This window comes from Acinetobacter sp. LCT-H3, assembly GCF_001866125.1.
Classification (GTDB): domain Bacteria; phylum Pseudomonadota; class Gammaproteobacteria; order Pseudomonadales; family Moraxellaceae; genus Acinetobacter; species Acinetobacter schindleri.
The window spans coordinates 1-50,733 of sequence record NZ_MODX01000023.1; the positions used below are offsets into that span (position 1 = coordinate 1).

At 44.2% G+C, this 50,733-nt stretch carries 45 protein-coding genes and 2 pseudogenes; 14 read left to right on the plus strand and 33 right to left on the minus strand.

Going from position 1 to position 50,733, the window contains the following annotated elements:
- Positions 1 to 84: 84 nt before the first annotated feature.
- Together BK820_RS11630 and BK820_RS11635 are read right to left on the minus strand one after the other, a co-directional pair.
- A complete protein-coding gene (locus BK820_RS11630; protein WP_071321016.1) occupies positions 85 to 837 on the minus strand; it encodes a putative sodium/potassium/calcium exchanger in 753 nt (250 codons plus the stop codon).
- A gap of 382 nt (positions 838 to 1,219) precedes the next feature.
- Positions 1,220 to 2,023, minus strand: coding sequence for a hypothetical protein (locus BK820_RS11635; protein WP_071321017.1), 804 nt, complete (start codon positions 2,021 to 2,023; stop codon positions 1,220 to 1,222).
- Positions 2,024 to 2,207: 184 nt separating this feature from the next.
- On the opposite strand from BK820_RS11635, the gene metG reads away from it, so the two are divergent.
- From metG to BK820_RS11655, 4 genes are all read left to right on the plus strand, one after another.
- Positions 2,208 to 4,265: a methionine--tRNA ligase gene (metG, locus tag BK820_RS11640; RefSeq protein WP_071321018.1), complete on the plus strand. Its 2,058-nt coding sequence runs from the start codon at positions 2,208 to 2,210 to the stop codon at positions 4,263 to 4,265.
- 138 nt (positions 4,266 to 4,403) lie between these two features.
- A complete protein-coding gene (locus BK820_RS11645; protein WP_004814739.1) occupies positions 4,404 to 4,760 on the plus strand; it encodes a hypothetical protein in 357 nt (118 codons plus the stop codon).
- Positions 4,761 to 5,058: 298 nt separating this feature from the next.
- The gene (locus BK820_RS11650) at positions 5,059 to 6,030 is read left to right on the plus strand and encodes an MBL fold metallo-hydrolase (RefSeq protein WP_071321019.1); all 972 of its coding nucleotides are present in this window, start codon (positions 5,059 to 5,061) and stop codon (positions 6,028 to 6,030) included.
- 449 nt (positions 6,031 to 6,479) lie between these two features.
- Entirely contained in the window at positions 6,480 to 7,667 is a 1,188-nt protein-coding gene (locus BK820_RS11655; RefSeq protein ID WP_071321020.1) for an ammonium transporter, read from the plus strand.
- Between the two features lie 66 nt (positions 7,668 to 7,733).
- Here the strand turns inward: BK820_RS11655 and BK820_RS11660 are convergent, their stop codons facing one another.
- Both BK820_RS11660 and BK820_RS11665 read right to left on the minus strand, forming a co-directional pair.
- A complete protein-coding gene (locus tag BK820_RS11660; RefSeq protein WP_071321021.1) occupies positions 7,734 to 8,357 on the minus strand; it encodes a LysE family translocator in 624 nt (207 codons plus the stop codon).
- A 111-nt stretch (positions 8,358 to 8,468) separates the two neighbouring features.
- Positions 8,469 to 8,648 carry an NF038215 family lipoprotein gene (locus tag BK820_RS11665; protein WP_004814732.1) on the minus strand — a complete coding sequence of 60 codons (180 nt, stop codon included), beginning with the start codon at positions 8,646 to 8,648 and terminating at the stop codon, positions 8,469 to 8,471.
- Positions 8,649 to 8,824: 176 nt separating this feature from the next.
- On the opposite strand from BK820_RS11665, the gene BK820_RS11670 reads away from it, so the two are divergent.
- On the plus strand, positions 8,825 to 9,700 hold the full coding sequence (locus BK820_RS11670; protein ID WP_071321022.1) for a 1-aminocyclopropane-1-carboxylate deaminase/D-cysteine desulfhydrase: 876 nt from the start codon (positions 8,825 to 8,827) through the stop codon (positions 9,698 to 9,700).
- Here BK820_RS11670 and BK820_RS11675 read toward each other — a convergent pair.
- The gene (locus tag BK820_RS11675; RefSeq protein ID WP_071321023.1) at positions 9,697 to 10,023 is read right to left on the minus strand and encodes a DUF4870 family protein; all 327 of its coding nucleotides are present in this window, start codon (positions 10,021 to 10,023) and stop codon (positions 9,697 to 9,699) included. The genes BK820_RS11670 and BK820_RS11675 overlap by 4 nt on opposite strands.
- A 184-nt stretch (positions 10,024 to 10,207) precedes the next feature.
- Between BK820_RS11675 and BK820_RS11680 the strand changes: the two genes are divergently transcribed.
- Positions 10,208 to 11,407, plus strand: a complete 1,200-nt coding sequence (locus BK820_RS11680) for a BaiN/RdsA family NAD(P)/FAD-dependent oxidoreductase (RefSeq protein ID WP_071321024.1) — start codon at positions 10,208 to 10,210, stop codon at positions 11,405 to 11,407.
- 30 nt (positions 11,408 to 11,437) lie between these two features.
- On the opposite strand, the gene BK820_RS15510 is transcribed toward BK820_RS11680, so the two are convergent.
- From BK820_RS15510 to eat, 7 genes and pseudogenes are all read right to left on the minus strand, one after another.
- Positions 11,438 to 11,590, minus strand: a complete 153-nt coding sequence (locus BK820_RS15510) for a hypothetical protein (protein WP_004814723.1) — start codon at positions 11,588 to 11,590, stop codon at positions 11,438 to 11,440.
- Between the two features lie 124 nt (positions 11,591 to 11,714).
- Complete coding sequence (locus BK820_RS15515) at positions 11,715 to 11,882, minus strand: hypothetical protein (protein ID WP_004814722.1); 168 nt, start codon at positions 11,880 to 11,882, stop codon at positions 11,715 to 11,717.
- A 68-nt stretch (positions 11,883 to 11,950) separates the two neighbouring features.
- Positions 11,951 to 13,780, minus strand: coding sequence for a mechanosensitive ion channel (locus tag BK820_RS11685; protein ID WP_004891720.1), 1,830 nt, complete (start codon positions 13,778 to 13,780; stop codon positions 11,951 to 11,953).
- Between the two features lie 204 nt (positions 13,781 to 13,984).
- Positions 13,985 to 14,359, minus strand: coding sequence for a hypothetical protein (locus BK820_RS11690; protein WP_004814718.1), 375 nt, complete (start codon positions 14,357 to 14,359; stop codon positions 13,985 to 13,987).
- Positions 14,360 to 14,493: 134 nt separating this feature from the next.
- On the minus strand, positions 14,494 to 15,312 hold the full coding sequence (eutC, locus tag BK820_RS11695; protein ID WP_071321025.1) for an ethanolamine ammonia-lyase subunit EutC: 819 nt from the start codon (positions 15,310 to 15,312) through the stop codon (positions 14,494 to 14,496).
- Positions 15,313 to 15,321: 9 nt separating this feature from the next.
- Positions 15,322 to 16,707: pseudogene (locus BK820_RS11700) on the minus strand (ethanolamine ammonia-lyase subunit EutB).
- 25 nt (positions 16,708 to 16,732) lie between these two features.
- Positions 16,733 to 18,053 (minus strand): annotated as a pseudogene (gene eat, locus BK820_RS11705) (ethanolamine permease).
- A gap of 150 nt (positions 18,054 to 18,203) precedes the next feature.
- On the opposite strand from eat, the gene BK820_RS11710 reads away from it, so the two are divergent.
- Positions 18,204 to 18,626, plus strand: coding sequence for a hypothetical protein (locus tag BK820_RS11710; RefSeq protein WP_004814711.1), 423 nt, complete (start codon positions 18,204 to 18,206; stop codon positions 18,624 to 18,626).
- Between the two features lie 177 nt (positions 18,627 to 18,803).
- On the opposite strand, the gene BK820_RS11715 is transcribed toward BK820_RS11710, so the two are convergent.
- Positions 18,804 to 19,565, minus strand: coding sequence for a ferredoxin--NADP reductase (locus BK820_RS11715; RefSeq protein ID WP_004814709.1), 762 nt, complete (start codon positions 19,563 to 19,565; stop codon positions 18,804 to 18,806).
- A gap of 85 nt (positions 19,566 to 19,650) precedes the next feature.
- Here BK820_RS11715 and gigC point away from each other — a divergent pair, with 85 nt between their 5' ends.
- Entirely contained in the window at positions 19,651 to 20,529 is an 879-nt protein-coding gene (gene gigC, locus BK820_RS11720) for a LysR family transcriptional regulator GigC (protein ID WP_004814707.1), read from the plus strand.
- Positions 20,530 to 20,610: 81 nt separating this feature from the next.
- Here gigC and BK820_RS11725 read toward each other — a convergent pair whose 3' ends face one another.
- The 16 genes from BK820_RS11725 to BK820_RS11800 all read right to left on the minus strand — a co-directional run bounded on the left by BK820_RS11725 (position 20,611) and on the right by BK820_RS11800 (position 37,422).
- Positions 20,611 to 20,973 (minus strand): hypothetical protein, encoded by a 363-nt coding sequence (locus tag BK820_RS11725; protein WP_071321026.1) that lies wholly within the window; start codon positions 20,971 to 20,973, stop codon positions 20,611 to 20,613.
- Between the two features lie 202 nt (positions 20,974 to 21,175).
- Positions 21,176 to 21,469 (minus strand): cold shock domain-containing protein, encoded by a 294-nt coding sequence (locus BK820_RS11730; RefSeq protein ID WP_071321027.1) that lies wholly within the window; start codon positions 21,467 to 21,469, stop codon positions 21,176 to 21,178.
- A gap of 83 nt (positions 21,470 to 21,552) precedes the next feature.
- The gene (upp, locus tag BK820_RS11735) at positions 21,553 to 22,188 is read right to left on the minus strand and encodes a uracil phosphoribosyltransferase (protein ID WP_004814701.1); all 636 of its coding nucleotides are present in this window, start codon (positions 22,186 to 22,188) and stop codon (positions 21,553 to 21,555) included.
- Between the two features lie 127 nt (positions 22,189 to 22,315).
- A complete protein-coding gene (gene nuoN / locus BK820_RS11740) occupies positions 22,316 to 23,860 on the minus strand; it encodes an NADH-quinone oxidoreductase subunit NuoN (RefSeq protein ID WP_071321028.1) in 1,545 nt (514 codons plus the stop codon).
- Positions 23,861 to 23,863: 3 nt separating this feature from the next.
- Positions 23,864 to 25,477, minus strand: a complete 1,614-nt coding sequence (nuoM, locus tag BK820_RS11745; protein ID WP_071321029.1) for an NADH-quinone oxidoreductase subunit M — start codon at positions 25,475 to 25,477, stop codon at positions 23,864 to 23,866.
- Between the two features lies 1 nt (position 25,478).
- On the minus strand, positions 25,479 to 27,368 hold the full coding sequence (gene nuoL, locus BK820_RS11750) for an NADH-quinone oxidoreductase subunit L (RefSeq protein ID WP_071321030.1): 1,890 nt from the start codon (positions 27,366 to 27,368) through the stop codon (positions 25,479 to 25,481).
- Positions 27,365 to 27,673 (minus strand): NADH-quinone oxidoreductase subunit NuoK, encoded by a 309-nt coding sequence (nuoK, locus tag BK820_RS11755; RefSeq protein WP_004814693.1) that lies wholly within the window; start codon positions 27,671 to 27,673, stop codon positions 27,365 to 27,367. The genes nuoL and nuoK overlap by 4 nt, the downstream gene beginning before the upstream one ends.
- Positions 27,673 to 28,191: an NADH-quinone oxidoreductase subunit J gene (gene nuoJ / locus BK820_RS11760; RefSeq protein ID WP_171058617.1), complete on the minus strand. Its 519-nt coding sequence runs from the start codon at positions 28,189 to 28,191 to the stop codon at positions 27,673 to 27,675. The genes nuoK and nuoJ overlap by 1 nt, the downstream gene beginning before the upstream one ends.
- The gene (gene nuoI, locus BK820_RS11765; protein ID WP_004814689.1) at positions 28,191 to 28,733 is read right to left on the minus strand and encodes an NADH-quinone oxidoreductase subunit NuoI; all 543 of its coding nucleotides are present in this window, start codon (positions 28,731 to 28,733) and stop codon (positions 28,191 to 28,193) included. Before nuoI ends, nuoJ begins: the two co-directional genes overlap by 1 nt.
- A gap of 18 nt (positions 28,734 to 28,751) precedes the next feature.
- Positions 28,752 to 29,768, minus strand: coding sequence for an NADH-quinone oxidoreductase subunit NuoH (nuoH, locus tag BK820_RS11770; protein ID WP_004814686.1), 1,017 nt, complete (start codon positions 29,766 to 29,768; stop codon positions 28,752 to 28,754).
- Positions 29,769 to 29,771: 3 nt separating this feature from the next.
- Positions 29,772 to 32,450 carry an NADH-quinone oxidoreductase subunit NuoG gene (nuoG, locus tag BK820_RS11775; protein WP_071321031.1) on the minus strand — a complete coding sequence of 893 codons (2,679 nt, stop codon included), beginning with the start codon at positions 32,448 to 32,450 and terminating at the stop codon, positions 29,772 to 29,774.
- Positions 32,451 to 32,461: 11 nt separating this feature from the next.
- Positions 32,462 to 33,793 carry an NADH-quinone oxidoreductase subunit NuoF gene (gene nuoF / locus BK820_RS11780; protein ID WP_071321032.1) on the minus strand — a complete coding sequence of 444 codons (1,332 nt, stop codon included), beginning with the start codon at positions 33,791 to 33,793 and terminating at the stop codon, positions 32,462 to 32,464.
- Complete coding sequence (gene nuoE / locus BK820_RS11785) at positions 33,790 to 34,299, minus strand: NADH-quinone oxidoreductase subunit NuoE (protein WP_004814680.1); 510 nt, start codon at positions 34,297 to 34,299, stop codon at positions 33,790 to 33,792. The genes nuoF and nuoE overlap by 4 nt, the downstream gene beginning before the upstream one ends.
- Positions 34,300 to 34,313: 14 nt before the next feature.
- Positions 34,314 to 36,101, minus strand: a complete 1,788-nt coding sequence (gene nuoC, locus BK820_RS11790) for an NADH-quinone oxidoreductase subunit C/D (protein WP_004891702.1) — start codon at positions 36,099 to 36,101, stop codon at positions 34,314 to 34,316.
- A gap of 88 nt (positions 36,102 to 36,189) precedes the next feature.
- Positions 36,190 to 36,870 carry a NuoB/complex I 20 kDa subunit family protein gene (locus BK820_RS11795; RefSeq protein ID WP_004814676.1) on the minus strand — a complete coding sequence of 227 codons (681 nt, stop codon included), beginning with the start codon at positions 36,868 to 36,870 and terminating at the stop codon, positions 36,190 to 36,192.
- A 6-nt stretch (positions 36,871 to 36,876) separates the two neighbouring features.
- A complete protein-coding gene (locus BK820_RS11800) occupies positions 36,877 to 37,422 on the minus strand; it encodes an NADH-quinone oxidoreductase subunit A (RefSeq protein ID WP_071321033.1) in 546 nt (181 codons plus the stop codon).
- 405 nt (positions 37,423 to 37,827) lie between these two features.
- Between BK820_RS11800 and BK820_RS11805 the strand changes: the two genes are divergently transcribed.
- Entirely contained in the window at positions 37,828 to 38,184 is a 357-nt protein-coding gene (locus tag BK820_RS11805) for a hypothetical protein (protein ID WP_071321034.1), read from the plus strand.
- A gap of 92 nt (positions 38,185 to 38,276) precedes the next feature.
- Here BK820_RS11805 and bfmS read toward each other — a convergent pair whose 3' ends face one another.
- Together bfmS and bfmR are read right to left on the minus strand one after the other, a co-directional pair.
- Positions 38,277 to 39,944: a sensor histidine kinase BfmS gene (gene bfmS / locus BK820_RS11810; protein ID WP_071321035.1), complete on the minus strand. Its 1,668-nt coding sequence runs from the start codon at positions 39,942 to 39,944 to the stop codon at positions 38,277 to 38,279.
- 42 nt (positions 39,945 to 39,986) lie between these two features.
- Positions 39,987 to 40,703, minus strand: a complete 717-nt coding sequence (gene bfmR / locus BK820_RS11815; RefSeq protein WP_004891693.1) for a response regulator transcription factor BfmR — start codon at positions 40,701 to 40,703, stop codon at positions 39,987 to 39,989.
- A 555-nt stretch (positions 40,704 to 41,258) separates the two neighbouring features.
- Here bfmR and BK820_RS11820 point away from each other — a divergent pair.
- The gene (locus BK820_RS11820; protein WP_071321036.1) at positions 41,259 to 44,093 is read left to right on the plus strand and encodes a ribonucleoside-diphosphate reductase subunit alpha; all 2,835 of its coding nucleotides are present in this window, start codon (positions 41,259 to 41,261) and stop codon (positions 44,091 to 44,093) included.
- 480 nt (positions 44,094 to 44,573) lie between these two features.
- Positions 44,574 to 45,857, plus strand: a complete 1,284-nt coding sequence (locus BK820_RS11825; RefSeq protein WP_071321037.1) for a ribonucleotide-diphosphate reductase subunit beta — start codon at positions 44,574 to 44,576, stop codon at positions 45,855 to 45,857.
- Between the two features lie 106 nt (positions 45,858 to 45,963).
- Here BK820_RS11825 and arsC read toward each other — a convergent pair whose 3' ends face one another.
- Positions 45,964 to 46,392, minus strand: coding sequence for an arsenate reductase (glutaredoxin) (gene arsC, locus BK820_RS11830; RefSeq protein WP_071321038.1), 429 nt, complete (start codon positions 46,390 to 46,392; stop codon positions 45,964 to 45,966).
- An 83-nt stretch (positions 46,393 to 46,475) separates the two neighbouring features.
- Here arsC and BK820_RS11835 point away from each other — a divergent pair, with 83 nt between their 5' ends.
- Genes BK820_RS11835 through arsH form a run of 3 tightly spaced genes read left to right on the plus strand, consistent with a single transcriptional unit; the run spans position 46,476 to position 48,553 of the window.
- Positions 46,476 to 46,793, plus strand: a complete 318-nt coding sequence (locus tag BK820_RS11835) for a metalloregulator ArsR/SmtB family transcription factor (protein WP_071321039.1) — start codon at positions 46,476 to 46,478, stop codon at positions 46,791 to 46,793.
- Between the two features lie 10 nt (positions 46,794 to 46,803).
- On the plus strand, positions 46,804 to 47,844 hold the full coding sequence (arsB, locus tag BK820_RS11840; protein WP_071321040.1) for an ACR3 family arsenite efflux transporter: 1,041 nt from the start codon (positions 46,804 to 46,806) through the stop codon (positions 47,842 to 47,844).
- Positions 47,845 to 47,848: 4 nt separating this feature from the next.
- The gene (arsH, locus tag BK820_RS11845; RefSeq protein ID WP_071321041.1) at positions 47,849 to 48,553 is read left to right on the plus strand and encodes an arsenical resistance protein ArsH; all 705 of its coding nucleotides are present in this window, start codon (positions 47,849 to 47,851) and stop codon (positions 48,551 to 48,553) included.
- 109 nt (positions 48,554 to 48,662) lie between these two features.
- Here the strand turns inward: arsH and BK820_RS11850 are convergent.
- A partial coding sequence (locus BK820_RS11850; RefSeq protein ID WP_071321042.1) for a TonB-dependent receptor domain-containing protein occupies positions 48,663 to 50,733 on the minus strand: 2,071 nt, incomplete at its 5' end.

The window sequence follows — 50,733 nt, forward strand, 5'->3', positions numbered from 1 at the left end:
CAAAATTATTTACAGGCTCTAAGAGTCTGATTAGATTCAGCCACCTCAACCCTGTTATGGTTGAAGTGGCAGTGCGATCAAAGCTTATTTATGATTTTTATTGTGTTCGGACTTGTCTTGCTGGTCCTTGGTGTTTTTGCCTTGATCCTGTTTAGACTGGTCTGCATCAGATTCTGAATCCTTATCTTTGGCAGCCTCTTTTTTATCAGACGTATTCTCCTTAGAGGTGTCATCTTTAGCGTCTTGATCTTTAGATGAATTCTCTTTCATTTTAGTCATCGTATCGGTGGCCATCTGTTTCAGCTCAGCCAGTTTGACAGAAGCTTCATTCACCAATTCAGTAATCTTCTGTTTGGTATCATCAAACTTATGTAAGGCTTCATCTTTTAGATGCGTCATACGATCCTGCTGATCTTGACCATTATTGCCATGTTGCTGGTCTGATTTTTCATCTTTATGCGCAGCCTGTTTGGAATCATCTGTATCATCATTCTGCTTGACTTCAGACTTGCCATTTTTTAGCTCATTCAGAATCTTTTCGCCTTTCTGTAATAGCTCTTCACCAATAGCAATCGCCTTGGCTTTTAAGTCATCCATCTTGGTCGTTTCATTTTTTTTATCTGATTGCTCACTATCTGAGTCTTTAGCACTCTGCTTTTCAGATTTATTATCCGACCCGTTCTTCTGAGCCTCTAATACTTCCTGATGTTCTTGTTTGTGCTGCTTGTCGATCTCGTTTTGCTTTTGCTCTTTTTCAATTTGATCATGCATTTCACGTGCATGTTGCTGTTTATCTTGGTTCTGCTTAGAAGTACTTGTCTGGTTATTCTGAGTCATGAGTACCCTCCTTAGGTAAGTCATATAAGTTATCAGACAATTATTTAGCATAAAGCAGAGAATGAATCGGGTGAATTAAGCAAACTGCAACAAAGCCTGTACATGTTGTTGCTGATCATTGCATCAGATAGCACAAACCTTACGATCTTAAATTTTCATCACTACCCTGGACGAGATTGTGCTCTGTATTTTGAAGATTCTATTTATCTTATTTCTTGCACCATCGGTTAGTATTTTACTGTCATCATGACATCGTATTTCCTTTAGCCTGCCTACTCAAATACTGTCATAGCTTGATTTTTCAAGCTAAAGGATGCTTATGATCGATCTACATTAAACGTTTATAGAATGAATAAAACTAAAGGTATCAAACGACCTTAGTTTAAGCACGCACGGTACTCATAAAACTTACTACCGAGAACAACCAGATGAACAGGATAAAACTGCGCGCTTGAGTGAAATGTGCCACATCTGTACCATGCAAAATGTTGTGGCGTGTTGAAGTGACGTTCGAACTAGAATCCATTTTATAAGCAGCCAGTTCTGCAAAGTATGGATTCAATTCTGCAGCGATTTTAGATTTATGCCATAGACTCTTAATTTCATTGCCCTTTAAACCGGGAACGATTTTATAGACATCGACAAACTTGGTGCCGTTTTGCTTTAAAAAACCTTGTTGGATTAAGACGTCGGTGAGTAAACCTTCAAGCTGTGCATAGAGCAAAGGTACACAACCTGCATAACAGCCCAATTTATACATTTTAAAGGCTTCAACAATCACGGGACGGCGTAAGGCTTTATGGGCTTCATCTATTTGCATCGCATCAAAAGCAGTCAGTACGTCTTTTTGGAAGTCTTCACTATTGATGACATCGAGTAGGTTAAAGGCTTTAACATCTTCATGACGATGGATCTGTTGCCAAAAATGCATCAGATTTAAGGCATCATTGGCCACTTTTGAACCGACAGGTTGATCAAGCTGATCGGCAAGCACTTCAAAATAAGCATCTTGCTTGGCTAGTTCACGCAAATGATTAACTAAGAAGGTGTGTTCACCTTGCGAAACCTGATCTAAATAGCTTTGCGCATCTTCAAGGATACGTTTGCCTAAAGTCTGTTGCTTGATATTCGATTTAATCCGTCTGACTGGTTGATCATCTTCAAAATCATCATAATCGTCATACATAGTCAAGCACTCAAGCAAATGGCGGATAGGCTATTATCCCTGATAATCCTGCCATAAAGTAGCATTTCATTGAGGTGCAACTTTGTTATTAAAAAAGAATTCACCAAAAGCCTTATGCAAGTCATGTCTATCTCATGTAAAATTACCGCCCATTGCATAAAATACGAATGAGAGAGTCAGATCCGTGCGTAATATCTTAGTCACTAACGCCCTTCCATACGCCAATGGCCCGATCCATATGGGTCACCTACTCGGTTATATCCAAGCTGATATTTGGGTACGTGCGATGCGTGCAATGGGTCATAACGTGACTTATGTATGTGCGGATGATGCGCATGGTACGGCGATTATGCTGCGTGCTGAAGCCAATGGCATTACCCCTGAACAGCAAATTGCCAACGTTCAAAAAGAACACGAACGTGACTTTGCTGGCTTTAAAGTGGACTTTGACCACTACGACTCAACCAATAGTGCAGAAAACCAGGCTCGTGCATCTGAGATTTATATCAAGAACCGTGAAGCGGGCAACATTGCAGTTCGCCCTGTAACGCAATTGTTTGACCCTGAAAAAGGCATGTTCTTGTCGGATCGTTTCATTAAAGGCACCTGCCCGAAATGTAAAGCGGAAGATCAATACGGCGATTCATGCGAAGTGTGTGGCACGACCTACAACGCAACTGAACTGCTCAATCCAAAATCGACCTTAAGCGGTGCGACACCTGTCGAGAAATCTTCAGATCACTATTTCTTTAAACTGCCTAACTTTGGTGAATACCTACAAAAATGGACACGTGACCAAGGTCGTTTACCTGTATCCATTGCCAATAAGTTAGATGAATGGTTTGAAGCAGGTTTGTCGGATTGGGATATTTCTCGTGATGCACCTTACTTTGGTTTTGAAATTCCAGATGCACCAAACAAATATTTCTATGTTTGGGTCGATGCGCCTATCGGCTATATGTCGAGCTTTGAAAATTACATCAAGACCAAACGTCCTGACTTAAGCTTTGACGATTACTGGAAAAAAGATTCTCAAAATGAGGTGTATCACTTCATTGGTAAAGACATTGTTTATTTCCACGCGTTGTTCTGGCCTGCCATGCTTGAAGGTGCAAACTACCGCACGCCTACAAGCTTATTTGTTAATGGCTTCTTGACTGTAAACGGTCAGAAAATGTCTAAATCTCGTGGCACATTCATTAAAGCTGAAACCTATTTAGAGCATTTAAACCCTGAATACTTACGTTACTACTTCGCATCTAAACTTTCTGACAAAGTTGAAGATTCTGACTTAAATCTTGATGATTTCGTTCAGAAAGTAAACTCTGACTTAGTTGGTAAAGTCGTAAACATCGCAAGTCGTTGTGCGAAGTTTATTAACACGAAATTTGACAATAAACTTTCTGCAACGTGTGCAGAGCCTGAATTGGTGCAAAGCTTTATCGATGCAGGTGATTCAATCGCGGCAGCATACGAAGCGCGTGAATTCTCAACAGCAATTCGTGAAATCATGGCGCTTGCGGATAAAGCGAATCAATATATCGATGAGAAAAAGCCTTGGGCTTTAGCGAAAATTGAAGGCGAAGAACAACAAGTTCATGACGTATGTTCTGTGGGTATTAACTTATTCCGTCAATTGGCGGTTTACCTTGCACCTGTACTTCCTACATTGGCAGAACAAGTTCAAGCATTCTTGCAGTTAGACAGCTTTAACTTTGAATCTCGTAAGCAAGTGTTAGTGAGTCATGAAATTGCATTGTTCCAACCGTTAATGCAACGTGTTGATCCAAAAGCTGTGGCTGCTATGGTGGATGCATCTAAAGATTCTTTAGCTGCACCTGCCGAAGCACCAAAAGCTGAAAAGAAAAAAGAGAAAGCCAAAGAGAAGAAAGCTGAGCCTAAAGTCGGTGAAGCGGAAATCATTGGCATTGAAGACTTTATGAAAGTTGACCTTCGTGTAGCGGAAGTATTAGACGCTGCAACGGTTGAAGGTTCCGATAAACTTCTTCAACTCACTTTAAATGTCGGTGAAGCTGAGCCACGTAATGTATTTAGTGGTATTCGTGAGTTCTATCAACCTGAAGATCTGAAAGGTAAACTAGTGGTGATGGTTGCGAACCTTGCACCACGTAAGATGCGTTTTGGTATTTCAAACGGTATGGTACTCGCTGCGGGTAATGGCGAAGGTGTTTGGGTGATTTCACCTGAATCTGGTGCTAAACCGGGTGATAAAGTGTCTTAAGATGTAGGTCTTAAATAAAAAGCCTCTACTAATGTAGGGGCTTTTTTATATCATTTATATAATTTATTTTCTTGTTTTAAAAAAATATATCGATAAAATCAAAGCGCTTTTTATTTTTTATAACTATTCGGGGTAAGCATGAAAAAATTACTAGTTTCAGTTCTAGCGATGTCAACAATTGCATTTACAGGCTGTTCAGTTCGTATGGCGGATATGACCGTAGCTTCTACAAAGAACTATAACTTGAACTCAAACCAATTTGTGAAAGGTCAACGTGTCACAGGTGAAGATAAGGTTCCGGTAGTTTTATTCCCATTAGGTATTCCTAACTTCAAAACAGCGGTAGATCGTGCAATTGAAAAGGATCGTTGTGCTGTGGCTTTATCTGATGTTGTTATTACTCAATTGAATCAAGCATTTATTGTGGGTCAGATTGGTTACCGTGTTGAAGGCACTCAAGTAATTGACCGTTCACAACCAGAATGTAAAAAATAATTTTTGGTTGAGAAAGAGAGCCTCTACGATGTAGGGGCTTTTTTGTTTTTGGGATTTCCCTCACCCCGACCCTCTCCCATAGGGAGAGGGAGAATCCATTATTAAATCAATATTGGAATGTTACCTTACGAAGTTGCATTTCTCATCCGTCAAAACTAAAGTAAATAGTATATAACCTTCATCTCAACCTTATTTCTGAGCCATATGTGGCGCAAGAAAAAGAGCTTTCAAAAAATTTTAAAATTTATATCTAAGTATGATAAAAAATATCCATCCCTTTAAAACTTATAAGAACCCCATGAAAACATTTACCCCCCTATTCCTCGCACTCGCCCTAAGCACTGTAGTGCTCAACTCTCAAGCGGCTGAACCAACTACCATCCCAACGCAAAAACAAGTGGCTGGCTACTACCATCACCAAATCGGCAACACTCAAATCACCGCCCTGCTCGATGGCACAAACTACTTAAACCCTGCGCTATTTAAAGGCTTAAGTGACAGCGAAAAAACGGGCATTCTCAAAAAATACGCTGCCATCAACGACAAAGGCATACAAACCTCAGTCAATGCTTTTTTAATCAATACAGGCAACCAGCTACTCATGGTCGACAGCGGTGCTGCAAGCTGCTTTGGCGCACATTTGGGTTCAATCTATAACAACCTCAAAGCATCGGGATATCAGCCTGAGCAAGTGAATAGCATCTTCCTGACCCATTTACACCCTGACCATGTCTGTGGCATCTCAAATAACGGTGTAGCAAATTACCCAAATGCCACACTGCATATTTCCATAACCGAATATGACTACTGGCTCAGTCCAAATACCGTCAAGAAATTACCCAAAGAAAACCAAGAGAAATTTTTAGGCACAGTTGAGAAAATTAAAGCCGCACTTGCACCCTATGAAAAAGCCAAAAGGATTAAAGTCTTTTCAGATAAAGCTTTGAGCTTTGGGGATATTCAATTTAAGCCATCTTTCGGTCATACCCCAGGGCATTATAGCTTTAAACTAAAAACCGACGCTCAAGAAGTGGTATTTATTGGCGACATCGTGCATTCACATACCTTGCAGTTTGATGTGCCAAAAACAGCGGTAGATTTTGATATAGACCCTAAGGTAGCAGTCGAAACACGTCTTAAACATTTTGCTGAATATGCCAAAGCGGGTCAGTTGATTGCTGCACCGCATTTACCTTTCCCCGGGATTGGGCATATCTATTCAAAAGATGGTCAAAGCTATCAGTGGATACCGGTACACTTTAAAGATTAATTGAATACTGTGATTGCAATATTCAGCTATGAAACCCTAAGCTTTTAGGGTTTCATTTATTTTATAAACACCTAACCAACAAGTATTAAAGATCTTAGACTCAGAAATCACGTTTAGATTGAGAGTTAAAATCTACTACTTCACTTAACTTTTTAAATTTTTTCTTAAAAATTGCTTCACATTCATTGTGCACCTTTAGCACTCATTTTTAGCATTCAATTGAGTCCGATAAATCTAAATATTTAAAAATCAGGTATAAATTTTAAATTTATCTTCTCTTGTAGTGTATTAGTTTGGTGCAGACAAATCACATTATGCCTTATATCGAGTCTTATTAATTTCAATAAATTCTTCATCAAAATTTCCCTTGCTAGTGCCTCTTTTAGAATCAGTTTGCCTCTATATACTGGGTTTCTTTTGTGATTCTACGCACTAAATTGGAACGCACCATGCAAAATATAGACTTATTATTTCTCCTTCTCGGTGCAGTTCTAGTACTTGCCATGCATGCAGGATTTGCTTTTCTGGAACTTGGAACAGTTCGACATAAGAATCAGGTCAATGCCTTAAGTAAAATTCTAACTGACTTTGCCATCTCTGCAATCGCATACTTTTTAGTGGGTTACTATATTGCCTATGGACAGCATTTTTTCCATGATGCCAATACCTTAGCAGCTGATCATGGCTATAACCTGATGCGCTGTTTCTTCCTGCTTACCTTTGCTGCAGCCATTCCAGCGATTATCTCTGGTGGTATTGCTGAACGGGCCAAAATGCGCTCGCAGGCTTTAGCAACGTTATTTCTGGTTGCCCTGATCTATCCGTTTTTTGAAGGCATGATCTGGAATGGTAACTTTGGTTTCCAGGACTGGTTGGCTCAGGCATTTGGTGCCAGCTTTCATGATTTCGCGGGTTCAGTGGTGGTGCATGCCATGGGTGGCTGGATCGCACTGGCTGCGGTAATTCTGCTTGGTGCACGTCATGGCCGCTATAAAAACGATGGCCGGATTACAGCACATCCGCCTTCATCGATTCCATTTTTGGCTTTAGGTTCATGGATTTTAATTGTCGGCTGGTTTGGTTTTAATGTCATGAGTGCCCAGCGCCTCGATGCCATTTCTGGACTGGTCGCCATCAATTCTTTAATGGCAATGGTCGGTGGAACAATTGCAGCCAAAATGGCAGGTAAAGATGACCCGGGCTTTCTGCATAATGGGCCATTAGCCGGCTTGGTAGCGATCTGTGCAGGCTCAGATGTGGTACATCCATTGGGTGCGCTTTTTATCGGCATCAGCGCAGGCGTGATTTTTGTGAAACTGTTTACGTATACCCAAAATAAACTCAAAGTGGATGACGTGCTTGGCGTCTGGCCTTTGCATGGTGTATGCGGAGCTTTTGGGGGTCTTGCTGTAGGTATCTTCGGTCAGCAATGGTTGGGAGGCATGGGTGGTGTTTCTTTAATTTCACAGCTAGTTGGTACAGTTCTCGCCATTATTGTGGCTTTGGCAGGTGGCTTTCTGGTCTATGGCCTGCTCAAAGTATGGATTGGTATTCGTCTCACCCGGGAAGAAGAATTTACAGGTGCAGACCTGTCCATTCACCGTATTTCTGCGAATTCTGAAGAAAATATTTTTTAATGCTCTCGTAAAAAAGCCCCTATTTCACAGGGGCTTTTTTATCTATAGCGGAGCTTATAGAAATAATTACTTCATACCAAAAATCAACTTTAAACCGAGTACAGTCATTACCGCACCTGCAGCACGATCAAAACCTGCTTTGAATTTTAAATACACACGACGTGGCTTTTCTGCAGACAAGGCAACTGCCACCAAAGAACACCATCCTGCATCAATAAAGAAACATAGGACCGGAAGCACGACATAGAAATAGGCCGGAATTTCTTTAGGTAAAAGTGCAGTAAAAATACTGGCTAATACAATGGCAATTTTGGGGTTAGATAATTGAGTGATCAAGCCTGTGGTATAAGCACGACGCAGTGACATCTGGGTATTGCTGTTTTCATCGGCACTAATCGGCTCTTTGGCATGTTTGATAATTTTAAATGCCAGCCAGAGCAAATAGATCCCACCACAGATTTTTAAAGCCAGATAGGCAGACGGCACAGCCAGTAAAAATGCCTGTAAGCCTAGAACTGCGAGCAGACCAAAAACGGCGGCACCTGTACCGGTTCCTAATGCCGTAAACAGGCCATGCTTGCGCGAAATAGCAATTGAATTTTTTGCCACATAAATCGATGTCGGCCCAGGGCTCATTGCGCCTAACATTAATGCAAAGGCAATTGAGCCCAAAATCCAGAATGATTCCACAACACAACCCGGTTAAATCTTGATTGCGCTATTCTAAGCAAAATGCAGCACGAATGCTGCATTTTTATAGTGAAAAATCTTAACTTTATCTAATAAATATTCAGTTTAAGTTTACTGAAGCTCTTGGGCGATAAATTGCGGTTTAGACAAATGATAGTCGTGATCATGTACCGGCATTCCGCCTATGATCATGGTTCTGACTTCAGTTTTCGGTTTATTCATTTTGTCATTATCACAGCCAGCCAGACTGGACAGAAGTAACGCAAGCACAACATAGGATAGATGTTTCATTTGCTACCCTCCTGACAGATTCCCTTAACTTTAGATTAGCATTTTATGTCTGTTTTTTATTCAATTATTTTGTGACAAGCTGCATCATTCAAGAGTGCAGTTAGAATAGGAATAAAGTCACTTTCGGGTACGCTTAACTTGGTTATACTGTTGCCGTTCTCACTTTTAAGATTGCCATGTTTGATTCGATTGCCCAGCAATTCATAGACCAAACCCTGAATGTACACGGTATGCAACTAACCATACGTCGGTTGGATCTGGTGCATCCACAGATTTCGGGCAACAAGTTTTTTAAGCTGAAATATAATTTTCTGCAAGCACAACAACAAGAGTTTAAAAAGTTGCTGACTTTTGGCGGTGCTTATTCAAATCATATTGCAGCGACGGCATTTGCGGCACATCAGTTTGGTTTTGAAAGTATCGGCATTATTCGTGGTGAAGAACTTAAAGAAAAACCCTTAAATCCTACCTTAAAGACCGCGCAAGACTTTGGCATGCAGTTGCATTTTGTCAGCCGTGAAGATTATCGACGTAAACAGCAACCCGATTTTTTGGCAGAATTACAGCAGCAGTTTCCAGATCATTACGTGATTCCTGAAGGGGGTACCAATACGCTTGCTATTCAAGGCTGTCAGGAAATTTTAAAACCTGAAGATCGACAGTTTGATGTGATCTGTTCTGCAGTGGGTACAGGCGGTACAATTACAGGACTGATTGAAGCCAGTCAAAATCATCAACATGTTTTAGGTTTTTCTGCACTGAAAGGGACATTCTTAACAGAAGATGTCGCCAAACTGACCAGCAAGAAAAACTGGCAGATTATGGATAACTATTGCTGTGGTGGTTATGCCAAAACTACAGCTGAACTGATTCAGTTTATTCAGAACTTTGAAGCTGAATACGGTATTCCTCTAGAACAGATTTATACCGGGAAAATGCTGATGGGCCTGACTGAGCTGATTGCAAAGGGTTATTTCCCTGCTGGATCAAAGCTATTGGTCATTCATACCGGAGGCATGCAAGGCAAAATCCCTGAGCTGTATACAAATTAAACCGGATTAATCGGCTCATTATTATTTAAAGCCATCAAACCTTTGGCCAGACGGTAAATGTGCCAGATAAACACTATAAACAGAATCCCGAATCCAATCAGAATCGTGGTTAATAAGCCACCGATCAGATAACCGATTAAACTGACCCTGAAGGTTCGAATCTGCCAGTCGCTATGACTTTCCAGCCAGGTGCCGCGCATTTCATTGCGTTTCAGATAGTTCATAATAATGGCAACAATCGGCGTCAGGCCAACAAAGAAGCCCAGAATATACAGAATATAAGTGATCAGATTATATTGTTTTAATTGTTCGATATTCGCCATCAGTCTTTCTCCCTGGGCTTTCTATCCTCATGTATAAAACTATAGAAGCAGCTTTTCAGTATTTCAAATCAGTTGTGATGAATGTCTGATGAATATCTGTAATTCGATTTGCTTCAGGATGAATAGAGAAAGCTGAAATAAAATTGTCTATAATGCTTTCCTTTTCTTCTCCCTTGAGTGTGTCATGTCTTCCAAGCAATACGATGTTCTAGTCATAGGTGCAGGTGCGTCAGGTTTAATGACAGCATATATGGCTGCGCAACGTGGTCGTCGTGTTGTCGTGGTTGAAAAGGCCAATAAGGTCGGTAAAAAGATCCTAATGTCTGGTGGTGGGAAATGTAACTTCACCAACCTGTACGTCGAGCCGGAAAATTTTATCTCGCATAACCCACATTTTGTTATTTCAGCCCTGACCCGTTATACCAATTGGGATTTCATTGGTATGGTATGCGAGTACGGTATTGAATATGAAGAGCGTAAGCATGGGCAGCTGTTTACGCTGAATGGCGCCAAAGAAATTCTGGCAATGCTGCTGTCTGAATGTGATAAGACCGGTCTGGTCGACATTAAAACCAGTTGTGAAGTCAAAGCAGTCAACGCGGTAGATAATCAAGGTTTCCAGGTTGCAACGTCCTTGGGATATTTTGAAGTTGAATCTGTAGTGGTGGCTTCCGGTGGCCTGTCAATTCCGACACTGGGTGGTTCTGGTATTGGCTATGAGATTGCCAAGCAATTTGGGCACTATATCTATCCGACCCGTGCCGGTCTAGTGCCATTTACCTTCTCGGATAATTTTAAAGAAGTTACGACGCGCTTAAGTGGTAATGCGGTAGAAGCAACTTTATCCAATGAGCTGAACAGCTTTACTGAAGCCCTGCTGTTTACCCATCGTGGCCTAAGTGGTCCAAGTTCGTTGCAATTGTCTAACTACTGGGACGTGGGTCAAAGCTTTAAGGTCGATTTCCTGCCAAGTGTGGATCTGTTTGATTTCTTCAAATCCAGAAAACAAAGCCAGCCAAAAGTCTTGTTACGGACCCTACTCACCGAGCACTTACCCAAAAGTGTGGTACTGGAATTACAGAATCTGATCTGGACTGAGGTTACAGAAACCTCGATTGGCAATATCAGTGACGATAAACTGGAACAGATCGCCAAACGTTTGCACAGCTTTGAAGTGAAACCATCAGGCACCGAAGGCTATCGTACTGCCGAAGTAACGCTAGGGGGTGTAGATACGACTGAAGTTTCTTCCAAGACCATGGAAAGCAAGAAACAAAAAGGTTTGTTCTTTGTCGGTGAAATTCTGGATGTTACCGGACATCTGGGTGGATTTAATTTCCAATGGGCATGGTCATCGGCGCATGCCGCATCAGAATATGTTTAATTTATAAATACTCTAAAGTCAGTCTCAAGTTCACTCTAGATAGTCTGTTTTAAACAGCTTAAGATTGGCCGTATTTTCAAGACGGTCAATCGTCAGCTGCATTTTTCGGCCGGCTTCTTGCAGATAATATGGTGCTGCATTTGCAGTAGAGCTAATAAATTTAGACTGTTTTAATTTCCACATATTGTTGATCTCCTTTGTCTTTATATTATTAATGCAATAAGAATACCAAAATTAATTTAGTATTCATTTGAATATTCTATATTTTCAACATGACAATTCTATTTCAACGAATTAACAGGATTTTTCAGTTAAATTCGTCTGTATCCGGTATATTCTTTTCCAGCGCTTGTTCAGAGCGCTTATCTGCTTTGCTCTTAACAAAGATAAATCTATAGGCAGCAGTAAAAAAGCCAATCGTAATTCCTGCAATCACTAAAGGTGCTAGAACTTTATTCGGTTTTTTTGCATTCATTCATTTTTCCTCATGACTGAACAAAATCGACCACTTAAGCGTGGCCGATTTTATTTGATTGGAACAGGTTAATTCAGGTCATCTTTCTTTGGACGACTATCGACATTCGGTTCGTCTTCACCTGTAGAGCCAAATGGATTATTAGCTGGTGGATGAGTTGGATCGACGTCGAGTGAGTCCGGTACAGCCTGATCTATATCTGGAGTAACCTGATCAATACCCGATGCTTCATCATCCTGCGGTGCAGTAGTAAGTGATGCAGGGGTACTATTCGATAAGTCCGTACGCATTGGCGCATTGTCATCATTCTGACCTGGAGTAGGCACGATACTCGCTCCTGTTGTAGTAGCTGGTTCAGTCGCAGAAGTCGCACTACCTGAACCAAAAGCTGAAGTCATGATATCAGTATCTTTTTTCAAGGGATTTGGTTCTTTGCCTTCACGTTTGGCTTTATCAATCAAATCCGTCAGAACACGTTCTGCCGGCTGACGACCACCAAGACCGAATGCCAGAGCAAAAGCCACTGCTACTGCGCCCAGAGTCAGACCGAATGCAAGGTTTACAATCGAATCGGCAATGCCCATTGCGCGTAAGCCCATTGCAACTACCAGACCCATAATCAGGACACGAACCAGATTGGCTAACCAGCGTGAACTGTTATATTCACCGCGCTGCACTACATTCGCAACCACATTTGCCAGCCAGAAGCCAACCACCAGAATCACTGCGCCGAGCAGGATGTTCGCACCGAAGTAAATGAACATCGCAATCAGGCTACTTACCTGTTCAAAGCCAAGACGGTTCGCCGCTTCAGACACAGCAAACAGCATAGTGAACAGAATGATCAGGACGCCCACGACATGCGAAATTTTAGTGGTACCTAGGAAACGTTGTAAGTCTAGCTTGGCCGGAACTTCATCTACACCCGTACCTGCCAGAACTTCAGTAACCAGCTTCGCGACCAGTTTCGATACGACATAAGCCAGAATCAGAATCAGGGCTGCGGCAATGATATTTGGAATGGCATTCATTACCTCATACAACATCGCGGTTGCAGGTTGTGAAATCGCCTCAATACCGAGAGCTTCAAAAGCGATGATCAGCGCTGTAATAATAATCACAGCAAAGATGAAGGAACCAATTACTTGAGGAACATTAGAGTTCTTGAAGATGCCAACTTTTTCTGCCTGTTGCTGTACATTCAGACTACGCAATAAACCTTCTACAATGCCACGGATGATTTTCGCCAGAATATAGCCGACAAAAACAATCACACCGGCAATAAAGATATTAGGCAGATAACCAACCACATCATTGACCATGTTCTGAACTGGATACAGCAGACCGCTTAAACCCAGAATCGAGAGTACGATAGGCAGGAATAACAACAGAATCAGCCAGTAAATAATTTCACTGATATTCTCACTCAGTGGCTTTACACCAACTTCTGAACTGAGTTTTTCATCCAGTTGAGTGCGGTCAAGCAGCTTCTGTAGTCCCACCTTGACCAGATTGGCAACAATCCAGCCAATGAATCCGACAGCAATCGCAGCAAGCAATTGAGGGATAAACAGCAGGAAGCGCTGAATCATGTTACTGAACGGTCCACTGACATTGGTCAGATTCAGTACATTCAGTGCACCAATAACTGCCATAATCAGGATTAACCAGAAGACAATTCTTGTGATGATATTTTCAATATTGGAACGATGGCCAGTCGCATGGTTTAGCCGCTCATTGGTGCCAAGCTTTTGCAGGATTTTTTTTACGCCTGCAGAGACCAGCAATGCAATAACCCAGCCTATCAGCAGGATCGCCACTGCACTTAATATGGGATGAAACTGTTCCCAATAGTACATGGCATCATAACCGCCTGGGCCTCTCATATATTCATTCATGTTGTCATGCCCTCTATGGTTTTACTTTATTTATAAGTATTTACAGACTTCTTTTTTGGAAAGTTGTAAAGCCGTCTGTTATGCATTATTCACATTAGAATTGGAGCTTTTTTTATTCAATTGAGAAATGCACAACTACAACAAATCCGCACATTAGATTGCAAAAAAGCCCTGATTCTTAACCAGGGCTTTTTAAGAGGGTGCTTACTGACCAGCACCTCGACTAGATCCTTCTGAGTCGGTTGCTATACCAACATCCATACCTCCCGCTGTATCTTCTGCGGTGGCTTCAGTCGTACCAGTAACACCACTTAAGTTCGCAGGCTGATTCAGATCCTGACTACGCCCTTCCTCTGACTGAGCTGGGGTCGTATTGTTCATGGTTGCTGGTTGAGCTTGCGGATTTGGATGACCCGGAGGTGCTTCTTCTGGTGAAGGCTTAATATCGGCAAACATATAAAGTAGCAATGCCAGCAGGAAGACACCTACTAAAATTAAAATATAGACAGGAATTCTTTTCTTCTGCCGTGTATCTTCATCATAGCCTGAAGGTGGTGTTTTGTTGAAATCATTAGCCATAACCATCCTCACTGTTTTTTATTCATGTGTGGATTTCATCATAACAAGTTGATTTTTTAACTTGTGTGACAAAAATAAGTGAGATGGTGACGGCGTGTAAGTCTGTAACAGCGTAGAAGTTTCTACACTATTGGTTATTTAAATAATCCTTTGCCTGGCTCATGCCGAACTTCAACCAATGTTTCATGTTCATCTTTTAGCTGTACGCCCGAAAGCTGCAATGCACAGGATTTTTGCATGAGTGCGATTAAGCGTTGGATCGCCAGCGGATAGGACAGACCTGCCGGACGAACATTGGAGATACAGTTTCTGAGTGCATCATGGCAGCCTTTAAAAGCATTATAAGTATAATAAATTCCCATACTATCCGGAGAACTCAACCCTGGGCGTTCACCAATGAGCATCACCAGCATTTTGGCTTTTAAAATTTCTGCAACCTCATCTCCCAGTGCGACACGGCTACCCCGGGCAATAATTACAGGAGCTAACCTCCAGCCTTGTACTTTGCAAGCTTCTACCAAAGCAGGAATAAAGTGTGGTGTATTTTCTTCAATAGCACGTGCAGATAGTCCATCTCCCGCGACAATCACCACATCCCAAGTGTCATGATGTTCATTCCGGTATTGCTGTAACATCATTTTAGATTCATGAGACATGATACGGCCCAAATCGGGGCGTTTTAAATAGAAATCCTTTTCCACTGCCTGGCTTTCAATGTCTAAAATCGTTAGACCAGTCCTGCTTAGACTTGCTTTAAGTTGGTCAGCAGCAAGTGATTTAAGCACAGCATCTTTGGCTTGGGCATGTGCCAGCTGAAACTCCAGACTTGGTCGGGTTGGTAAACTGCCACCTGCCCGGCCTAAGGCTATACGCGCATCGGTATAGGCTTTGAGCTGTTGCCAGGGATTGTCTTGCAGCTGTGACTGAAATTGCACATCAGGAACCAGTTTCATCATCACTCCTTAAGACAGCATCAAACGGGAAAACTGTTTGGGTAATTCAGTCGGCCACTGCAACTGATGGGCTTGCTGAGAAAGAATACCCTGCTGTTACAGCCAGTGGTCAAATTCAGGCGCCGGTTTTAAGCCTAATAACTGACGAATATATAAAGCATCATGGAAAGAGGTAGTTTGATAGTTCAGCATCACATCATCTGAACCCGGAATCCCCATGATAAAATTCAGTCCGGCATTGGCGAGTAGAGTCAGCAAGATATCCATGTCATCCTGATCTGCATCGGCATGGTTGGTATAGCAAATATCACAACCCATCGGCACGCCGAGCAGCTTGCCACAGAAATGATCCTCCAGTCCTGCCCGGATAATCTGCTTACCGTTATACAGATATTCCGGGCCGATAAAGCCGACCACGGTATTGACCAATAAAGGGTTAAATTTACGTGCCACGGCGTAGGCACGTGCTTCCAGAGTTTGCTGATCGACCCCATGATGACCATTACTGGACAAAGCACTGCCCTGTCCAGTTTCAAAATACATCACGTTCTGACCCACTGTGCCACGTTTCAGGCTTAAAGTCGCTTCATAACCTTCCTGTAAAAGTTCCAGATTAATGCCGAAGCCGGTATTAGCTTTTTCAGTTCCCGCGATGGACTGGAACATCAGGTCAATCGGGATATTTTTATTCGCCAACTGAATCCCTGAAGTGATATGGGTCAGCACACAGGACTGGGTCGGAATCTGATATTCATGAATAATATGATCCAATAATTTTAATAACTCGGAGAGGTTTTGCAGGTTGTCAGTCGCAGGATTAATCCCGATCACCGCATCACCACTGCCATACATCAGCCCATCCAGGATCGATGCTGAAATTCCCATCAGATCATCGGTGGGATGATTCGGCTGCAAGCGGGTAGAAAGATGTCCTTCCAGCCCGATGGTGTTTCTAAATCGGGTCACCACCCGGCATTTTTTTGCCACCAGAATCAGATCCTGGTTGCGCATGATTTTACTGACCGCTGCCACCATTTCTGGGATCAGCCCCATTTTTAAGGCCGTAATTTTTTCAGTGGTGGCATCTGTACTCAACAGCCAGTTACGAAAATCCCCCAGAGTAAAATGCGAGATCGGATAGAAGGCAGCGGCATCATGTTCATCCAGAATCAGTCGGGCCACTTCATCCTGTTCATAAGGTATTAAAGCTTCATTCAAAAACTGCTGTAATGGTACTTCTGCCAGACACATTTGTGCAGCAACCCGCTCAGTTGCATCATGGGCAGCAATCCCTGCCAGCTGATCGCCAGACCGTTCAGGGCTAGCCTTGGCCATCAGTGTTTTTAAGTCTTCAAAAATATAGTGCTGACTGGCCACATTGATCTGATACAGCATAAGCATGTTCTCCCTTCAAGATGATTTATTTCAATTCCTTTTCTGCTGCCTCAATACGGGCAAATTCTTCTTCCGGTGTGCCTGCCACCAGATGATGACGGCTATACAACAGGAAGTAGAGAATCAGTACGACATAAATCGCAGCTGCCATTAACCAGACTTTTGGATCGACCAGGAAGCCAGCGACCACTGCAATGGCTGCAAGCACTAAAGCAATCGATGCCGTGACAATACCGCCCGGCGCTTGATAAGGACGTGCCAGATTTGGTCGAGATACTTTGAGTTTGATATAAGACATCATCATCAAGACATAGGAAATCGTCGCGCCAAAAACGGCCATCAGAATCAGCAGATCACCTTCACCTGAAAGTGACAGCAGAAAGCCAATAATCCCCGGAATAATGATCGCCAGATAAGGCGCATGATTGCTGTTGGTCAAAGACAATTTTTTCGGTAAATAACCGGCACGTGACAGTGCAAAAATCTGACGGGAATAGGCATAAATAATCGAGAAAAAACTCGCGATCAGACCCGCCAGCCCGACAAAATTCACAAAACTGGCCATCCAGGTATTAGACCCATAGACTGCAACCAAGGCATCGACTAGTGGCGCACCAGAATCTTTAAGGGCATTTGCACCAGCAGCACCTGGACCCAGAAGTAAAATACTGAGGGCAAAAAATGCCAGAATTAGCATGGAACCAATCAGGCCACGCGGCAAGGATTTGGCCGGATCTTTGGCTTCTTCTGCCGCTAATGGTACGCCTTCAACAGCAAGGAAGAACCAGATTGCATAAGGTACGGCCGCCCAGATACCGAGATAACCCAATGGCAGGAAAGTGCTGGCACCCGCCGCTTCAGTACTGACCGCAATATCAAACAGGTTTGCACTATTAAAATGCGGCAACATGCCGAAGATGAATACCATCAAAGCTACCGCAGCAATTGCGGTAATCACGAACATGATTTTAAGTGCTTCACCAGCACCTTTCAGATGCAAGCCTATAAAAGATCAGATAGCCACCAAAGGGACCAAAAGCAGTCCGGGCAAAACTATAACCCCCACCAGCAGTCGGCAGCATGGTCGACATTGCCGACATGGCCAGACACATGCATAAATACATCAATGCCACCACAACAGTGGCAATAAACATCCCGCCCCAACCCGCCTGAGCCAAACCAAAATTCCAGCCGGCAAAGTCACCGGAAATCACATAGGCCACCCCTAAACCCACGAGGAGCAGCCAGCCTACAGCACCTTTTTTCAGCTGTCGCAGGGCAAAATAATCTTCTTGTACTGTTGTTTCGGTGACGCCGGTATCGATGACACTTTTTGACTCTGACATAGCAACCTCTTTGTTTTTATCTTTGTTCCCTGAGGATATGCATAAGCCGTACCAGTTCATCCACTGTCTAGGGAAAGCAAACTGAATCGCTGCCCTATCGGTACGAAATGCGCTATAATCATCCACCTCCTATTTATACACTCGATTTTTATGGCGTATCGTCAACAAAGTGTATCGCTTGATCTTGACACTGACGTCACACATCAATGTGCGTTACACCACACCCGCGATCAGCATCTGATTGGAATTATTGAATTCAGCAAGCCAAGCTTTTTGCTGCGCTGGCAGGATCTGGAATATTTCCGTCGTCGTACCGAAGAAATGTCGGTGATGCCATTCCCGGACTGCGTGAATGCAATGATCATTGATGTGCGTAATGTCGCAGCTTGGCTCGACAATGACGTGCCGATCATTCCATGGCGCTTACTGGAAGAAGAATGTCCGGTACGTCTGGTCGTGCCTGCGGAACGCATCGAACATTATGCCGGTTTCTTTGAACCGACCTGGCTGACCTCTGATGTAGAGACAGCGATCCAGGAAATCCGGGACTTTATGGATATGTTTGTCCATTAAGAGATACAAAGTAAAAAGCCTCCGACATGGAGGTTTTTTTGTGTTTAAAGAAAATAAAAGTCCCCCTTTACCAAAGAGGGATTTAAGGGGATTCTGATTTCAAGAAATATTTTTTAACTTAATCCCTTCCCTTACACAGCGATGCTGCTCAACCCAAAGGACGAGGGAGAATAATGCTTACCAATAATTCTCGACTGCAATATTTCCTTCACCACGACGGTTCATGGTCAAGCCACGTGCTTTTAATGCTTCTTTGGTATCTTCAACCATATCCGGATTACCGCAGAGCATGACATGGCTGGTTTCAGGATTAAGCTGCATAGCTGCGGCTTTTTCCAGTTCACCATTTGCAATCAGAACCGGTAAACGGTCATGCAATGCTGCTTCAGGATCACGGGTAATAATTGGAATAAACTTAAAGCCGCTATGTCCTTCACCAAAGCTTTCTGCAATTTCCTGAATACGCTCTACATAAGCCAGTTCAGCTTGCGTACGCACGCTATAGACCAGATTAATTTGCTTATAGTTATTCCAGGTTTCAAAGTCTTGCAGCATGGATAAAAATGGCGCCAAACCTGTACCTGTTCCCAGTAACCATAAATCTTGTGGTAATGGCAGCTGGTAACGTGCCAGGGTCAGATAGCCATAAGGAATCTTTTCCAGGTAAAGTTCATCACCCACTTTAAGATGTTGTAAATTTGAAGTAAATTTACCTTCAGGCACCACGATTGAGAAAAATTCCAAGGTTTCATCGAAAGGTGAAGACACCACTGAATATGCCCGGACAACGAGTTCATCTCCTATCTTCAAGCCAATACGCGCAAACTGCCCTGCAGTAAACTTGAAGTGTGCAGGTCTGGTCATGGTGAAACTAAACAGCGTATCGGTCCAACGGTGTACAGATAAAACCTTTTCTAAGCTAAATTTTTCAATAGACATGATTCAAACGTGGCATCAAAGACTATGCTCATGGTAGCATGACAGCATAATTTATTAATATTTTTTAAATGTTAAGGCTCTATTCATGCGCATGACTCTACGCCAGTTGGCTGTTTTTGTAGCAGTTGCTCAAGAAGGTACCGTCACCAAAGCCAGTGATGCAGTCAAACTCACCCAAAGTGCGGCGAGTATGGCTTTAGCAGATTTAGAAGATGGTCTTGGCGCACCTTTATTCGACCGTCTAGGCAAGCGTTTACAGCTGAATGATTTAGGTCGTTTTCTTCTCCCGCAAGCACTGGAAATTCTTGGTCGCTGTGAAGCTTTTGAACAAGCTGCTAAAGGTGAACTGCAAAGCATTGACCTGCGTCTCGGTGCGACCCTGACCATTTCCGACTATCTGATGCCAGACCTAATGGCGGATTTTTTAAAAATCCAGCCACAGGCACACTTGCAACTTCAGGTGGGTAATACTCGCCAGATGATTGAAGCCGTCAACCAGTTCCAGCTGGATCTTGCGCTGATTGAAGGTTCCTGCCACTTGCCACAGCTGCAATGTATCCATTGGCGTGATGATGAACTCGCTGTGTGCTGTGCTCCGGATCATCCACTTGCTCAGTTAAACCGTCCACTGACTGCCGAAGACTTTAAATCTGTAGAATGGATTCTTCGTGAAGAAGGTTCAGGCACGCGCGAAGTCTTTGACAATGCCATTCTGCAAGATGTTCCAGATGCTAATATCCGTTTGACACTCGGTCATAACGAGGCAATTCTGAAGATAGTGGCAGGTGGCATAGGTATGTCCTGTATTTCTAAACTGGCAATTGAACCTTTACGTGAAAAAGGTCAGTTGGTGATTCTTGATACACCCTTCTGGTCTCTGACCCGTCCATTATTTATGCTGGTACACCGTCAGAAGTATCAAGGCCCAGGTTTAAAAGCTTTTATGAAATTCTGTGAAGCCTAAATTTCTGTTCAAATTAAAAAAGCGCCTTAAGGCGCTTTTTTAAGAATGGGACAAATATCTTATTAAAAACTGAAGACTGACCTAAATTTCTCCAAATATCATGAAGCCAAGCGCTGATACAAAAGCCAGCCAGAGTGTAGGACTAAAGAAAATACTGTTACGTACTGGAACAGCCACCATGGCAGGTGCTAGAGATGGTAGTACGACTACTTCAGGAACAAATTCCTGTTGGGGTTTGATATCTAGACGCACCATATTGTCCAATTGAATCTTATTCTGCTCTTCAATGATTCTGAATTTAAGCCGCTCTCCAACTTGAGGCATTATTTCAGGTGAAGGTAATTGCTGTAACTGGAAACCTAACTCCTGTGCCGTGTTTGCCAGTTCAATGCTTCCGGTCCCGCTTAGGGAGTCATAGGTTTTAACTCTTCCATCTGTAAACATGATATATGTCCCTGAATCATCATAGATGCGTATTTTAAGTGGAAGGCCATAAGATATATTGTGAGCTTTAGTAGGTATTTTATTGTTTTAGCAACATCGCATAGCATTTAAGTTAAAAAAACCGTTATAAAATTACATTAAATAAAAATCAAATAAAAAGAGGCTCTAAAGCCCCTTTTCAGTTTAAATGGAAAGTAAAAATTTAACGTTTTAAGCTAGACAATAATTCAGTGGTAATTGAAGTATTTACCGCGACAGCCTTGGCTTTTTTCGCTTTCTTGGACTTATCAGCTACGCGTTCAATTTTAATAGCTTTGTACTTATCACCATTTTGAACCACGTTAAACTTTACCCGATCATTACGCTTTGGCTCACCTGAGTCTGCAGGAAAATCCGAGATATGGAAAAATACATCACCTTCTGGAGATGAAATAAAACCAAAGCCCTTCTCTGCATTGTATTGTTTGACTTTGCCTTGATATTGTTCAGAACTCATTTACGTACCCTAATCTGACCATTATATTGTTCAGTATATAAAAAAGAGGCTATAAAAGCCCCTTTCCTGTTCATCTTCAAAAATCAGTCTTTTTGAACCGAACCAAAAATCTTGTCACCCGCATCGCCCAGACCTGGAACGATGTAACCATTTTCATTCAAGCCATCGTCCACCGCAGCCGTGAAGATCACCACATCTGGATGTGCTGCTTCAACACGTTTAATACCTTCTGGTGCAGCAACCAGTACCATCACACGAATGTCTTTACAGCCGCTTGCTTTCAGCACATCAATTGCAGCCACCAGAGAAGAACCCGTCGCTAGCATTGGATCAATAATCATCGCAATACGGTTTTGTACATCTGGTACCAGTTTTTTATAGTAAGTCCGTGCTTCTAAAGTTTCTTCATCACGCTCAAGACCCAGTACAGATACTTTAGCGCTTGGAATCAGGTTCAGAAAACCATCCAGCATACCAATGCCGGCGCGTAGAATTGGCACAACGGTAATTTTCTTACCAGCGATACGGTCTACAGTGACTGAGCCGTTCCAACCGTCAATTTCATGCTCAACAACAGGAAGATCCTTGGTCGCTTCATAAGTCAAGAGCATGGTCACTTCTTGAGCCAGCTCACGGAAGTTCTTGGTACTGATGTCTGCACGACGAAGTAAACCGAGTTTATGTCGGATTAAAGGATGACGGATTTCATGGATAGCCACGGGAGAACACCTAAAAGGTTAAAGATAAATTGCTGCTTATTATAAAGCGATTTTCGTTTTTATATAAATAAAAAAGCCCCCTATCGAGGAGGCTTTTTTTGTAATAACGTTCTAATCTTTCGATTAATTAGTTATAACCGCTTTGCACCAGAGTGAAAATGAACTGTTGAAGCTCAGGTGAGATTGCAAAGAAAGCAAACTTAGAGAATGCAATCATTGGATCTGGGTAAACACCCAGGATCAGTACCAGTGCAGCCACTGCCAGCACCATGATACCACCCACTTTTTGCCCCCAGTGATTTACAGCGTCAAGACGAGGCGTTTCTGGTGGAGTCATGTACATTACCACCATTACACGTAGGTAATAATACAGACCAATACCTGAACCCAGGATGACCATTGCAGCAAGGAACCAAGACTCGCCTGCTACCGCAGTTTTTATAACCAGGAACTTACCAATAAAGCCCGCTGTTAATGGAATACCAGCAAGAGACAGCATCATCACCGTTAATACAGCAGTCAATACTGGACGGCGCCAGAACAGACCACGGTACTCAGCCAAACTACCTGCTTCATCGGTGTTGTTGTACGGACTAGACATTAGGGTTACTACACCGAATGCACCGATTGTCGTCAACACATAAGTGATGATATACACATTCACGCTTTCAAATGTCGCGAAGCCCTGGATTTGCAGGAAGTCAGAGTTACGTGCAGAAACGATGGCAACCAGTACATAACCGAAGTGAGCAATTGAAGAGTATGCAAGGATACGTTTCAGGTTCACCTGTTTCACTGCCAGCAAGTTACCAGCAAGAATCGAAAGCACTGCAAGGATCGTAATGATGGTGACGAAGCTGTCTGCCAAGATTAAACCTGAAGACAATACATAACGTACAAACAGACCCAACATTGCTACTTTCGCAACAGTCGCAAGGAAAGTTGCAACTGGTGATGGAGCACCTGCATATACGTCTGGTGTCCATTTGTGGAATGGTGCAAGCGATAGTTTGAATGCCACAGCAAAGACAATTAGCGCAAGACCGATTACCACAGCTGGCTGGCTAAATGCAGAGAACATTTTGCCTGGTTCAGCAGTGAAGTTCAGTGTACCTGTGTACGCATAGATGTAAGCCATACCCATCAGCAGCATTGCAGATGCAGTTGCTGACAATACCAGGTATTTCACACCCGCTTCAAGCGACTGAGAACGTTGATGTGTATACGCCAACAGGCCGTAAACCGGAATCGACATTAACTCAAGGCTGATGAAGAATGAAGCATAGTGCGTGCTTGCCACCATCAACATTGCACCCGCAACCGAACACAACATCAAGATGTAGAGTTCTTCGCGGTTGTCTTTATAGGTTTCAATGTATGCATGTGACAGTGTGCTACACGCAAGTGCAGCAATCAGAATCACAAACTGGTACAGCATCGTAAACGGATCTACGATGAACAGGTTCATCACGTTGGCAGGTGCAAATTTACCCGCCAACAGGACGAAGATCATATATAACGCAGCCAGGTTTAAACCAATAACTGTCGTCGTCGCAACCAGGTTGTGGTTACGCTTAACTGCTGTCACCAGCATTGCAACGATCGCAGTCAACGCCACGATCATCACAGGTGCTAGGGGCATAAGCTCAGAAAAAGACATTGTGAAGTTCATGGCTTATTGGATCTCCACATTTTCAGCTGAAACGGCAGCTTGCTGCACAGCATCAGCTGCTTCAGACACAGGAATGTAGCTATTTGCTAACCACGCCATGCTTGAGTTTGAAATATCAAGGAAGCTTTGTGGGTATAGACCAAGCCATAACAGACCAAACGCACAGATCAACAGGATTACCACTTCACGCGTATTTAAATCTTTCAGCGGATTCGTGTAATGCTGCTTTTGCTCTTCGTTTGGCGTACCAAACAGTGACTTGTGAATCATGATCAGACCGTACAGACCAGCAAACACCAAGCTGATTGCAGCAAGGATTGTATAAGTCGGATATTGACCAAATGCACCCATCAGGATCAGGAATTCACCGATGAAGTTACCTAGACCAGGAATACCCACCAACGCTGCTACGAAGAACATCAGGAAGAATGCTAAGTATGGGAACTGACCGCGCATCCCCCCCATTAGACGCATGTCACGTGTGTGAACACGTTCGTACACCTGACCACACATAATGAACAATGCCGCAGATGACAGGCCGTGAGCCAGCATCATGATCATCAGACCTTGGAAAGTCAGTACGTTACCTGCATAAAGTGCAAGTAGAACGAAGCCCATGTGTGAAATAGATGTGTACGCTAACAGACGTTTCATGTCGGTTTGCTGGAATGCACACCATGCACCGTAGAAAATACCAATCAGACCCAGAATGATCGCAATGTCTGCAAACTGAGCCGAAGCTGCCGGGAAGAACGGCATAACGAAACGCAGTAAACCGTACGCAGCAGTTTTAATCAGGATACCTGCAAGGTCAACAGAACCCGCTGTTGGTGCCTGAGCATGCGCATCCGGTAACCAGCCGTGCAGTGGGAAAACTGGAAGTTTGACTGCAAAACCGATGAACATACAGATCATGAAGGCATAAGCCAATGCTGGAACTTGCGTATCCAGTGTATTCGCAACGTCCAACAGGAAGTTGTAGTCAAAACGGATTTCACCAGTCATTGAGTAACCAGCAACCACCAGACCCAGGATACCAATCAGCATCACCAGACCAGCAACCTGTGTGTAGATGAAGAACTTGGTTGCAGCATATACACGTGACTTGCCTTCTGCCCCTTTATGACCCCAAAGCGCAATCAGGAAGTAGATCGGTACCAGCATCATCTCCCAGAAGAAGAAGAACAGAAACAGGTCAATTGCCAGGAACACACCAATTACGCCACCCAAAGACCATAAAAGGTTTAAGTGGAAGAAACCAACGTTTTTCTGAATCTCACCCCATGAACAGCCGACTGCCAATACACCAAGCAGTGCAGTCAAGCCAACCATCAGTAAAGATAAACCATCCACCGCTAGGTGAATGTTAATGCCCAGGGTTTGAATCCAAGGCAATTTGAACTCAGCAGCCCAAGAAGGTGTAGCACCGCCTAATTCATAAACATAAGTACCGTTCTGCCAGAGAACCACGGTTAACACCAGGGTTACCAGCATCCCGATTAACGCGATATAACGCGGTAGAGACTGGTCGAGCTTGTCGACCAACCAGCATACAAAACCTGCAATGAACGGAATGAGGATCAGAGCCGGCAAAATCATGTTGTTTGGAGCTTCCATTTTATTTCCCCACTACCTGAATCACGAGCAAGATCATCAGTAGGACAACGATACCGAGCCCCATACTAGATGCATATTCACGCAGTGAACCAGTTTGACGTGAGCTGGTAAAGCTGTGACCACCTTTTACAAGTGCAGGCAGTACTAACCACAAGCCATCAATTGGATCACGACCGAACAATTTCGCGAAGAATAAATAAGGCTTCACAAAAATCAGGTCATACAGTGCATCAAAACCAAGTGCATTGCGGCAAATGTTCGCAAGACCAGCACCCAGTGAAGTTTTAGCAAACGATTTCACTGCATTATAAGCAAAGGCAAATAACACTACGCCTAGCGCAAGACCTGCCAGTGCAATACCTACCGCAGTATATTCTGCAGTATGCATGCCATGCTCAAGTGCTTCAGGAATATTAAACGCAGGAACTTTAGCTGAATTCAGGATGCTTTCTACAGGCGCTTTCAGTGCTGCACCAACGAAAGTAGAAAGAACTGCAAGAATCGCCAATGGACCCCAGTAAGTCACACCCTTGATTTCGTGATAAGGGGTATTTTCTTTACCGAAGAATACAACCCAGATCAGACGGAAGGTATAGATTGAAGTCAGGAATGCCCCTGCAACACCTACCCAGTACAGTGAGTTATATACCGCAACTGATTGACCTTGTACCCATACCGCACCCAGGATGGCATCTTTCGAGAAGAAGCCCACAGTGATGAATGGAATTGCAGCCAATGCACCGCCACCAATCGCAAAACAAGCAAACAGGAATTTGTTCTTGTAGAACAGACCGCCCATCTTGAAGATATTTTGTTCGTGGTGGTAAGCCAGAATCACTGCACCAGAAGACAAGAATAATAATGCCTTGAAGAATGCGTGAGTCAGCATATGGAACAAACCTGCCTGGTAAGCTTCAGCACCAACAGCCATAAACATATAGCCCAACTGACTCATGGTTGAGTAAGCAAGGATACGTTTGATGTCTGTTTGAACAAGCGCAGCAAAACCAGCTACAAGTAATGTCACCGCACCAGTAATCGAAATGAACATCATCACTTCAGGCGCAAGTTCAAATACTGTGAACAGACGGCAGCACAGGTAAACACCCGCTGTGACCATCGTTGCAGCGTGGATCAATGCAGATACAGGTGTTGGACCAGCCATCGCGTCAGCTAACCATGTTTGTAACGGGATCTGTGCAGATTTACCTGCAGCTCCCAGGAACAACATTAATGCAGTCCAGATGGTCAGTGATGAGCTTTGAGTCATCACAGTCGCAGCATTTTCAACGATGTACTGAGTATTCAGCGTACCGAATTGCTGGAAAATCAGGAACATTGCGATCAGCAGGAATACGTCACCGACACGAGTCACAGTAAATGCTTTAATTGCAGCTAAACCGTTTTTCGGGTTCTCGTAGTAGTAACCGATCAACAGGTAAGAACACAGACCTACGCCTTCCCAGCCCAGGAACAATAACGCCAGGTTATCGCCCAGAACCAACAGCAACATGCTCGCAACGAACAGGTTGAAGTAAGAGAAGAAACGTGCGAAGTCTTCTTCACCGCGCATGTACCATGATGCAAAGATATGGATCAGGAAACCAACGCCAGTCACCATACCAAGCATTAACAGAGACAGACCGTCTAAATGCAAACTGATGCCAGGAGCAAAACCGCCTACATTGAACCAGGTCCAAAGATGCTGAACTTGAGCAACGGAACCGTTAGCCGTAAAGTCTATACCCGCGATCAGTGCAAATAATGCAGACAGACCTACGGCACCCACACCAATAATGGCTGCAACAGATTCAGGAAGCTTGTTACGCCCTGCCGCTAAAAGGACAAAACCAATGAGCGGAAATAAAATTGTTAGATATAAATAACTCATCCGCGCATCTCACTAGCAGCATCCACATCCAGATGATGGAAGCGATGATAGAACTGAAGGACGATCGCAAGACCAATACACGCCTCTGCCGCAGCCAGCGTCAGAATAAAGATGAACATGATCTGACCATCTGGCTGTGCCCAGGCACTGCCCGCCAGGACAAACGCTAAAGCAGCAGCGTTCATCATGATTTCAAGGCTCATTAGAATGAATAACAGGTTGCGTCGCACCATTACACCGTAAAAACCCAGTGCAAAAAGAATGGATGCAACGATCAAACCATGCTCTAAAGGGATGTTGCCCATTATTTATTGTCCTCTTCTGCACCTGGTTCACGTTTGCCAAGATGGTAAGCAGCAACAAGTGCGCCTAACAGTAACATCGCAGCAACTTCTACCAATAGTAAGTACTGTGTAAAGAGCGTTTGACCAACTGCTTTAGGGCCAACAATTTCCGCACCCATCACCAGAGATGGCTGAGCGTAATCTGAGTTCAGCACCCAAACCAAGATCAGACCGATCAGGAAGCTCATGAGCGCCGGGTAAGCCCAGGCACTTGAAGTTAACCACTTACGCTCCTGCTCAATGGTTTGTTCACCCAGGTTCAGCATCATGACCACGAATACGAATAAGACCATAATCGCACCAGCATAAACGATGATCTCAAGAGCACCGGCAAACGGCGCTCCCACGATCATGAACATGCCTGCAACTGCAAGAAGTGAAACAATCAGACTTAACAAAGCATGTACCGGGTTCGCGTTAGTCACTACACGAACCGTAGAGACGATGGCCACAAGCGCCATCAGATAAAACGGCCACATCATGGTAATAGACTCCGTACATCAACAGGCGCACTTTCACGCTGTGCTTGACCTTTCTCTTTACCAGTTACAGCCATACCTGTTACGCGGTAGAAGTTATAGTCAGGATATTTACCAGGACCAGAAATCAGTAAGTGTTCTTTTTCATAGACTAAGTCTTGACGAACATATTCACCGAGTTCGAAATCAGGTGTCATCTGAATTGCAGTGGTTGGACATGCTTCTTCACACATACCGCAGAAAATGCAGCGTGAGAAGTTGATGCGGAAAAATTCCGGATACCAGCGGCCATCTTCTTTTTCTGCTTTTTGCAGAGAGATACAGCCTACCGGACAGGCAACCGCACACAGGTTACATGCAACACAACGCTCTTCGCCATCTGGGTCACGCGTCAATACAATACGGCCACGGAAACGTGGTGGCACGATTTCCTCGGCTGGTACTTCTGGGTACAAGATGGTGTCACGTTTGCGCGTTGCATGGCTGAACACCATGAACAACGAACGAACGATTGACCCGAATCCAGCTAGAAATTTAAACATTTTGTTCTCCCTGCTGTCTTAGGCCTGATTCATCAGAATCACAGCACCAGTCACCAAAAGGTTAACCAACGCCAATGGCAAGCAAATTTTCCAACCAAAGTTCATCACCTGGTCATAACGTGGACGCATTAATGAACCACGTGCCAGTACGAACATCATTACAAAGAATGCTGTTTTGATAATGAACCAGAATGCTGGTGGAATGAATGAAATTTCCAGGTTAAAAGGCGCTAACCAGCCACCGAAGAATAAGGTTACGATCAATGCAGAGATCAGTACGACGTTGACATATTCTGCAACGAAGAACATCCCCCATTTCATACCGCCATATTCCACGTGGTAACCTTCAGCCAATTCCTGTTCTGCTTCTGGTTGGTCAAATGGATGACGGTGAGTAACCGCCACACCTGCAACCACGAAGATCAGGAAGCCAAGGAACTGAGGAATCACAAACCAGACATCGCGTTGTGCTTCTACAATTTCACGCATGTTAAATGAACCAGCAATTGCCACTACACCCATCAACGAGATGCCCAGGAACACTTCATAAGAAATAGTCTGAGCTGCAGAACGTAAACCACCTAAAAGCGCGTATTTGTTATTCGATGACCAGCCACCGAACAGTACTGCATAAACTGCAATACCTGCCATTGCCATGAAGAACAACAGGCCGATGCTCATATCTGCAACACCCAGGTAAGGTGAAACAGGAATAACCATGAACGACAGCACAGCAGTTGCCATCGCTACTGCAGGCGCCATACGGAACGTCAGCTTGTCAGCAAATTTTGGTGTCCAGTCTTCTTTGAACATGATTTTCAGCATGTCAGCAACGATCTGGAACATACCCCCCGGACCTACACGGTTAGGCCCGTAACGGTCCTGCCACAAGCCCAGTAAACGACGTTCAATGAATGACATCAACGCTGCGATCAGCACCACAACTAGCAAGATCACAATCGCTTGAATGACTGAATAGGCAATTGGCCAGTTTTCAGCCCACAGCGGCGTCTGACGGATCAATTCTTGTTCCATGAATTACACTCCTACCGCGACTGAAACAGGCTCTGCAAGAGATACCGTCGGTGCTAGACCAATTGGGTAACCAATATAACCTGTAGGTAAATATTCAATCACTTGTACAGGAAGAACGATTGAAGTCTCGCCTGCTTTCACAGTGATCTTCTGACCGTCTTGCAGGTTCAAGCGTGTAGCATCCTGTTCGCCCACTGCAAATACTGCATCCGGAATACGTGATTCCATTGCTGGTGTTTTGATCGTGAATTCGCCAGAGGCAAAGATGTGATGCATCGGTACCAGACGGAAGCTTTCAGCGTTCACAAGCACAGGTGCTGGTGCAACGAAAGTACGCGCTGGACGTTTCGGTAACAGGTCGAACAGACGGATACCAGAATCACCACCTTTCAGATGACCACCCACTTTATCCTGGAATTTGTTCCAGGCTTGTGGAGAGTTCCAGCCCGCTGACCATGCAAATGGCACCAGTGGAGATGGAGTCTGGTCACCCACATAACCTTCCATCGAGAAGGTTAACGCAGTGTCTTGGTCAGTCGGCTGTTTCGGCTCGTGTACAGAAAGCGGTGCACGCATTGCAGTACGGCCAGAATAACGACGTGGTTCACGTGCAACTTTCAGACCATGAACACGGAAGCCCGCGTCTGGAGCAACGTCTTGAATCGCTTCAAGTGCAGAAACATTTTTCGCTACTGCATCAATCACGTCATCAAGTACAGTCCAGGAAATTGACTGACCTTTCACACCAGTTTCAATGGCATGCAACCAGCGCCAAGATTCTTTGATGGCCAGTTCAGGATTGTAATAGCTTGGGTCATACACTTGGTAGAAACGCTGTGCACGGCCTTCTTGCGAGACTACAGTACCGTCACCTTCAGCAAACGATGCAGCAGAAAGTACGATATTGGCTTTCTTCACTGTCTCAGTTTCAGAATGATCAAGCACGATCACTTCTTTACCTGCCAGTGCAGCATCTACCTGAGCGGTTGGTAAACGACGGTAAAGGTCGTTTTCAACAATCACCACAGTGTCGTAATCTTGAGCGAATGCTTGTTCAAGACTGTGACCACCGAAGATTGCCAGACCCATTGAGTTCACTTCAGGAACAGTCAAAGTCAGACCAGCATTACCAAGGTTCTGTGCAACTTGTGCAGCAGCTTCCATAATCGCAGCGTCTTGCAAGCTAGTACCAGAAACAATCAGTGGTTTCTTTGCAGCTTTCAGCGTATCTGCAATCGTTTGTGCAAATGCTTTGGCATCGTCAACTAAACCCAGGATGCTTTCGCCTTTCACACCTGCCGCAATGGCAAAACCTAAACGCGCGATGTCATTTGGAGATGCAACCACTTCACCTGTTGCTACGTCAGCTAGACGTGTTTGTGTTGCTGCCAAAATGTAAATCGGAGATTTTGCATCTTGCGCAATACGTTGAACAGGCTCAGCCAGCCAGTCTGGTGTACGGCGTTCTGCCGCCATTTCTTTACCTTTGTTCTTCGCAGCTTGGCGAACAGATAAAGCCATGCGTGGCGCAGTTTGAGTCAGATCTTCACCCAGAATCAGAACAGCATCGTAACTTTCGATTTCACGCATGTTCGGGTTGTAAACACCCTCGGTTTGCATGATTGAAGCAGCCAGTTCAACCAGGTTTTGCTCTTTTTGAGACATACCAGTTGAGTAGTTGTCCTGACCAACTAACTCGCGTAATGCATAGTTGGTTTCAAGTGACGCACGTGGAGAGCCGATACCCAGAACTTTTTTGCCTTGGATATTTGCAATCACAGTATCCAGTGCAGTATCAACTGAAATAGTTTCTACGTTGTTACCTGTACGGAACTGTGGCTGACGTGGACGATCTTCACGGTTTACGTAACCTGTACCGAAACGACCTTTGTCGCACAGGAAGTACTGGTTAACATCACCATTGAAACGGTTTTCTACACGACGCAATTCACCATAACGCTCACCCGGAGAGATGTTACAACCTGAAGAACAGCCATGACATACACTAGGCGCATACTGCATGTCCCATTTACGGTTATAGCGTGCTGAGTGAGTCTTATCGGTGAATACACCAGTCGGACATACTTCAGTCAGGTTACCCGAGAATTCAGATTCCAAAGTCCCTGATTCTGGACGGCCGAAGTACACACGTGATGCATTGGCATATACGCCAAAGTCGGTACCGCCAGCATAATCTTTGTAGTAACGCACACAACGGTAACATGCGATACAACGGTTCATCTCGTGCGCAATAAACGAACCAAGTTCTTGGTTGTAATGCGTACGCTTGGTGAAACGGTAGCGACGACGGTCATGCTGTGTCATTACTGTCATATCTTGCAGGTGACAGTGACCACCCTCTTCACAGACTGGACAGTCGTGCGGGTGGTTGGTCATCAAGAATTCAACAATCGAAGCACGAAAATCTTTCGCTTCTTTGTCTTCAATCGAGATGTAGGTATTGTCAGACGCAGGCGTCATACATGACATGACCAAACGGCCACGCGTATCTTCTGGATTCGCGTACTGGGTCACAGCACATTGACGGCAAGAGCCGACAGAACCTAAGGATGGATGCCAACAAAAGTATGGGATGTCGATGCCCAGACTCAAACATGCTTGTAGCAAGTTCTCTGAGCCGTTGACTTCATACGATTTTCCATCGACATGAATTGTAGCCATAGTCGAATTCCTTAAGCTTGTTCTACGTTGCTGGTTTGAGCTGCGGCATTCACCACTTTTGCTTCAAACTCGCCACGGAAATGTTTGAGTGCGCCCATTAACGGTTCCATCGCACCTGGTGCGTGAGCACAGAAAGTTTTACCAATCCAAAGCTTACGGGTAAGCTCTTGTAAGTGATCGATATCTTCTTTCTTACCTGTACCATCTTCTAGTGCTTTAAGCGCTTTCACCGCCCAAGGCAAACCATCACGGCAAGGTGTACAGAAACCACAAGATTCACGCGCAAAGAATTCTTCTAGGTTACGTGTTGCTGAAACCATACATTGAGTTTCATCAACCACCATCAGCAAACACGTTCCTAAACGCGAACCTGCCTTCATGATGCTTTCCGCATCCATAGGAAGGTCAATATGCTCGGCAGCCAGGAAGTCAGTTGATGCACCGCCCGGTAACCAAGCTTTCAGTTTCAGGCCATCACGCATACCACCGGCATGATCTTCAATCACTTCACGTGCAGTGGTACCGAATGGAAGTTCCCAAAGACCAGGGAATTTAACTTTACCTGATGCACCGTAGATTTTTGTGCCTGGATCTTTCGATTTACCCGCAGATAAGCCGATGTACCATTCAGGACCACGCAGCATGATTGCTGGCAAGTTGTTGTAGGTCTCTACGTTGTTGACAATCGTAGGGCGACCCCAAGCACCTGCAACCTGCGGGAATGGTGGTTTAGTACGCGGATTGGCACGGCGACCTTCAAGCGAGTTAATCAATGCGGTTTCTTCACCACAGATATAACGACCTGCACCGGTATGCACGTGTAATTCGAAGCTCCAGCCTGAATCTAGGATGTTGTCACCCAGGTAACCTTTGGCACGAACTTGCTCAAGTGCTTCATTTAAGTACTGAGCAGCTTCGATGTATTCACCACGGATGAAGATATAACCATGGGTTGCTTCAAGCGTATAACCTGCAATCAACATACCTTCAATCAGCTGGTGTGGAAGATCTTCCATCAACAGACGGTCTTTGAAAGTACCTGGTTCCATCTCATCGGCATTACAAATCAGGTAACGAGGACCTGAATTGTCATTTGGCGCCATCAAAGACCACTTGATACCTGCCGGGAAGCCTGCACCACCGCGACCCTTAACAGTCGCTGCTTTAATGATTTCAAGCACATCTTTAGGCGGCATGGTCAGCGCTTTCTTAAAGCCTGCATAACCTTCTAAAGCTTCGTAGTCATCAACACTACGAACATTGGCTTGTTTGCTCAAACGCCAGGTCAATGGATGCGTTTCTGGATTACCGTCGCCATAAATTGGTTTTGGTTCAGTATTCATACATACTTCTCCAATAACTGTTTAATTGAGGTCACTTCAACCAGACCATGAGTATCTTCATCAATCATCAGGGTTGGACCTTTGTCACAGTTACCTAAGCAGCAGATTGGTAGCAAAGTAAAACGACCATCAGCGGTTGTTTGACCAAACGAAATCCCCAATTCACGCTGGAAAGCTTCTGCTAAAGTTTCCGCACCCATCAAGAAGCACGCGATCGAATCACATAACAAAATCACGTGACGGCCTACCGGCTGACGGTAAATACGGTTATAGAAAGTCGCAACACCTTCAAGGTCGGCAAGGCTCATGCTCAGCATCTGCGCGATGGCATTCATCTGTGCATCGTCTACCCAGCCATTGCGACGCTGTACACACTTCAGCGCATCTAGGCACGCTGCACGTGGGTACGGATAGTGACCAATGTGATGTTCAATCTCGTGGATTTCATCAGCTGTCAAAATCCCTTCAACATTCACACGTGGCTTTTTATCAGTCAAAATCATCATAAAGCGTTTACCCCTTAGCGATCCACGTCAGCCATTACGACGTCAATTGTCGCTAAATAAATGATTAAGTCAGACATCAGACTGCCGTTAATCACGGAAGGCATTTGCTGCAAGTGGGTGAAGGTCGGTGTACGGATACGGGTACGGTAACTCATGGTTGACTTGTCTGAAGTCAAGTAGTAGTTCGATGCACCTTTTACCACTTCCGCCATTACAGATGCTTCACCTGCAGGCATTACAGGACCCCATGACACGCTCAGGAAGTGCGTAATCAAGGTTTCAATATCTTGTAAAGTCTTGTCTTTTGGTGGTGGAACAGCCAGTGGGTGATCCGCTTTGTACGCACCAGACGGCATGTTGTCCAGACATTGCTTGATGATTTTCAGCGATTGTTCAATTTCACGATAGTGAACGATCACACGTGCATATGCATCGCCTTCGTACTCCACCGGCACTTCGAAATCGTAGTTTTCATAACCACTGTATGGACGGTATTTACGTACGTCAAAGTCGATACCTGTTGCACGTAAACCGGTACCTGTTACGCCCCAAGCCAATGCAGATTTAGCATCGTATTGCGCTACGTTACGGGTACGGCCTTCAAATACAGAGTTTTTCAGTGCCGCAGTGTGGTATTCCTTCAAACGTTTTGGCATCCAATCCAGGATTTCACGGATCAGGTGCTGCCAGTTGTTTGGAAGGTCATGCGCAGTGCCGCCGATACGGAACCATGCTGGATGCATACGGTAACCGGTGATCGCTTCAATCGCGTCATAGATCTTTTGACGGTCAGCGAACATATAGAATACTGGCGTCATACCACCAGCATCCTGAATCGCAGTACCGATATACAACAAGTGGTTATTGATACGGAACAGTTCCGACATCATGACACGGATACATTGCGCACGCTCAGGCACGGTAATGCCGGCCATTTGCTCTACACCCATCACGTATGGCATGTTTTGCGCACAACCACCAAGGTAGTCGACACGATCTGTATACGGAATGAATGAATGCCAGGTTTGACGTTCAGCCATCTTTTCCACACCACGGTGGTGATAGCCGATATCTGGTACGCAGTCTTTAATTTCTTCACCATCCATCTGCAAAATCACACGGAATGCACCATGCGCAGACGGGTGGTTAGGACCCAGGTTCAGGAACATGAAGTCTTCATCGGCTGTGCCGCGTTTCATGCCCCAGTCTTCAGGAACGAAACGAAGATGTTCCTGTTCGTAGTCCTGCTTCGCCTGGTTCTGACGGTACGGGGTATATTCAGTCGCACGTGCAGAATATTCTTTACGAAGTGGATGACCTTCCCAGTAAGTTGGCAACAGGATACGACGGAGCATTGGATGCCCTTCGAAGTTGATGCCAAACATATCGTAGGCTTCACGTTCGTACCAGTTGGCATTTGGCCAGATGTTGGTTGCAGTCGGGATATTGAGATCGCTCTCACTCAATGCAACTTTAATACGGATGTCCGTATTACGCTCTAGCGACAACAGGTGATAGAACACAGTGAAGTCAGACGCAGGTAAACCGTCGCGGTGCGTACGCAGACGCTCATCTACCGCTGACAGGTCGAACAACATCACGTATGGACGTGACACTGTACGCAAGAACATTAAAACGTCTTGTACACGTGCGCGCTCAACCCAAACTGTCGGGAAATCCTCGAAAGTTGTTTGCACATAGAAGTTCTCACCAAACTTGGTTTTGAGCTCTTCTACAATTGCAAATGCAGGGCGGGAATCAACAGATGTTGATTCTGGCATAGCAATGTCAGTTTCAGCCATTGGCTTGGCTTCCTATTTAATACAAATTCAGTCAACCTAAACGACAACTACACCCAAGTCGGGTGCATAAAGAAATTTGTCGCTTAAATTATTTAATTTCATCCATTGAGCGCAGATTTTTCACAGCAATACGCTGATCTTTCTTACGGTCACGTTCTGGCATCATCTTTGGCTTATACACTGGCTGAAGATCATCACCAATCACCGCAGAAAGCGGACGACGCTCAAGTTGAATCTGGTCTTGCAATAGCATGAGTGCTTGAATCAATGCTTCAGGACGTGGCGGGCAACCTGGAATGTACACATCCACCGGAATAATTTTATCCACGCCTTGTACAACTGAATAAATGTCGTACATACCACCTGAGTTGGCACATGCACCCATTGAAATAACCCATTTCGGTTCAAGCATCTGTTCATACAGACGTTGAATCACCGGAGCCATTTTCACGAAGCAGGTACCTGCAACAATCATCAAATCCGCCTGACGCGGTGAAGCACGAATAACTTCGGCACCGAAACGTGACAAGTCATGCACGCCAGTTAAGGTCGTTGCATACTCTACGTAGCAGCAAGATGTACCAAAGTTGAACGGCCAAACTGAGTTCTTACGACCCCAGTTTACTGCAGTGTGCAGCACATCTTCTAAGCGAGTCATGAATACGTTTTTATTCACTTCTTCTTGTAGTAACGGATCGTCGACAACAATACGTTCCTGAAGTGGATATTGATCAGCATCCGGATTCGCACGGGTTAGAGTGTATTTCATCCCGGGTTACTCCTTATTAGATAATGGAGCCGGTGAACCTTTCACACGACCAGATGATTGAGCTGGAATTTGACCAGTCGGGTCTATAACCAATTCTTCAATTGAGTTGAAGCGAGTGATTTCTGCGATATCCATGTTTGGCGAACCAATCTTAGTTTTAACTCCTGTCGCCTTACGTTTGTCTGAAGGTGCCCAGTTAAGTGCGCCGGTGGATAATTCGTAAATCAAACCGACAAGTAAAACTAAAATAAAGATAGCTGCAGTTGCAAAACCAATCCAACCCACTTCACGAACAGAAACTGCCCATGCATATAGATAAAGTGCTTCTAAATCGAATACGACGAAGAAGATTGCAACTAAATAGAATTTTGCAGACAAGCGGATACGAGCTCCACCTGCGCTGACTACGCCTGACTCAAACTGCTCCTGCTTGGCACGGCCCCATGATTTACCCCCGAGGAGTAATGGGACAGTGAGCATAAAGACGCATAAAAATGTAACGCCGATCACGAAGGCAATAATTGCCCATTCGTATGGAGTAATGGCACTCATGCGGGGATAACTCCTGGCAGGCCTATGTATTAACAAAGAATGTATGTATTGGCCTTCAAATACACCAAACACAAAATTAATCCCGCCAATTGTACCTGATTTTGGATTTCACTTGCTAGCTTATAAGCCTTAGTCTTTTGGATGATTTTTTAGACGAATACCCGATTTTTCTAGGTTCTATCGCCCATGTTGCGAAATAATCGCTTTAATAAATCAAAAACAATATATTCATTATTTTTTCCAAAATCAGTTTAATTATTTTAATGGCTGATTCTACTGAAATATAATTACTGCCTGTGAATTGTGTACTTTTTGCAACCACTTGCATCTGCAACTTCATCCCTTTATCGCTTTGTGTTATTCCTATAAACAGCATAAAAATGAACAAGAAGGATTGAATATATTATGAGTTTAAAGTTCACCCATAAACCTGATTATTTTCTCTATGCCCAGCTATTTGTTCGACATCTTGAAAACTATATTGTGAAGCATCCTGAGGAAAACACTCCTAATTTCAACTTGCAGGATATTTATGATCTGTTTGGCAAGGATTTCGCTTCTGCCTCGACAAATTTAGAAGGCATTTTAAATATTGCTGATGAATATCGCGTGGAAACTCTGCATGGCGACCAAAAACTGATTCAGAGCTATAGCATCGATGGAAAGTACAATAAACTTCTGATGAATCTGAATTCGGAAGCGGCCAAAAGTTTACGCGAAGGTAAACCGATCATTGAGCCCGATGCTGAAATCCATAAATAAAGCAAATTATAAAACCTGAGTGCTTTCATTAATTAGCCTCAATAAAAAAACGATGTGGATGCATCGTTTTTTTATAATCCACAGACACCTTTTTATAAGGAATCCAGGTCTTCTTTATGCTCTTCAACAGCCTTAAAGCGGGATTTCTTCTTATAACGTTGAGCTGGCCAGCTCATGGTAAAGCGTGCACCACCCAGCTTAGGACTTTGATCTACTTCGACCTTGCCACCAAACCAGAAGGCAATCCGGCTAACAATCGACAAACCCAGGCCATAACCACCAGATGCACGGGTACGGCTGTCATCCAGACGCGAGAAGGCTTCAAAGACGCGAGCACGATCTTCTTCCGGAATCCCCGCACCATCATCTTCTACACAGATATAAGCCTGTTGATTGGCATCAATACCACCGCTAATCATGATTCTTTCATCACAATAGCGCACAGCATTCCCGACCAGATTTTGTACCACACGATGCAGATAACGACGCTCGGCCTCAACCTCGATATCCATCGGCACCTGATGCAGCTCGACTCTCTTGCCAGTTTTTAGCGCTTCAGTTTCAGCCACAACCTGATCCAGCACTTCATGCAGATTAATCTTCTCGAAATCAAGGGAAGGTGTACCCTGCTCCAGTTTGGCATAGGTCATGATCTCATCAATCAGCTTGTTCAAGGCCTCGATGTCTTTATCGATCTGTTCCATCTGTTGTAAACGATATTCATAGTCATCTTCATCTGCCAGCATTTCCATGGCAAAACGGATCCGCGCAACAGGTGTCCGCAGTTCATGTGAAACTGCACGCATCAACTCACGCTGAGCTTCGATCAGACGCTGAATATGATCTGACATGGCGTTATAGCTGGATGCCAATAATGCCATTTCATCCTTACCATCTATCGCCAGTCGTACCGACATGTTACCGGACTTCATCTTGTTCAAGGCATAGCTAACTTCACGCAGCTTACGTTGCATTGGCACCAGCAAACCATATACCCCCAGACTCAGCACAAACATACTCAGCAAGGTAATCCCGGCTGCCAACTGGAATGGCATCCAGTTAAACAAAGGCACAGGCCCCATCACCAGTACTTCAGACACCGAGCTTGGAATCGGAGAAACAATTGAAATAGTGGTACCGCGAATCGTGGCACTATCACGATAGAGAATAATGCTGTGATCTAGACGTAGACGACCAATCTGCTCTGAATCGAGCGGCAGACTCTGCACATCCTGAATACTGATTGGATAAGAGAAATATTTCTGGATCTTTTCCAGATATTCTTTTTCCTGACCTGGGTAATAAACCAGATAGTCCAGAATAAATACCGGCAGCGCTTTCATCTGGCGCTCGGTAATATTGTCTGCCTTTATATATAGAAAATGCTTTGGATCATCACGCAATCCAATGACCACATAAGCCACTGAGGTTTGTGCATCCCAACGCACTACCGCCTTACGGTCTTTAATACGACGTTTCTCTGCACGGGTCAGATCAACTTTTTCAGCTTCTACATAATAGATCGGAAGCTCCAGTAAATCTGAAGCATCCGAAATCCAGTCCAGTTTCTGCTGCATATTCGGCTGGCGTGCTACCCCTTCACTCATGATATAAGCCATACCATCAGTCAAGGACTCACGATATACCTGCGCCCGTTGGTAGTTAATAATCTGCACCAACAGATAGCCGAACAGGGTCACCAGGAGTACCAGAATGACAAGTCCTGCATAAATACGCAAAAATATATTGTGTTTGAACACTTATAAGCTTTCCCGCTTATTCAGCTTAGGAATGGCATGTATTTACATGCCATTGGTTTCCTTAACGAACAGATAACCTTTACTACGAACTGTTTTAATACGTTTAGGGTTTTCTGGATCGTCCCCAATTTTCGGACGGATGCGCGAAATACGAACATCAATTGAACGGTCCTGGCCATCATATTCAATGCCACGAAGACGCTCGAAAATATCTTCACGCGAAAGAATACGGCCTGCATTTGATGCAAGCAACCACAACAGATCATATTCTGCACTGGTAAAATCTACCAATTCACCATTCAAGGTCACAGAACGGCCACCATTATCGATCACAAGATCGTCAAATTCAATACGTTGAGCCACTTCATCTTCAGGCACTTTATCAGTACGACGCAACAAGGCACGAATACGTGCCAGTAGCACACGCGGCTGAACCGGTTTAGCGACATAGTCGTCCGCACCCATTTCCAAACCCAATACCTGATCCATATCTTCAGTACGTGCAGTCAGCATCAAAATCGGTTGATGATAATGTGGACGAACTTCACGACAGATGGTCAATCCATCCGCACCTGGCAACATAACATCTAAAACTACCATGTCTGGCTGCTCGGCGATAATGCGGCGAATCGCACGATTACCGTCGGGCTCTACCCCTACCTCAAGTCCGTTACGAATAAGATATTCTTGAGTTAAACGAGCAAGACGCTCATCATCTTCAACGATTAGAATTTTGGGTAACTTTTCTTCTTGGCTCATATATTGTGCACCTTTATTCGATGGACGTATCCTTTTGAAATCTGATAGATACGGTGGATATAGCAAGCAATATACACACGTTTACATTGTAAACAAGATAGCATTCACCAAACTGATACATCAAAGTAGCATTTTGTAATATTTTTTTGCAGATATTTCTGTTAGCGACATTTTTTATACAAAACATCGAACAAATCTAGGCTAGGCAACCGTCTATCTGAATAAAAAATACTCCTCAATTTGCTCAAAAAGAGTTATCCACAATGTTATCTATAAGTACTTCTTGCCAGCTTTGTTATGCTATGCCTTGCCGAATAAGGCTTGCACCAAGATGATAAAAAAAAGGATTTTTTTAATAAAGTTTCTCAGGTTGTTTCACTAAAATATTTATTAAAATGTCAATATTGATCTACCCTAAATTTTCCCGTATCTTGTGTTCAATTAATTTTTAAACCACTAGGTATTGTGTTTATTCCTCAAACACTGTGGCATAAAAATTGCCCAGTTCAAACGGTCCATAAACATAAAAATAGATGACAATGGAGCTATGCTAAAATGAGCGTAATTACTTCAACTCCTGGTCAACTTCAGGTGATTAAACGCACCGGTGATGTTGCCACTTTTGATGCAGAAAAAATTTCTGTCGCAATTGGTAAGGCTTTTTTGGCTGTTGAAGGCCAACAAAGTGCTGACTCAAGCCGTATTCACGATCGTATTGAGCAGCTGACGGAAATGGTCATGAACACTTTCAAACGTCGCTTACCTTCTGGTGGGACGATTCACATTGAAGAAATCCAGGATCAGGTTGAACTTGCGCTTATGCGTACCGGCGAACAGAAAGTTGCGCGTGCCTATGTCATCTATCGCGAACAACGTTCTGACGCTCGTAAGCAGCTGGGTGCCAACCATCACCCTACCCTGCAAATTACTGATGCAGCGGGCAAGCTCAAACCGCTTGACCTGAGCCAACTGACTGAAACTGTTGCTAAAGCAGCCGAAGGCCTTGAAGGGATTGATGTACAAGCGATTGTCGATGAGACCGTGAAAAACTTGTACAACGGCGTAAAAGAGTCTGACATCTCGACCACGATGATGATGGCGACCCGTACCCGTATTGAACAAGAGCCTAACTATACGTATGTGACTGCACGTTTGTTGCGTGATGACCTGGTAGCCACCGGTTTAGAGTTTTTGGGTCTTCCAACAGACACCAATGAAGGCGATGCGCTGGAAACTTACCTGAAAAAAGGGATTGAGCTAGAACTTCTTTCACCTGAATTATTAAACTTTGACTTAGCTAAACTTGCGACAGCGATTCAACCAGAACGCTCTAACCAGTTTACTTATCTAGGTCTGCAAACATTATTTGACCGTTATTTCATCCACTCGGATGGCGTACGTTTCGAATTGCCGCAATTATTCTTTATGCGTGTTTCAATGGGTCTGGCCCTGAACGAAGAAAACCGTGAAGAGCGTGCAATCGAGTTCTATAACCTGTTATCTAGCTTCGACTACATGGCATCTACGCCGACCCTGTTTAACTCAGGTACCTTACGTCCACAGTTGTCTAGCTGCTACTTGACTACAATTGATGATGACCTGTTTGACATCTATGGCGCGATGCGTGATAACGCAATGCTGTCTAAATGGGCGGGCGGTTTAGGGAATGACTGGACACCAGTTCGTGCCCTGAACTCATACATCAAAGGTACAAATGGTAAATCACAAGGTGTGGTTCCGTTCCTGAAAGTAGCGAACGATACAGCTGTTGCAGTAAACCAAGGTGGTAAGCGTAAAGGTGCAGTATGTGCATATCTTGAAACTTGGCACCTGGACATCGAAGAATTTCTGGAACTGCGTAAGAACACTGGTGATGACCGTCGTCGTACCCACGATATGAACACTGCGAACTGGGTTCCTGACCTGTTCATGCAACGTGTATTCGAAGATGCAGAATGGACACTGTTCACACCTTCTGAAACGCCTGATCTACATGACTTAACAGGCGCAGAATTCGCTGAGCGTTATGCTTACTACGAAAGCATTGCCAAAGAAACAAACATGCTGCACAAGAAAATCCGTGCAAAAGATTTGTGGCGCAAAATGCTGTCGATGCTGTTTGAAACTGGTCACCCGTGGATCACATTCAAAGACGTATGTAACCTGCGTTCACCACAGCAACACGTAGGCGTGGTTCACTCTTCTAACCTATGTACAGAAATTACGCTGAACACCAGCAAAGACGAAATTGCAGTATGTAACTTGGGTTCAATCAACCTGGTACAACACGTTCAAGGCGGTGTATTAGACCGCGAAAAACTTGCTCGCACTGTTAAAACTGCAGTTCGTATGCTTGATAACGTGATTGACATCAACTACTACGCTGTTCCTCAAGCACGTAATTCAAACCTGAAACACCGTCCAGTCGGTATGGGTATCATGGGCTTCCAGGATGCGCTATACGAAATGAACCTTGCCTATGGTTCTGAAGCTGCGGTTGAGTTTGCTGATGAATCGATGGAAGTAATTTCTTACTACGCAATTTCAACTTCAAGTGACCTTGCTGTTGAACGTGGTACGTATGAAACATTTAAAGGTTCACTGTGGGATCAAGGTATTTTACCAATCGACTCACTTGACCTGGTTGCGAAAACTCGTCCAGAACGCATGTTCGAAGTGGACCGTACACAACGTCTGGACTGGGATACTTTACGTGCCAAAGTTCAAAAAGACGGTATGCGTAACTCGAATGTGATGGCGATTGCTCCGACTGCAACAATTTCAAATATTTGTGGCGTGTCTCAATCAATTGAGCCAACCTTCCAGAACCTGTATGTGAAATCGAACCTGTCTGGTGAATTCACCGTGATTAACCCATACCTGGTACGTGCGTTGAAAGAACGTGGTCTTTGGGATGCAGTCATGGTCAACGACCTGAAACATTTCGAAGGTTCTGTGCAGAAGATTTCCCGTATTCCTGAAGAGCTAAAAGCGATCTTCGCGACTGCGTTTGAAGTTGAAACTCGCTGGATCGTAGATGCTGCTTCACGTCGTCAAAAATGGATCGACCAGGCTCAGTCTCTGAACCTTTACATCGCTGGTGCAAACGGTAAGAAACTGGACATCACTTACAAGATGGCTTGGTTACGTGGTCTTAAGACAACTTATTACCTACGTGCATTGGGTGCGACTTCTGCTGAGAAATCAACGATTAATACTGGCGCACTAAATGCTGTTAAAGCGACTGCAACTGCAGCGCCTGTTGCGGCAGTCGCTCCAGTAGTTGAAGCAAAACCTGAAGTTCCTGCTGAGGAAGAAGGTTTTGCAAATGCAGCACCAGTACCAATGGCATGTTCAATTGACAATCCTGATTGTGAGGCTTGTCAGTAATGAATGTCTCAGTTTTCTTAGTTATTGGTCTCGTCTTCCTTATTTTAGCAATACTATTTATAGCTGTGCTTACAGCTCTAATTACCGCTATCAAAGCTGACAGTGACTAATCTGAATTTATTTTCAGAAAGCCATGCTTAGTTAAACTATGCATGGCTTTAACACAGAAACTGAAATATTTATTTAAAGTAAAATAAAAGGAAACCACCATGCCTCCAATGACTCACAATTATCTGTTAGGACTTGTCGCATTGGTCGTTTCCTTTGTACTTACCTTTTATTTGCCAATTGCCTATTTCTGGTTAAAGGCTCATAAATCGCGCAAGCAAAATAAGTAGTGGGGATTTTTGCTCTTCCGTACAAAAGCAGAGCAGTCATCGACAAAACTTAATTTTGCTTACATAAATTGAGCGTATAGTAGGACATTTCAGCGAGGCTGAATGTCTAATAAAAGATATAAGCATCGAAGAGAGAACTGATATGTCTATCTTAAGTTGGGACGATTTCGAAGATGATTCGCAAAAACCAGCTGCACAAACACAGCAGCCTGCGCCCGTCGAGCCGCAAAAAGCGTCTAATTCACAGGTGGTACCTGATGCAAGCAACACATCGTCGGATGTGGCAGCTGCACAACCCCTTAGAGCCACTCAAAACCGAGGATCAAATCCAACCGATTCGTTGGCAAGAGCATCTGCTTCCCTAGAGCAGCTTGATGTTGCTCCAGGCTTGGAAGAGCTTGAAATGGGCGCGCAACGTGTACAAGTTGACGACAAGGCAATGATTAACTGTCGTGCGGACTTGAACCAGCTTGTTCCATTCAAATACGAATGGGCTTGGCAGAAATATCTGGACGGTTGTGCAAACCACTGGATGCCGCAAGAAGTGAATATGAACCACGACATCGCGCTATGGAAGTCTGAAAATGGCTTGACTGAAGATGAACGTACCATCGTGATGCGTTCACTTGGTTTCTTCTCGACTGCGGATTCACTAGTTGCAAACAACCTGGTACTGGCGATTTACCGTCACATTACCAACCCTGAATGCCGTCAATATATCCTGCGTCAGGCATTTGAAGAAGCGATTCACACGCATGCGTACCAATACTGTATCGAATCTTTAGGTATGGATGAAGGCGAAGTCTTCAACATGTACCGCGAAGTACCGTCAGTTGCACGTAAAGCTGCGTGGGGCTTGAAATATACGCAACAGTTAAGCGATCCAACATTTAAAACTGGAACGCCTGAAAACGACCAGATTTTGCTTCGCAACCTGATCGCGTTCTACTGTGTACTTGAAGGGATCTTCTTCTACTGCGGTTTCAGCCAGATTCTTTCGATGGGTCGTCGTAACAAGATGAATGGTGTTGCCGAGCAATTCCAGTACATCCTGCGTGATGAATCAATGCACCTGAACTTCGGTATCGATATGATTAACCAGATCAAGATCGAAAACCCGGGTTTATGGACCACTGAGTTCCAGGAAGAAATCATCCAGATGATTCTTGAAGGTACCATGCTGGAAATCGAATACGCACGTGACACGATGCCACGCGGTGTATTAGGTATGAATGCTGGCATGATGGAAGAATACCTAAAGTTCATTGCGAACCGTCGTCTGGCGCAGTTAGGTCTGCCTGAACAGTTTACTGGCGTAAATAACCCGTTCCAGTGGATGTCAGAAATGATGGACTTGCGTAAAGAGAAGAATTTCTTCGAGACGCGTGTTACGGATTATCAGACTGGCGGTGCGTTAAGCTGGTAAGGTTTAGCTTAAAATGACACGATATTTGTTATTTTAACTTTAAATAAAAAGCCACCCTCGCGGTGGCTTTTTTCATGATCTAATTGATCAGCTTCAATTCTGGGATTTATTTCAACCGCTTCCCTGCTTCATCAATAATCATTTCCCCATCTTCCTTGCTAAAAGCTGCGCGCTGCGGAGCAGAAAGAATATCTAAAACAACTTCTGATGGTCGACACAATCTCACACCAAGTTCAGTCACCACAAATGGACGATTAATCAAAATCGGATATTGCAACATAAAATCAATCAGTTGATGATCTGTCCAATCACTGCTTTCCAAGTTGAGTTCTTCATAGGGCTTTACATTTTTACGAATTGCTTCACGTACCGACAGCCCCGCATCCTGAATTAACTGAATCAGCTCCTCTTTGGTCGGCGGTGTTTTCACATATTCAATCACCATTGGCTCCTCACCGGTATTACGGATTAAGGCCAAGGTATTTCGAGAGGTTCCACATTCAGGATTATGATAAATCTTGATCTTTTGCGACATGACTTTTCTCAGTGCATAAACAATATTGCTTTTATATATGGATATCCGTATATTCGCAATAGTCAATATATCAGGATATCGCGATGCACCAGGCCGATTTTTTTAAATGTCTTGCCGATTCAACACGTTTAGATATTTTAAAGCTGGTCATGGCCAAACAGAATGTCTGTGTCTGTGAGTTCACAGAGCAATTAAATCTGAGCCAGCCCAAAATTTCCCGTCATCTGGCTTTATTGAGAAATCTGGGTGTGTTGCTGGATCAACGCCAAGGGCAATGGGTTTATTACCGTTTAAATCCTGATTTGCCGGTCTGGGCAAATGAAGTGTTAAAAGTCATCGCACAAGATCCGGAAATTCAAAAGTTAAAATCTACCATTTCAGCATCCTGCGAATTATCCTGAGTCCAATATCATGTCTACTTCAAAAATGTCATTCTTAGATAAAAATCTGACTATCTGGATTTTTATCGCCATGCTGCTGGGGATCGGGATTGGGGTTTTCTTTCCTCAGGCATCGATTGCTTTAGACCGGATGAGTATTGATTCGGTCAATATTCCGATTGCCATCGGTCTGATTATCATGATGTATCCGCCACTTGCCAAAGTGGACTATGCCACCTTACCGCAGGTATTTAAGGATAAACGCACGCTCACCCTGTCTCTGCTTCAAAACTGGCTGATTGCACCCTGCCTGATGTTTGCATTGGCACTGATTTTCCTGCAATCCTATCCTGAATATATGACGGGTGTCATCCTGATCGGCTTGGCACGTTGTATTGCCATGGTGCTGGTCTGGAATGGTCTGGCGTGCGGCGATAATCAGTATGTGGCCGGACTGGTGGCATTTAACAGTATTTTCCAGATCCTGTTTTTCAGTAGCTATGCCTGGCTGTTTTTGACCTTCTTGCCGCCTTATTTTGGTGTTGAAGCACAGGTGATTGATGTCAGCTTCTGGACGATTACCCACGCGGTTCTGGTTTATCTGGGCATTCCATTTTTGCTGGGCTTTTTGACGCGTCTGATTCTGGTCAAGCAAAAAGGTCTGGCATGGTATCAAACGCAGTTTATTCCAAAAATCAGTCCGCTCAGCCTGCTGGCTCTGTTGTTTACCATTGTTGCCATGTTTAGCCTTAAAGGCGGTGATGTGGTCAGCCTGCCACTGGATGTACTCAGAATCGCCATTCCCCTGACCATTTATTTCGTGGTGATGTTCTTTATCAGCTTCTTTATGAGCAAGTGGATGGGCAATGACTATCCTAAAACTGCGGCCATTTCTTTTACCGCTGCCGGTAATAATTTTGAACTGGCGCTGGCCGTTGCGATTGCTACTTTCGGTCTCGCGTCCCCTGTGGCATTCACCACCCTGATTGGACCTCTGGTTGAAGTTCCAGTTCTGATTGCGCTGGTCAGCGTTTCATTATGGCTAAGAAAAAAAGTGTTTAAAGAGGCATAACCCGATGGATCTCCCGAATATCAATGTGAATCTGCTAGAAACACCAACACTGGACAAAGTTCAGGCTAAAGCGCTGGATCATCCACCTCGCATTCTGCTGCTGTATGGTTCAAACCGTGACAGATCCTACAGCCGACTGGCCGTTCAGGAAGCCGGCCGGATACTGGAATATTTTGGCGCTGAGGTCAGCATCTTCCATCCCAAAGGATTGCCCTTACCTGAAGATGCAGATACGAATCATCCTAAGGTAAAAGAACTGCATGAGCTTTTGGCCTGGTCAGAAGGCATGGTCTGGTGTTCACCGGAACGTCATGGTTCGATGAGTTCGATTTTAAAAGCCCAAATTGACTGGATTCCTCTGGCAGCTGGTGCAATTCGTGCCACTCAAGGCAAGACACTGGCCGTGATGCAGGTTTGTGGTGGTTCACAATCCTTTAATGCAGTGAATCAGTTGCGTGTTTTAGGACGCTGGATGCGGATGATCACCATTCCAAATCAATCTTCTGTACCCAAAGCTTTCCTCGAATTTGAGGAAGATGGTCGCATGAAAGCATCGCCTTATTACAACCGCATTGTGGATGTAATGGAGGAACTCTACAAATTCACTCTGCTCACCCGTGGTCAGTCTGCTTATCTCACCGATCGATATTCTGAACGGGTGGAAAGTGCCGAGGAATTATCAAAACGAGTGAATCAGAAAACGATCTAGTTTTATCTCAAATCCTCTGATCAACTGGTCAAAGCTTAAATATAAAAAAATCCCGCTCAGGAAGCGGGATTTTTTATTTTGAAAATTGAGCAGCCACAAATTATTTTAATTAAAACACTTTGGTTATACTCAATCCGGCACCCCAGTTTCGCCCTTCTGCCGGCTCATAGAAACGACCATTGCTTTCATTGACGATGACTGAACCTGAATAGTCTTTATCAAACAGATTATCGACACGCGCAAAAGTTTTGACAGACCAGTCTTTCATATCCCAGTGATAGCCAACACTGGCACCGGCAATGGTATAACTTGGCGCATACTGTGAATTAATGTCGTTGACATAAATACGGTCTGAATAACGTACATCTAAACCCGCATTTAAGCCATTTTCAGGTTTCCAGCCTAAACCAAGAAAAGCCTGATTTTTAGCAATACCCGGAATGTAGTTACCGGATGCCACTCTAGATACTACAATCTCTCCTTCATCATTAAGAATTGCAGGAATATCTGCATCAAAAGTTGCATCTATATAGCTATAACTGGCTTGAGCAGTGAGATCACGCCAGAGGTCTTTACTCCAGGAAAGTTCTAGCCCTTTTCTTAAGGTTTTATCTGCATTACGGAAAGTAGAGCGACCATTATCATTGCCTGCAGACACAATGTCATTTTCAGTCTGGGTCTGGAAAGCGGCTGCAGTAAAGTCACCGAAGCGATTAGCAGCCTTTAAGCCAATTTCATAAGTTTCACTTTCTGCCGCATTTAAGCTCAAGCTGTTATTACTGTTATCCGCTGGATAGGCCATTTCAGTAAAAGTCGGCGTTTCAAAGCCTTGGGCATAGCTGGTATAGACCATCAATTCGGGCAGAATCTGCCAGCTTAAAGCGACTGAAGGCAGCAATTTTTCATAAGTTGTTTTACCTGAATTATCTCCATTACTTAAGTAATGATCATCAGATTTAAAATGCACATTGCTATAACGCAAGCCTGCGTCTAAAGTCCAGTCTGGCACAAAGTTATAAGATATCTGTAAATAAGGGTCTGCATTCCATAAGGTATTGTCTTCATTACGACGTAATTCACCTTTAACACCTAAAGTATTACCCACAAAATTCTGATAGCCTTTCCGCTCTTCGGTCATGGCATCTACGGCGACACCAGCAATCAGTTTGGTATTTGGCAGAATCTCTCGCCCTGTCCAACGCAAATCAGCACCATAAAAATTACGGTCGAAGTCAATCACGCCACCGGCATGATTAGGAGCGCCTTGTGCTGTACTTGGAATCGACTGATATTGTGTAACTGCACGCTGTCCCCAATAGGCCATACCATACAGTTCATACTGATCATTGATTGGCTTATTCCAGGTTAAACCAGTTTGAAGCTGTTCAATCTCTTTTCGGGCGTTATATAGCAGCACATTATTTGCAACCTGTTTAGGATCGGCTTGCCATTGCTCACGGTTTAAACCACCCGGATCATCGGCAGAAATTTTAACATAGTTGTTGATCCAGTTAATCTTAGAACCATCGTCCAGCTCCCAGGTCAGCTTGGCATTATTCAGGACTTTATGCGCACTGCTGTGGTCACGGTAGCCGTCCGTATCAAAATAGGATGAACTGATAACATAACTTGGCTCAGAAGCATTGTCCGCACCGCCTTGCAGCACCAGATTGGTTTGGCCTTTATTTTGACTGCCACCCGAATATCCTAAGGTCAGTGAATCAAGTCCCTGCCCTTCACGGCTCGTCGTCAGAATGGTTCCGCCTGATGAGTTCCCATATAAGGATGAAAATGGGCCGCTCAGTACCTCAATATGATCTAAGCTGTTTAGATCAATATTTGAGGTCTGTCCTTGCCCATCCGGCATAGTTGCAGGAATACCATCGACATATAAACGCACACCACGCACACCAAATGTTGAGCGGGCACCAAAGCCTCGCATGGAAATTTGCAGATCTTGGGCGTAGTTTTCACGATTATTCAGTTGTAAGCCCGGTACACCTTTTAAGGTTTCAGAGAGATTTACATTCAGGCTATTTTGCTGACTCTGACTCAGGTAATAAGCTGAAGCCGGGGTGTTTAGCAATGTACGGTCAGTACGGGTTGCTTCAACCACGATGGGTGCCAGTCGCTGTATCTCCGTCACTGGTTCTTCCGCATGTGATGTGGTTCTAGGATTT

Coding starts and splice junctions, on each gene's coding strand:
- BK820_RS11630 (WP_071321016.1), bottom strand. CDS start 837: ATGACTCAGAATAACCAGACAAGTACTTCTAAGCAGAACCAAGATAAA.
- BK820_RS11635 (WP_071321017.1), bottom strand. CDS start 2,023: ATGTATGACGATTATGATGATTTTGAAGATGATCAACCAGTCAGACGG.
- BK820_RS11645 (WP_004814739.1), top strand. CDS start 4,404: ATGAAAAAATTACTAGTTTCAGTTCTAGCGATGTCAACAATTGCATTT.
- BK820_RS11650 (WP_071321019.1), top strand. CDS start 5,059: ATGAAAACATTTACCCCCCTATTCCTCGCACTCGCCCTAAGCACTGTA.
- BK820_RS11655 (WP_071321020.1), top strand. CDS start 6,480: ATGCAAAATATAGACTTATTATTTCTCCTTCTCGGTGCAGTTCTAGTA.
- BK820_RS11665 (WP_004814732.1), bottom strand. CDS start 8,648: ATGAAACATCTATCCTATGTTGTGCTTGCGTTACTTCTGTCCAGTCTG.
- BK820_RS11670 (WP_071321022.1), top strand. CDS start 8,825: ATGTTTGATTCGATTGCCCAGCAATTCATAGACCAAACCCTGAATGTA.
- BK820_RS11675 (WP_071321023.1), bottom strand. CDS start 10,023: ATGGCGAATATCGAACAATTAAAACAATATAATCTGATCACTTATATT.
- BK820_RS11680 (WP_071321024.1), top strand. CDS start 10,208: ATGTCTTCCAAGCAATACGATGTTCTAGTCATAGGTGCAGGTGCGTCA.
- BK820_RS15510 (WP_004814723.1), bottom strand. CDS start 11,590: ATGTGGAAATTAAAACAGTCTAAATTTATTAGCTCTACTGCAAATGCA.
- BK820_RS15515 (WP_004814722.1), bottom strand. CDS start 11,882: ATGAATGCAAAAAAACCGAATAAAGTTCTAGCACCTTTAGTGATTGCA.
- BK820_RS11685 (WP_004891720.1), bottom strand. CDS start 13,780: ATGAATGAATATATGAGAGGCCCAGGCGGTTATGATGCCATGTACTAT.
- BK820_RS11690 (WP_004814718.1), bottom strand. CDS start 14,359: ATGGCTAATGATTTCAACAAAACACCACCTTCAGGCTATGATGAAGAT.
- eutC (WP_071321025.1), bottom strand. CDS start 15,312: ATGAAACTGGTTCCTGATGTGCAATTTCAGTCACAGCTGCAAGACAAT.
- BK820_RS11710 (WP_004814711.1), top strand. CDS start 18,204: ATGGCGTATCGTCAACAAAGTGTATCGCTTGATCTTGACACTGACGTC.
- BK820_RS11715 (WP_004814709.1), bottom strand. CDS start 19,565: ATGTCTATTGAAAAATTTAGCTTAGAAAAGGTTTTATCTGTACACCGT.
- gigC (WP_004814707.1), top strand. CDS start 19,651: ATGCGCATGACTCTACGCCAGTTGGCTGTTTTTGTAGCAGTTGCTCAA.
- BK820_RS11725 (WP_071321026.1), bottom strand. CDS start 20,973: ATGTTTACAGATGGAAGAGTTAAAACCTATGACTCCCTAAGCGGGACC.
- BK820_RS11730 (WP_071321027.1), bottom strand. CDS start 21,469: ATGAGTTCTGAACAATATCAAGGCAAAGTCAAACAATACAATGCAGAG.
- nuoN (WP_071321028.1), bottom strand. CDS start 23,860: ATGAACTTCACAATGTCTTTTTCTGAGCTTATGCCCCTAGCACCTGTG.
- nuoM (WP_071321029.1), bottom strand. CDS start 25,477: ATGGAAGCTCCAAACAACATGATTTTGCCGGCTCTGATCCTCATTCCG.
- nuoL (WP_071321030.1), bottom strand. CDS start 27,368: ATGAGTTATTTATATCTAACAATTTTATTTCCGCTCATTGGTTTTGTC.
- nuoK (WP_004814693.1), bottom strand. CDS start 27,673: ATGGGCAACATCCCTTTAGAGCATGGTTTGATCGTTGCATCCATTCTT.
- nuoJ (WP_171058617.1), bottom strand. CDS start 28,191: ATGTGGCCGTTTTATCTGATGGCGCTTGTGGCCATCGTCTCTACGGTT.
- nuoI (WP_004814689.1), bottom strand. CDS start 28,733: ATGTTTAAATTTCTAGCTGGATTCGGGTCAATCGTTCGTTCGTTGTTC.
- nuoH (WP_004814686.1), bottom strand. CDS start 29,768: ATGGAACAAGAATTGATCCGTCAGACGCCGCTGTGGGCTGAAAACTGG.
- nuoG (WP_071321031.1), bottom strand. CDS start 32,450: ATGGCTACAATTCATGTCGATGGAAAATCGTATGAAGTCAACGGCTCA.
- nuoF (WP_071321032.1), bottom strand. CDS start 33,793: ATGAATACTGAACCAAAACCAATTTATGGCGACGGTAATCCAGAAACG.
- nuoE (WP_004814680.1), bottom strand. CDS start 34,299: ATGATGATTTTGACTGATAAAAAGCCACGTGTGAATGTTGAAGGGATT.
- nuoC (WP_004891702.1), bottom strand. CDS start 36,101: ATGGCTGAAACTGACATTGCTATGCCAGAATCAACATCTGTTGATTCC.
- BK820_RS11795 (WP_004814676.1), bottom strand. CDS start 36,870: ATGAAATACACTCTAACCCGTGCGAATCCGGATGCTGATCAATATCCA.
- BK820_RS11800 (WP_071321033.1), bottom strand. CDS start 37,422: ATGAGTGCCATTACTCCATACGAATGGGCAATTATTGCCTTCGTGATC.
- BK820_RS11805 (WP_071321034.1), top strand. CDS start 37,828: ATGAGTTTAAAGTTCACCCATAAACCTGATTATTTTCTCTATGCCCAG.
- bfmR (WP_004891693.1), bottom strand. CDS start 40,703: ATGAGCCAAGAAGAAAAGTTACCCAAAATTCTAATCGTTGAAGATGAT.
- BK820_RS11820 (WP_071321036.1), top strand. CDS start 41,259: ATGAGCGTAATTACTTCAACTCCTGGTCAACTTCAGGTGATTAAACGC.
- BK820_RS11825 (WP_071321037.1), top strand. CDS start 44,574: ATGTCTATCTTAAGTTGGGACGATTTCGAAGATGATTCGCAAAAACCA.
- arsC (WP_071321038.1), bottom strand. CDS start 46,392: ATGTCGCAAAAGATCAAGATTTATCATAATCCTGAATGTGGAACCTCT.
- BK820_RS11835 (WP_071321039.1), top strand. CDS start 46,476: ATGCACCAGGCCGATTTTTTTAAATGTCTTGCCGATTCAACACGTTTA.
- arsB (WP_071321040.1), top strand. CDS start 46,804: ATGTCTACTTCAAAAATGTCATTCTTAGATAAAAATCTGACTATCTGG.
- arsH (WP_071321041.1), top strand. CDS start 47,849: ATGGATCTCCCGAATATCAATGTGAATCTGCTAGAAACACCAACACTG.